Annotated in this window: 53 protein-coding genes (2 of these 53 running past the window's edge); 19 read left to right on the forward strand and 34 right to left on the reverse strand. The window is 63.6% G+C overall.

Annotated features, from left to right (window positions below; genetic code table 11):
• Both ACIPY2_RS04635 and pgl read left to right on the forward strand, forming a co-directional pair.
• Window positions 1-195: the end of a glucose-6-phosphate dehydrogenase assembly protein OpcA gene (locus tag ACIPY2_RS04635; protein WP_400265205.1), read on the forward strand. It extends 747 nt beyond the left edge of the window; the window shows 195 of its 942 coding nt (coding positions 748-942); its start codon lies beyond the left edge, outside the window; its stop codon occupies window positions 193-195.
• The gene (gene pgl / locus ACIPY2_RS04640) at window positions 185-1,003 is read left to right on the forward strand and encodes a 6-phosphogluconolactonase (protein ID WP_400265206.1); all 819 of its coding nucleotides are present in this window, start codon (window positions 185-187) and stop codon (window positions 1,001-1,003) included. The genes ACIPY2_RS04635 and pgl overlap by 11 nt, the downstream gene beginning before the upstream one ends.
• On the opposite strand, the gene ACIPY2_RS04645 is transcribed toward pgl, so the two are convergent.
• The 15 genes from ACIPY2_RS04645 to ACIPY2_RS04715 all read right to left on the reverse strand — a co-directional run bounded on the left by ACIPY2_RS04645 (window position 956) and on the right by ACIPY2_RS04715 (window position 16,858).
• Entirely contained in the window at window positions 956-1,417 is a 462-nt protein-coding gene (locus ACIPY2_RS04645) for an RNA polymerase-binding protein RbpA (RefSeq protein WP_400265207.1), read from the reverse strand. The genes pgl and ACIPY2_RS04645 overlap by 48 nt on opposite strands.
• Before the next feature lie 81 nt (window positions 1,418-1,498).
• The gene (gene secG, locus ACIPY2_RS04650; protein ID WP_021470411.1) at window positions 1,499-1,756 is read right to left on the reverse strand and encodes a preprotein translocase subunit SecG; all 258 of its coding nucleotides are present in this window, start codon (window positions 1,754-1,756) and stop codon (window positions 1,499-1,501) included.
• Between the two features lie 36 nt (window positions 1,757-1,792).
• Entirely contained in the window at window positions 1,793-2,608 is an 816-nt protein-coding gene (tpiA, locus tag ACIPY2_RS04655; protein WP_400265208.1) for a triose-phosphate isomerase, read from the reverse strand.
• A gap of 75 nt (window positions 2,609-2,683) precedes the next feature.
• Window positions 2,684-3,910, reverse strand: coding sequence for a phosphoglycerate kinase (locus tag ACIPY2_RS04660; RefSeq protein ID WP_400265209.1), 1,227 nt, complete (start codon window positions 3,908-3,910; stop codon window positions 2,684-2,686).
• A 9-nt stretch (window positions 3,911-3,919) separates the two neighbouring features.
• Window positions 3,920-4,930: a type I glyceraldehyde-3-phosphate dehydrogenase gene (gap, locus tag ACIPY2_RS04665; protein WP_400265210.1), complete on the reverse strand. Its 1,011-nt coding sequence runs from the start codon at window positions 4,928-4,930 to the stop codon at window positions 3,920-3,922.
• A gap of 271 nt (window positions 4,931-5,201) precedes the next feature.
• Window positions 5,202-5,825: a superoxide dismutase gene (locus ACIPY2_RS04670; RefSeq protein WP_400265211.1), complete on the reverse strand. Its 624-nt coding sequence runs from the start codon at window positions 5,823-5,825 to the stop codon at window positions 5,202-5,204.
• A 171-nt stretch (window positions 5,826-5,996) separates the two neighbouring features.
• Window positions 5,997-6,977, reverse strand: a complete 981-nt coding sequence (gene whiA, locus ACIPY2_RS04675) for a DNA-binding protein WhiA (protein ID WP_018777554.1) — start codon at window positions 6,975-6,977, stop codon at window positions 5,997-5,999.
• Between the two features lie 13 nt (window positions 6,978-6,990).
• Entirely contained in the window at window positions 6,991-8,007 is a 1,017-nt protein-coding gene (yvcK, locus tag ACIPY2_RS04680; RefSeq protein WP_400265212.1) for a uridine diphosphate-N-acetylglucosamine-binding protein YvcK, read from the reverse strand.
• Window positions 8,007-8,930 carry an RNase adapter RapZ gene (rapZ, locus tag ACIPY2_RS04685; RefSeq protein ID WP_400265213.1) on the reverse strand — a complete coding sequence of 308 codons (924 nt, stop codon included), beginning with the start codon at window positions 8,928-8,930 and terminating at the stop codon, window positions 8,007-8,009. Before rapZ ends, yvcK begins: the two co-directional genes overlap by 1 nt.
• 115 nt (window positions 8,931-9,045) lie before the next feature.
• Complete coding sequence (gene uvrC, locus ACIPY2_RS04690; protein WP_400265214.1) at window positions 9,046-11,058, reverse strand: excinuclease ABC subunit UvrC; 2,013 nt, start codon at window positions 11,056-11,058, stop codon at window positions 9,046-9,048.
• 55 nt (window positions 11,059-11,113) lie between these two features.
• Window positions 11,114-11,782, reverse strand: a complete 669-nt coding sequence (locus tag ACIPY2_RS04695; RefSeq protein ID WP_400265215.1) for a lysophospholipid acyltransferase family protein — start codon at window positions 11,780-11,782, stop codon at window positions 11,114-11,116.
• The gene (locus ACIPY2_RS04700; protein WP_400265216.1) at window positions 11,769-12,485 is read right to left on the reverse strand and encodes an HAD hydrolase-like protein; all 717 of its coding nucleotides are present in this window, start codon (window positions 12,483-12,485) and stop codon (window positions 11,769-11,771) included. Before ACIPY2_RS04700 ends, ACIPY2_RS04695 begins: the two co-directional genes overlap by 14 nt.
• Window positions 12,486-12,565: 80 nt before the next feature.
• The gene (uvrA, locus tag ACIPY2_RS04705; protein ID WP_400265217.1) at window positions 12,566-15,493 is read right to left on the reverse strand and encodes an excinuclease ABC subunit UvrA; all 2,928 of its coding nucleotides are present in this window, start codon (window positions 15,491-15,493) and stop codon (window positions 12,566-12,568) included.
• Window positions 15,494-15,558: 65 nt separating this feature from the next.
• Entirely contained in the window at window positions 15,559-15,939 is a 381-nt protein-coding gene (locus ACIPY2_RS04710) for a GntR family transcriptional regulator (RefSeq protein WP_400265218.1), read from the reverse strand.
• A 142-nt stretch (window positions 15,940-16,081) separates the two neighbouring features.
• Complete coding sequence (locus ACIPY2_RS04715) at window positions 16,082-16,858, reverse strand: trans-aconitate 2-methyltransferase (protein WP_400265219.1); 777 nt, start codon at window positions 16,856-16,858, stop codon at window positions 16,082-16,084.
• 82 nt (window positions 16,859-16,940) lie between these two features.
• Here ACIPY2_RS04715 and ACIPY2_RS04720 point away from each other — a divergent pair, with 82 nt between their 5' ends.
• From ACIPY2_RS04720 to ACIPY2_RS04735, 4 genes are read left to right on the forward strand one after another with little or no spacing between them, the layout of a single operon-like run.
• Window positions 16,941-19,475: a DEAD/DEAH box helicase gene (locus ACIPY2_RS04720; protein ID WP_400265220.1), complete on the forward strand. Its 2,535-nt coding sequence runs from the start codon at window positions 16,941-16,943 to the stop codon at window positions 19,473-19,475.
• Window positions 19,476-19,484: 9 nt separating this feature from the next.
• On the forward strand, window positions 19,485-20,855 hold the full coding sequence (locus tag ACIPY2_RS04725) for a CoA transferase (RefSeq protein ID WP_400265221.1): 1,371 nt from the start codon (window positions 19,485-19,487) through the stop codon (window positions 20,853-20,855).
• A 12-nt stretch (window positions 20,856-20,867) separates the two neighbouring features.
• Entirely contained in the window at window positions 20,868-21,380 is a 513-nt protein-coding gene (locus tag ACIPY2_RS04730; RefSeq protein ID WP_400265222.1) for a GNAT family N-acetyltransferase, read from the forward strand.
• A complete protein-coding gene (locus tag ACIPY2_RS04735) occupies window positions 21,373-22,722 on the forward strand; it encodes an alpha/beta fold hydrolase (RefSeq protein WP_400265223.1) in 1,350 nt (449 codons plus the stop codon). Before ACIPY2_RS04730 ends, ACIPY2_RS04735 begins: the two co-directional genes overlap by 8 nt.
• Here the strand turns inward: ACIPY2_RS04735 and ACIPY2_RS04740 are convergent.
• From ACIPY2_RS04740 to coaE, 4 genes are all read right to left on the reverse strand, one after another.
• Entirely contained in the window at window positions 22,719-24,026 is a 1,308-nt protein-coding gene (locus tag ACIPY2_RS04740) for an MFS transporter (RefSeq protein WP_400265224.1), read from the reverse strand. The two genes, ACIPY2_RS04735 and ACIPY2_RS04740, sit on opposite strands and share 4 nt — an antisense overlap.
• Window positions 24,027-24,055: 29 nt before the next feature.
• Entirely contained in the window at window positions 24,056-25,084 is a 1,029-nt protein-coding gene (locus tag ACIPY2_RS04745; protein ID WP_400265225.1) for a TerC family protein, read from the reverse strand.
• A 169-nt stretch (window positions 25,085-25,253) separates the two neighbouring features.
• Complete coding sequence (gene uvrB / locus ACIPY2_RS04750; protein ID WP_400265226.1) at window positions 25,254-27,353, reverse strand: excinuclease ABC subunit UvrB; 2,100 nt, start codon at window positions 27,351-27,353, stop codon at window positions 25,254-25,256.
• Window positions 27,354-27,382: 29 nt separating this feature from the next.
• Window positions 27,383-28,645 (reverse strand): dephospho-CoA kinase, encoded by a 1,263-nt coding sequence (gene coaE / locus ACIPY2_RS04755; RefSeq protein WP_400265227.1) that lies wholly within the window; start codon window positions 28,643-28,645, stop codon window positions 27,383-27,385.
• Window positions 28,646-28,667: 22 nt separating this feature from the next.
• On the opposite strand from coaE, the gene ACIPY2_RS04760 reads away from it, so the two are divergent.
• Window positions 28,668-29,357 (forward strand): IMPACT family protein, encoded by a 690-nt coding sequence (locus tag ACIPY2_RS04760; protein ID WP_400265228.1) that lies wholly within the window; start codon window positions 28,668-28,670, stop codon window positions 29,355-29,357.
• 92 nt (window positions 29,358-29,449) lie between these two features.
• On the opposite strand, the gene rpsA is transcribed toward ACIPY2_RS04760, so the two are convergent.
• The 4 genes from rpsA to polA all read right to left on the reverse strand — a co-directional run bounded on the left by rpsA (window position 29,450) and on the right by polA (window position 36,138).
• A complete protein-coding gene (rpsA, locus tag ACIPY2_RS04765; RefSeq protein ID WP_400265229.1) occupies window positions 29,450-30,925 on the reverse strand; it encodes a 30S ribosomal protein S1 in 1,476 nt (491 codons plus the stop codon).
• Between the two features lie 194 nt (window positions 30,926-31,119).
• Entirely contained in the window at window positions 31,120-32,058 is a 939-nt protein-coding gene (locus ACIPY2_RS04770; RefSeq protein WP_400265230.1) for a polysaccharide deacetylase family protein, read from the reverse strand.
• 54 nt (window positions 32,059-32,112) lie between these two features.
• A complete protein-coding gene (locus ACIPY2_RS04775; protein ID WP_400265231.1) occupies window positions 32,113-33,423 on the reverse strand; it encodes a GNAT family N-acetyltransferase in 1,311 nt (436 codons plus the stop codon).
• Window positions 33,424-33,495: 72 nt separating this feature from the next.
• The gene (gene polA, locus ACIPY2_RS04780) at window positions 33,496-36,138 is read right to left on the reverse strand and encodes a DNA polymerase I (protein ID WP_400265739.1); all 2,643 of its coding nucleotides are present in this window, start codon (window positions 36,136-36,138) and stop codon (window positions 33,496-33,498) included.
• Between the two features lie 160 nt (window positions 36,139-36,298).
• On the opposite strand from polA, the gene ACIPY2_RS04785 reads away from it, so the two are divergent.
• Complete coding sequence (locus tag ACIPY2_RS04785; protein WP_400265232.1) at window positions 36,299-36,763, forward strand: hotdog fold thioesterase; 465 nt, start codon at window positions 36,299-36,301, stop codon at window positions 36,761-36,763.
• 23 nt (window positions 36,764-36,786) lie between these two features.
• On the opposite strand, the gene ACIPY2_RS04790 is transcribed toward ACIPY2_RS04785, so the two are convergent.
• The 6 genes from ACIPY2_RS04790 to ACIPY2_RS04815 form a co-directional block, all read right to left on the reverse strand.
• Entirely contained in the window at window positions 36,787-37,338 is a 552-nt protein-coding gene (locus ACIPY2_RS04790; RefSeq protein ID WP_400265233.1) for a dihydrofolate reductase family protein, read from the reverse strand.
• Between the two features lie 31 nt (window positions 37,339-37,369).
• Window positions 37,370-38,323 carry a hypothetical protein gene (locus tag ACIPY2_RS04795; RefSeq protein ID WP_400265234.1) on the reverse strand — a complete coding sequence of 318 codons (954 nt, stop codon included), beginning with the start codon at window positions 38,321-38,323 and terminating at the stop codon, window positions 37,370-37,372.
• Window positions 38,320-39,318, reverse strand: a complete 999-nt coding sequence (locus tag ACIPY2_RS04800; protein WP_400265235.1) for a hypothetical protein — start codon at window positions 39,316-39,318, stop codon at window positions 38,320-38,322. The genes ACIPY2_RS04795 and ACIPY2_RS04800 overlap by 4 nt, the downstream gene beginning before the upstream one ends.
• Before the next feature lie 92 nt (window positions 39,319-39,410).
• Window positions 39,411-39,632, reverse strand: coding sequence for a hypothetical protein (locus ACIPY2_RS04805; protein WP_400265236.1), 222 nt, complete (start codon window positions 39,630-39,632; stop codon window positions 39,411-39,413).
• On the reverse strand, window positions 39,629-40,831 hold the full coding sequence (locus ACIPY2_RS04810) for an anion permease (RefSeq protein WP_400265237.1): 1,203 nt from the start codon (window positions 40,829-40,831) through the stop codon (window positions 39,629-39,631). The genes ACIPY2_RS04805 and ACIPY2_RS04810 overlap by 4 nt, the downstream gene beginning before the upstream one ends.
• A gap of 176 nt (window positions 40,832-41,007) precedes the next feature.
• On the reverse strand, window positions 41,008-41,517 hold the full coding sequence (locus tag ACIPY2_RS04815; protein WP_400265238.1) for an HAD domain-containing protein: 510 nt from the start codon (window positions 41,515-41,517) through the stop codon (window positions 41,008-41,010).
• A gap of 127 nt (window positions 41,518-41,644) precedes the next feature.
• Between ACIPY2_RS04815 and kynA the strand changes: the two genes are divergently transcribed.
• From kynA to ACIPY2_RS04830, 3 genes are read left to right on the forward strand one after another with little or no spacing between them, the layout of a single operon-like run.
• Window positions 41,645-42,529 (forward strand): tryptophan 2,3-dioxygenase, encoded by an 885-nt coding sequence (gene kynA / locus ACIPY2_RS04820; protein WP_400265239.1) that lies wholly within the window; start codon window positions 41,645-41,647, stop codon window positions 42,527-42,529.
• Window positions 42,530-42,566: 37 nt separating this feature from the next.
• Complete coding sequence (kynU, locus tag ACIPY2_RS04825; RefSeq protein WP_400265240.1) at window positions 42,567-43,805, forward strand: kynureninase; 1,239 nt, start codon at window positions 42,567-42,569, stop codon at window positions 43,803-43,805.
• Complete coding sequence (locus ACIPY2_RS04830) at window positions 43,802-44,653, forward strand: PaaX family transcriptional regulator C-terminal domain-containing protein (RefSeq protein WP_400265241.1); 852 nt, start codon at window positions 43,802-43,804, stop codon at window positions 44,651-44,653. Before kynU ends, ACIPY2_RS04830 begins: the two co-directional genes overlap by 4 nt.
• A 22-nt stretch (window positions 44,654-44,675) precedes the next feature.
• Here the strand turns inward: ACIPY2_RS04830 and ACIPY2_RS04835 are convergent, their stop codons facing one another.
• Window positions 44,676-45,398, reverse strand: a complete 723-nt coding sequence (locus ACIPY2_RS04835; protein WP_400265242.1) for a GntR family transcriptional regulator — start codon at window positions 45,396-45,398, stop codon at window positions 44,676-44,678.
• Between the two features lie 113 nt (window positions 45,399-45,511).
• On the opposite strand from ACIPY2_RS04835, the gene ACIPY2_RS04840 reads away from it, so the two are divergent.
• From ACIPY2_RS04840 to ACIPY2_RS04860, 5 genes are all read left to right on the forward strand, one after another.
• Window positions 45,512-46,414, forward strand: coding sequence for an N-acetylglucosamine kinase (locus ACIPY2_RS04840; RefSeq protein ID WP_400265243.1), 903 nt, complete (start codon window positions 45,512-45,514; stop codon window positions 46,412-46,414).
• A 73-nt stretch (window positions 46,415-46,487) separates the two neighbouring features.
• Window positions 46,488-47,570, forward strand: coding sequence for an outer membrane lipoprotein carrier protein LolA (locus ACIPY2_RS04845; RefSeq protein ID WP_400265244.1), 1,083 nt, complete (start codon window positions 46,488-46,490; stop codon window positions 47,568-47,570).
• The gene (locus ACIPY2_RS04850) at window positions 47,545-48,534 is read left to right on the forward strand and encodes an ABC transporter ATP-binding protein (RefSeq protein WP_400265245.1); all 990 of its coding nucleotides are present in this window, start codon (window positions 47,545-47,547) and stop codon (window positions 48,532-48,534) included. Before ACIPY2_RS04845 ends, ACIPY2_RS04850 begins: the two co-directional genes overlap by 26 nt.
• Entirely contained in the window at window positions 48,524-49,375 is an 852-nt protein-coding gene (locus ACIPY2_RS04855) for an ABC transporter permease (protein ID WP_400265246.1), read from the forward strand. Before ACIPY2_RS04850 ends, ACIPY2_RS04855 begins: the two co-directional genes overlap by 11 nt.
• Before the next feature lie 49 nt (window positions 49,376-49,424).
• Entirely contained in the window at window positions 49,425-50,045 is a 621-nt protein-coding gene (locus ACIPY2_RS04860) for an L-threonylcarbamoyladenylate synthase (RefSeq protein ID WP_400265247.1), read from the forward strand.
• A gap of 4 nt (window positions 50,046-50,049) precedes the next feature.
• On the opposite strand, the gene ligD is transcribed toward ACIPY2_RS04860, so the two are convergent.
• Window positions 50,050-51,084, reverse strand: a complete 1,035-nt coding sequence (ligD, locus tag ACIPY2_RS04865; protein WP_400265248.1) for a non-homologous end-joining DNA ligase — start codon at window positions 51,082-51,084, stop codon at window positions 50,050-50,052.
• Window positions 51,085-51,203: 119 nt separating this feature from the next.
• Between ligD and ACIPY2_RS04870 the strand changes: the two genes are divergently transcribed.
• Window positions 51,204-51,869: an alpha/beta family hydrolase gene (locus ACIPY2_RS04870; RefSeq protein ID WP_400265249.1), complete on the forward strand. Its 666-nt coding sequence runs from the start codon at window positions 51,204-51,206 to the stop codon at window positions 51,867-51,869.
• On the opposite strand, the gene ACIPY2_RS04875 is transcribed toward ACIPY2_RS04870, so the two are convergent.
• From ACIPY2_RS04875 to ACIPY2_RS04885, 3 genes are all read right to left on the reverse strand, one after another.
• Window positions 51,866-53,968, reverse strand: a complete 2,103-nt coding sequence (locus tag ACIPY2_RS04875; RefSeq protein WP_400265250.1) for an elongation factor G-like protein EF-G2 — start codon at window positions 53,966-53,968, stop codon at window positions 51,866-51,868. The two genes, ACIPY2_RS04870 and ACIPY2_RS04875, sit on opposite strands and share 4 nt — an antisense overlap.
• 111 nt (window positions 53,969-54,079) lie before the next feature.
• Complete coding sequence (locus ACIPY2_RS04880; protein WP_400265251.1) at window positions 54,080-54,835, reverse strand: M50 family metallopeptidase; 756 nt, start codon at window positions 54,833-54,835, stop codon at window positions 54,080-54,082.
• 29 nt (window positions 54,836-54,864) lie between these two features.
• Complete coding sequence (locus ACIPY2_RS04885; protein ID WP_400265252.1) at window positions 54,865-55,482, reverse strand: TetR/AcrR family transcriptional regulator C-terminal domain-containing protein; 618 nt, start codon at window positions 55,480-55,482, stop codon at window positions 54,865-54,867.
• Window positions 55,483-55,635: 153 nt separating this feature from the next.
• Here ACIPY2_RS04885 and ACIPY2_RS04890 point away from each other — a divergent pair, with 153 nt between their 5' ends.
• Entirely contained in the window at window positions 55,636-57,093 is a 1,458-nt protein-coding gene (locus ACIPY2_RS04890; RefSeq protein ID WP_400265253.1) for an APC family permease, read from the forward strand.
• Window positions 57,083-57,671: the beginning of an amidohydrolase gene (locus ACIPY2_RS04895; RefSeq protein ID WP_400265254.1), read on the forward strand. It continues 1,061 nt past the right edge of the window; the window shows 589 of its 1,650 coding nt (coding positions 1-589); the start codon lies at window positions 57,083-57,085; its stop codon lies beyond the right edge, outside the window. Before ACIPY2_RS04890 ends, ACIPY2_RS04895 begins: the two co-directional genes overlap by 11 nt.

Genomic DNA, 57,671 nt, shown 5'->3' on the forward strand with positions numbered 1-57,671 from the left:
CGCCCGGGCCTGTCGGTGGCGGAGCTGACCCAGCCGGGCCAGCCCGCGCAGCGGATCACGCTCCCGCGGCGTAGCCTCAAGGACTGCCTTGCAGAAGAGCTCCGCCGGCTTGACCCGGACGAAGTCTTCGGAGAAGTGATTACGATGGGACTGCCACTTACCAGCCAAAGGAGAGTCCAGACCAGTGCGCGCTGAGCCAAGAGTAAGCATCCATCCCGACTCCAAGGTTTTGATGGCGGCTATTGCCGCCCGACTCATCACCAAGCTCGTGGATGTCCAGGACAAGCACGGTGAAGCCACAGTGGTCCTCACCGGCGGAACAGTGGGCATTGGAACGCTGAAGGCGGTGGCGGAGTCTGCGGCTGCACCCGCAGTTGACTGGTCCAGGGTGAACTTCTGGTGGGGCGACGAGCGCTTTGTTGCTTCCGACAGCGAGGACCGCAACACCAAGCAGGCGCACGAGGCGCTCCTGGCCCACTTCCCGGTGGATCCTGCCCGCGTCCATCAGCCGGGTTCCACGGATGAGTTCGGTTCAGCAGAAGAAGCCGCTGCCGACTACGCGGCCCAGTTGCTTGCAGCCGCCGAGGCTGAGCATGCCGCTGACACCTCGGACGACCGACCCGAGGAGCCGGCTAACCTGCCCCGTTTCGATGTCCTGTTGCTCGGCGTCGGGCCGGACGCTCACGTAGCGTCGCTCTTTCCCGAGCAGGCAGCCATCAGGGAAAAGGACCGCACGGTAGTGGGCGTTGAAAACTCCCCCAAGCCGCCGCCGTCGAGAATTTCCCTGACCTTGCCGGCCATCAACACGGCGCAGGAAATCTGGATGGTCGTCGCGGGCGAGGACAAGGCCGGAGCAGTTGGCCTTGCGCTAGCAGGCGCCAACCCCGTCCAGGTTCCGGCAGCCGGCCCGATCGGCCGTTCACGGACGTTGTGGCTTATCGACGAGAACGCAGCTTCACGCGTCCCCCAGCAGCTGGTCCGGAAGGATCCCGCGGGCGCGTAGCCTCTCCAACGCTCCAGCCAGGACTACTTCAGCGTCCTGGCTGGAGCGCCTTTCTTTAACGTAATCCAGATGAGACTTGAAGATTTCGTCGTCGGGCCGGGCGGCGGCGGGATGCAGTGGATCCCGCGACGCCGGCAATCCACACTTGGGGCAATCCCAGGTCACGGGTATCTGCTCGTCAGGCAGCTTAAGGAAAACAAGCCGCGTTTCGTGTCCCTTTGAGCACAAATAGGGCACACGGATACGCGGCAACTGTTCGCCATCACTGTGATCGCTTTGATTTCGCGGCGTTGACCCGAGGGCCACCCCCACGCGGGTGCCGCGGTAACCGGGCGTGCCATGAACCATTTCGAACCCCCTGGCGGATTGGTGTTCGGTCGAACGGATCGTGGGCCTGTCGGCCGACACCGTCATTCTAATGCCAGACGCCCGACGGCGGCACCAAACTTTGGTGCCGCCGTCGAGGTGGTGTGGGTGGATACTTTCCGAGGGTGCTTAGGAGTCCCCTCCGGAGGTGAACCGCATGATGAGCCCGAGTCCAATAATGACCACGCCCCAAGTGACTCCCAGAATAATGGTGAACCGGTTCAGGTTGCGTTCCGCTACACCGGAGGAGCTCAATCCGGAGCTCATGCCTCCGCCGAACATGTCCGACAGGCCACCACCGCGGCCCTTATGCAGGAGAATGAGCAGAGTCAGCAGGAGGCTGGTGATGCCCAGCAGGATCTGCAGGATGACTTGAAGAACGTCCACGACGGCCTTTCGAAGAAGCGGAAAACGGGAGCCGGACTAGTCGGTGACGAGGTGGCTCTCGAACCTGACAATGTTAGCAAATTCGGCCGGGTCCAAGCTGGCGCCACCCACAAGGAGGCCATCCACGTCCGGTTCTGCCAGAATTGCGGCAGCGTTGTTGGCCTTTACCGAGCCGCCGTAGAGAAGGCGCGTCTTGGCAGCGACATCGGCGTCGAAGAGCTCCGCCAACTCGGCGCGGATTGCTGCACACATCTCTTGCGCATCCTCCGGTCCGGCGACTTCTCCCGTGCCAATGGCCCACACGGGCTCATAGGCCACCACGAGTTCGGCCGCCTGCTCTGCCGTGAGTCCTTCCACGTCTGCCCGCAGCTGGGACAGGGTGTGCTCCACGTGCGTTCCGGCCTGGCGGACTTCAAGCCCTTCGCCAACGCAGAGCACCGGAGTGACACCGTGCCGGAAGGCGGCTTTCACTTTGGCGTTGAGGACGTCGTCCGACTCGTTGTGGATGGTGCGGCGTTCACTGTGGCCAACCAGCACGTACGAGCAGCCAAGCTTGTTCAGGAATTGGCCTGAGATGTCGCCCGTGTAGGCGCCGGAGTCGAATTGGGACAGGTCCTGGCCGCCATAGACGACTTCCAGATCGTCGCCCTGCACCAAAGTCTGGACGCCGCGGAGGTCGGTAAACGGCGGGAACACCGCTACCTCCACGCGCTTGTAGTCGTGCTTGGCATCGGAGAGGGTCCAAGCAAGCTTCTGCAGCAGGGTGATGCCCTGGACGTGGTCCATGTTCATCTTCCAGTTGCCGGCGATGAAAGGCTTGCGGACAAAGTTGCCGTTGGCGGAGGTAGTCACGTGAACTCCAATGAGTGCTTGAAAATGGTGAAAGCCGGCGGGACGCGATGACGCCCCGCCGGCCGTTTGCTGAACTTAGCGGTCCAGGACGCTGAGTCCGGGAAGGTCCTTGCCTTCCAAGTACTCAAGGCTCGCCCCACCACCGGTGGAAATGTGGCCGAACTGCGAATCCTCGAAACCGAGGGTGCGGACAGCTGCTGCGGAATCGCCGCCACCGACCACCGTGAACGCCACGGTGTCCGTCAAAGCCTGTGCAATGGCCTTGGTGCCCGCCGCGAAGGCCGGGAACTCGAAGACACCCATGGGGCCGTTCCAGAACACGGTCTTGGCGCCTTCAATCTGGGCCGCGAACGCCGAAGCGGTTTCCGGTCCGATATCCAGGCCAATACCTGAAGCTCCGAACGAGCTTTCTTCGATCGCGTCGGCCTTGACCACCTCGTGGTCAGCGTCGGCAGCGAAACGGCTGGCCACAACAACGTCCGTGGGGATGACGAATGCGGTACCGGCGTCCGCGGCACGCTTGAGGTAGTCCTGCACCACGGGAATTTGGTCTTCCTCGAGGAGGCTACCGGCGACCTTATGGCCGGCAGCGGCCAGGAAGGTGAACAGCATGCCGCCACCGACCAGGATCGTGTCCGCCTTGCCGAGCAGGTTGTCGATAACCGCGAGCTTGTCAGAGACCTTGGAACCACCCAGGACCACCACGTAGGGCCGCTGGGTGTCCGTGGTGAGCTTCCGGAGGACTTCAACTTCCGTGTGGACGAGGTCCCCAAGGTAGGACGGCAGACGCGTGGCTACGTCATAGACGCTGGCGTGCTTGCGGTGGACCGCACCGAAAGCATCGTCCACGAAAGCGCCGTTCCCGCCCGTCAGGGATACGAGCTCATCAGCGAAGGCGCCGCGCTCGGCGTCGTCCTTGCTGGTTTCGCGGGGGTCGAAGCGGACGTTCTCCAGGACGAGCACTTCGCCGTCCTGAAGTCCGGCCGCAAGTTCCTTGGCGGAGTCGCCAACGGTGTCGGTGGCCAGGGAGACCTTGAAGTCCGCAAGTTCCGCGAGGCGGGCAGCAGCGGGCTTCAGGGAGTACTTCTCCTCGGGCGCGCCCTTGGGGCGGCCGAGGTGGGCGGTTACGAGCACGCGGGCACCGGCGTCCGAGAGCTTCTTAATGACCGGGAGGGAGGCCTTGATGCGGCCGTCGTCGGTCACTGTAGAGCCGTCGAGCGGCACATTCAGGTCACTTCGAACCAGAATGTACCGCCCGCGGACACCTTCAGCGATGAGTTCGTTGAGGGTGTGAGATGTCATGTGTCTACCCTAGCCCAGCTTGGATGCAACGAGCTCCGTGAGGTCGACGAGGCGGTTGGAGTAGCCCCATTCGTTGTCATACCAGGAAACAACCTTGACCTGGTTTCCGATGACCTTGGTGAGGCCGGAGTCGAAGATGGACGAGGCAGGATCTCCAACGATGTCCGAGGATACGATCGGGGCGTCGGTGTAGGTCAGGATGCCGGCCCACTGCTCGGACTCGGAAGCAGCCTTGATCGCGGCGTTGACCTCGTCGACGGTAACTTCGCGGGAAACGGTGACCGTGAGGTCAGTGGCCGAGCCGGTGGGAACCGGAACGCGGATGGCGTAGCCGTCAAGCTTGCCCTTGAGCTCGGGGAGCACCAGTCCGATGGCCTTGGCGGCACCCGTGGAGGTCGGCACCATGTTGATGGCAGCGGCCCGGGCGCGGCGCAGGTCGCCGTGGGGACCGTCCTGCAGGTTCTGGTCTGCCGTGTAGGCGTGAACCGTGGTCATGAGACCGCGCTCGATGCCGAAGGCGTCGTTGACTACCTTGGCCAGCGGGCCGAGGCAGTTGGTGGTGCAGGACGCGTTGGAAATGATGTTGTGCTCTGCGGGATCGTACTGGGAGTCGTTGACGCCCATCACGATGGTGATATCTTCGTCGCTGGCGGGAGCGGAGATCAGGACCTTCTTGGCGCCCGCTTCGATGTGCTTCTTGGCTGCTGCGGCCTTGGTGAAGAAACCGGTGGATTCAATGACGATGTCAACGCCGAGGTCTGCCCACGGAAGGTTGGCGGGGTCACGCTCGGCAAGGACCTTGATGGACTTTCCGTCAACGACGATATTGCCGTCGACAACTTCCACGGACTGGGTCAGGCGTCCGCCGACGGAGTCGTACTTCAGGAGGTGGGCCAGGGTTTCGGGGCTGGTGAGGTCGTTGACTGCGACGATCTCAAGGTCTGCGCCCTGGGCAAGCGCTGCGCGGAAGTAGTTGCGTCCGATGCGGCCGAAGCCGTTGATGCCAATACGGGTGGTCACTGTTTGTCAATCTCCTTGGTGCTCTTGCAAGCACGCCTCGTGAGTCGGATTTTTGAGGTCCAACCAACAGACCCCGCACGTCATTGGGCAGAGGTGATTATCAGATCGGAGGGCGACCAGCCACGTTGCTGAAGGCTAACCGCCTTCCGTGATCCATCTTACGTTTAACCAAGCCTGCCCCCGCAACTGCGAGGGCAGGCTTTTCAGCATTTGGTCCTAATTCACTAAAAAAGTGACTTTTGTTACACCGGCGTGAACAGGTTCCAACCGACTAGAGGACGATGAGGCCCGTGGCGTTCGCGCGTGCTGCTTCGAAGCGCTTGGCTACATCTGCCCAGTTGGCAATGTTCCAGAAAGCCTTGACGTAGTCGGCCTTGACGTTGACGTAGTCCAGGTAGAAGGCGTGCTCCCACATGTCGAGCATGAGCAGCGGGGTGGTGCCGACAGCGACGTTGCCCTGCTGATCGTAGAGCTGCTCGATGACGAGGTTTCCACCAATCGGCTCGTAGGCAAGGAAGGCCCAGCCGGAGCCCTGCAGGCCCAGGGCTGCGGCGCTGAACTGTGCACGGAACGCGTCGAAGGAACCGAAAGCGTCATCGATGGCCGCTGCGAGTTCGCCTTCAGGCTTGTCGCCGCCGTCCGGGGAGATGTTGTTCCAGAACACGGAGTGGTTGATGTGGCCGCCGGTGTGGAACGCGAGGTCCTTGGAGAGGCGGTTGATGTTGGCGAAGTCACCCTTGTCGCGTGCTTCCGCCAGCTGGGCAAGCGCGTTGTTGGCGCCGGCTACGTAGGCGGCGTGGTGCTTGCTGTGGTGCAGCTCCATGATTTTCGCCGAAATGTGCGGCTCGAGTGCTGCGTAGTCGTAGCCGAGCTCGGGCAGAACGTACTCTGTCACGAAATCCTCCAATGTCATGGACCGAAGTCCGGGTTGGTAACTCGTTCTGTTCATCCGGCCGGCTTGGCGGCCGGAAATCCTTGGCGGTGGACAACTTTCCGCCTCCACGGGGAACAACCCGTGCCGGCATCGCAGTATTTCCTCCGCACCCTGTTGATTCTATGGGCGGAATTACTCGTCCATCATTTCGGGAGTCACATTTGCTTCAGTACCCGGAATTCCAAGGTCCAAAGCACGTTTGTCGGCCATGGCCAGCAGGCGGCGAATGCGTCCGGCAATGGCGTCCTTGGTCATGGGCGGGTCAGCCAGCCGTCCGAGCTCGTCCAGGCTGGCCTGTTTGTGGGCTACCCGGAGTTCGCCGGCGTACTTCAAGTGGTCCGGGACGTCGTCACCGAGGATTTCCAAAGCGCGGTCCACCCTGGCCCCGGCTGCCACTGCTGCCTGTGCGGAGCGGCGAAGGTTGGCGTCGTCGAAGTTCGCCAGCCTGTTGGCCGTGGCTCGGACTTCCTTGCGCATGCGGCGCTCTTCCCAAACCATCAGGGCATCGTGGGCGCCCATGCGGGTCAGCAATGCCGCGATCGTGTCACCGTCACGAATGACCACACGGTCCACGCCACGCACTTCCCGGGCCTTTGCCTGGATACCCAGCCGGCGGGCTGCGCCAACGAGGGCCAGGGCTGACTCCGGCCCCGGACACGTGACCTCGAGCGACGATGACCGCCCCGGTTCGGTGAGCGATCCGTGGGCCAGGAAGGCGCCCCGCCACACGGCCTCGGCATCGGCGGCCGAGCCGTTGACCACCACCGAGGGAAGGCCCCGCACAGGCCGTCCCCTGCCGTCCAGCAAGCCGGTTTGCCGGGCCAGCGCTTCGCCGTCACGAACCACCCTGACCACGTACCGGCTGCCGCGGCGCAGTCCCCCGCCCGAGACCACGATGATTTCGCTTTGGTGTCCGTAGACCTCTGCTATGGCGGCACGCAGCCTGCGGGCAGTGGAGGCCAGGTCCACTTCGGCCTCGATGACAATGCGCCCGGAGATGATGTGCAAGCCGCCGGCGAAACGGAGCATCGCCGATACTTCGGCCTTGCGGACTGAGGACTTCTTGATGTCCAGCCGGGACAGTTCGTCCTTGACCGACGCGGTAAGTGCCATCGAGTATGTGTTCCTAACTGTTCCCGAAAATATCGTGGTACGCCGCTGCCAACAACAACGGATCATGGACCGGGCGGCGTCTCGACGCCCCTACTCTACCCAACACCACTTCCGCGCCGATCATCCCGGCAGCCTTCTCGAATGCTTTGAGGTCCTGGACGGCAGCCGGGTCCGCAAGGACAACGTCCACGCTGAATTCGGGCGCGTAGCGGCGCAGGACGTCAAGGTGGTCCGCGGCGGTCATCCCGGACGTTTCCTTGGTCTCGACATCCAGGTTCATGGTGAGGCAGCGTTTGGCTGTGGTTTCACCTAAGGCTTGCCGGAGTTCGGGCAGCAGCAGGTGCGGGAGTACTGACGTGTACCAGGAGCCGGGGCCCAGGATCACCCAGTCTGCAAGTTCGATGGCAGTGAGCGCCTCGGTGCAAGCCGGTGCGTCTTCGGGAAGAAGGCGCACTTCTTCGAGTTTGCCGGCCACTGCACACTTGGCTTGTCCGCGCACCGTCTGCAGTTCGTGCAGGCCGCCGGGCAGTTCCACGCGTGCCTGGCCTTCGATGGTCAGGGGGACGCTGGACATGGGCAGCACCTGGCCCCGTGCCCCCAGCAGCGCCCCGGCCCACTTCAAGCCCGCGACGGTATCCCCCAGCAGCTCCCAGAGCGTGACGATGAGCAGGTTGCCCATGGCGTGATGGTCCAATGACCCGCCTTTGGCGCTGCCGGCGTTGAATCGGTGCTGCATGACATCCCGCCAGGTCCTGCCCCAGTCGGTGTCGTCACACAGGGCGCTCAGGGCCATCCGCAAATCACCCGGCGGCAGGACGCCGTACTCGTCGCGCAGGCGCCCGGAAGAACCGCCGTCGTCCGCTACCGTCACGATCGCCGTGAGTTCGGAGGTCAGGAGGCGGAGGGCCGAGAGCGAAGCGGCCAAGCCGTGTCCCCCGCCCAACGCCACGACGGACGGACTCTTGTTTTGCTGGCTGCCCGGGACGCCTTTGGGGGGTATGAGGGGCAGCGGGCCGGTCAGGACCCCCATTACTCGCGCCCCAGGTCGCGGTGCGTGGTGGTGACAGTGACACGCGGATATTGGGCCAGCCGTTTGGAAAGTTCGACGGCGACAGCCACCGAGCGGTGCTTGCCGCCCGTGCAGCCCACGGCGAGCGTTGCGTAGTGCTTGTTTTCCTGGCGGTAGCCATCCAAAACAGGTTCCAGGGCGCTGACGTAGCGATCCACGAACTCGTGCACCCCGTCCGCTGCCAGGACGTAGTCGCTGACGTCCTGGTCCAAGCCCGTATGCGGGCGGAGGTTGGGTACCCAGTGCGGGTTGGGTATGAAGCGGGCGTCCGCAACGAAGTTCGCGTCCACGGGCAGTCCGTACTTGAAGCCGAAGCTCATGACGTTCAGGCGCAAGGTCACTGGGCCGGTATCACTGAAGAGTTCAGTGATTGCGGTGGCCAACCCATGGACGTTGTAATCGGTGGTATCCAGCACAACGTCCGCATGCTCGCGGAGTTCACGGAGGACTTCGCGTTCAATTCCGATGCCATCCAGGATGCGGCCGCCCCCTTGGAGGGGATGCGGACGCCGGCCCTGCTCGAAGCGGCGGACCAGGACGTCGTCGCTGGCATCCAGGAACAAAACGCGGAACGTGATGCCGGTGGCGCTCAGCGCCCCAAGCGCAGTCTGGATGTCGGTGAACAGGTCCTTGCTGCGAACGTCCACCACCACTGCGAGTTTGGGAATCGACTTTGGCGCGTGCGACACGATCTCGGCCAGTGTGCCAAGCATCTGCGGCGGAAGGTTGTCCACCACATACCAGCCGTGGTCTTCCAGGGCATCCGATGCCGTGCTTCGGCCGGCCCCCGACATGCCGGTCACCACCAGCAGCTCGGCTTCCGGCGGCTTGACGGGCGTCATGCCGTCCTGCTCCGGGCCGGAACCTGCCGTTGCCTCGTCCATCAGTAGTCCCCGTTTCCTCGGAAGTCGTGTGTCGCAGTAGCACCGGCCAAAGTCCGGCACGCAGGAGCCGTGGCATCCTGCGTGGATCCTGCCAACGGTCAAGTTCTTACCCTAGCTAAGATTCAAGGATTTCGCCGGTAGTCATGTTGATGGCCGGGGAGCCCTCACCTGCGTCTTCACCGGATCCCAGGTGTTGTACCACAGCTGCTGCGAGGGCCGGACCGATGCCCTTGGCCGAGGTGAGTTCCTCTACCGTTGCAGCCTTGATTTTCTTGAGGGATCCAAAGTGGGCCACAAGCGCCTTCCGCTTGGCCTCGCCAAGGCCCGGAACGCCGTCGAGGGCGGATACCGTCATGGCCTTGCCGCGCTTCTGCCTGTGGAAGGTGATGGCGAAGCGGTGTGCCTCGTCTCGGATCCGCTGCAGCAGGTACAGCCCCTGTGAGGTGCGGGGAAGAATCACGGGGAAATCGCTGTCAGGGAGCCAGACTTCCTCCAGCCGCTTGGCCAACCCCACCACGTAGACATCCTCGATTCCCAGTTCCGCCAAGGCACGGGCCGCAGCGTTGACCTGCGGCTGGCCGCCGTCCACCACCACCAGGTTGGGCGGGTAGGCGAACTTGGCCTTGGGTGCCGGCGCCGTTGGGTCCGACGGCGGTTCTTCCGTTCCGGCCTTTGGCTTGGCTTGGAGCGGGTTCACTACTTCCCCGGAGACGGGGACCTGTGCGGCTTTGTCGTTCAAATAGTGCCTGAACCTGCGCGTGAGGACGTCGTGCATGGCGGCAGTATCGTCCGCCGCAGCCGGGCCGGTAATCGAAAATTTGCGGTAGTCGGATTTCTTGGGCAGGCCGTCTTCGACCACCACCATCGAGGCCACCACATTGGTGCCTTGGACATGTGAAATATCGAAACACTCAATGCGAAGCAAGGGCACCGGCAGTTCCAGGGCTTCCTGCAACTCCTGCAGGGCCAGTGAACGCACGGTGATGTCACCTGCGCGCCGGGTCTTGTGCAGCTTCAGTGCCTGCTCTGCGTTCTCCCTGACTGTCGACATCAGGGCGGCCTTGTCACCCCTTTGCGGCACGCGGATATCCACCTTGGCGCCGCGCAGGCCCCCGAGCCATTCCGCAAGCTCTTCCTGGTTGCTGGGTACTTCCGGGACCAGCACCTCACGGGGAATGCGGCCCTGCACCTCGCTGTCCTCGCCATAGACCTGTTGAAGCAAATGTTCGATCAGCTCCGGCGTGGTGGCGTCCTCCACCTTTTCCACCACCCAGCCCCGCTGGCCCCGGACACGGCCGCCACGCACATGGAATACCTGGACGGATGCTTCCAGCTCGTCGTCATGCAGGGCAAAGATATCGGCGTCGGTGTCTTCGGCGAGGACCACGGCGTTCCGCTCGAAGACTTTTCGCAGCGCGATGATGTCATCGCGGAGTCCGGCGGCGCGTTCATAGTCCAGTTCCGCTACCGCCGCGGCCATGTCCTTTTCCAACCTGTTGATGAAGCGCTTGGCCTCACCGCCCATGAAGGAACAGAAATCCTCCGCCAGCAGCCGGTGCTCATCCGGGGTGACGCGGCCAACGCACGGCGCCGAGCATTTGTCGATGTAGCCAAGGAGGCACGGCCGCCCGCTTGCCTGGGCGCGCTTGAAGACGCCGGCGCTGCAACTGCGCACGGGAAAAACGCGGAGGAGCGTGTCCATGGTCTCCCGGATGGCGCCTGCCGTGTAAGGGCCAAAGTAGCGCGTGCCTTTTTTCCGCTCCCCGCGCATGACCTGGACGCGAGGGAACTTCTCCCCCATGGTGACGGCAAGATAGGGATACGTTTTGTCGTCGCGGAAAACCACGTTGAACCGCGGTTTGAATTCCTTGATCCAGGTGTATTCCAGCTGCAGCGACTCCAATTCGCTGCCTACGACCGTCCATTCCACGCTGCTGGCCGCGTGGACCATGGCGTGTGTTTTCGGCAGCAGGCCTGCCGGGTTGGCGAAGTAGGAGTTAAGGCGGGAACGGAGGTTCTTTGCCTTGCCCACGTAGATGACCCGGCCATGGGGGTCGCGGAAACGGTAGACCCCGGGAGTAGTGGGTATTTCACCCGTTTTGGGGCGGTAACTTGCTGGATGTGCCACTGTTCCAGTCTAGTAAACGGGACCGACACTCTTTGCCATCCGGTCGGGTTCCCGGCTACTCGGCCACCTTGCTCTGGTTGTAGCTCGTGGAACGCTCCTGGCCGCTCAACGCGGCGATGGCGTCCATGATCCGGTCCGTTACCTCGCGCCGCGCCGGCAGCGAATGATCGGGACCGGTCTTGTCGAAATACAAGGGCTCGCCAACCTTCATGGTGAAGTGCTGTGGACGGACCGCGTTTTTGTCGGCGGGCTGGAGCTTCTCGGTACCGATCAGGCCAACCGGAATGACCGGCGCCCCGGTAGTCAGGGCCAGCCAGCCTACGCCCGTCCTCCCCCGGTAAAGGATGCCATCGCGCGATCGCGTTCCCTCCGGGTAAATGCCGATGCCCTTTCCCGCCTCAAGGATGTCCAGCAAGGTCTTCAGGGCCTGGACGCTTGCTGCCTGTTCGCCACGTTCCACCGGTATGGAACCGACGGCCTCGAAGAACGACTTCATGACGGCGCCCTTGACACCTTTGGTGGTGAAATATTCGGCCTTGGCAAAGAATGCCACCGGACGGGGCATGAGGGCCTGGACAATTACGCTGTCCAGGAAAGAGAGGTGGTTGGGGGCAACAATGAACGGCCCCTCTTTGGGAACATTTTCCAAACCGATGACCGTTGGCCGGCAGGTAGTGGAAATCAGTCCACGGGTAGTCCACCGGATCGCATCAAAGACTGCCATCGTTATGTACCTCGCTCAGGGCCGCCGTACTGACAGCGTCAAGTTCTTCAATTTTTTCCTGGAGCTCAAGCGTCGTGTCCACCACGTTCACGGCGCCGGCCTCCTTAAGCTCTCCGTCCGGCGCGAAGCCCCAACTGACGCCGATGCAGTCAAGGCCGTTGGCCATGGCTCCCGCGACATCCTGGTGCCTGTCCCCCACCATGACGGCGCGCCGGGAGTGCAGGCCAGCCAGGGCGGCACCGACGATCCCGGCCTTTCCGGGGGCAGTGTTGGCTCCCAAGGATTCATCGTCGGCAGCTCCGTGGATGCCTGCGAAGAAGTGGTCTATCCCATGGTGTTCCAGCACCAGGCGGGCAATGCCCTGGGGTTTTTGCGTAGCTACGGCCACTGGGCGGCCGGACTCCGTGAAAAGTTGCAGGAGTTCAAGGATGCCCGGATACAACTTGCTCCTGGCAATACCGGTCTCCTTGTAATGCCTCCGGTAGCGCTCAATGGTTTCATCCACCAACGTGGCGGGCACCTCGGCCAGATGGAGCAAGGAGTCACTGAGCTTGGGACCCACCATGGAGTTCAGGATGGCTTGTTCAGGAACCGGAAGGCCCATTTCGCGGAGGGCTGCGGAAATGCCGCCTGTGATACCGCCGGCTGGATCGACGAGGGTGCCGTCCAGATCGAATATTACGGGCACCTTTGTTTGAGTCACCGGGTTAGTTTCCCACAAGTAGCGGCATGCCTGAAACTCGCATGCCGCTACGGGAATACTTCTGCTGTAGTGAACCCCGCCTAACCGAGAATCTCGGCCAGGAACTTTGCTGTGTGGCTCTCCGTGGACTTCGCTACCTGCTCGGGAGTGCCTGTGGCCACGATCCGGCCGCCACCCGAACCGCCGTTCGGGCCGAGGTCCACGATCCAGTCCGCCGACTTGATGACATCGAGATTGTGTTCGATGGTGATGACGGTGTTGCCCTTGTCCACCAGGCCCTGAAGCACCATCAGCAACTTCCGGATGTCCTCGAAGTGCAGGCCGGTGGTCGGCTCGTCGAGCACGTAGATGCTGCGGCCGTTGGAACGCTTCTGGAGTTCAGCGGCAAGCTTGACGCGCTGCGCCTCGCCACCGGAAAGCGTTGTGGCCGGCTGCCCCAGGCGTACGTAGCCCAGGCCCACATCCACCAGGGTTTTCAAGTGCCTGGCGATCGGCGTGAAGGCAGCGAAGAAATCCGCGGCCTCCTCGATGGGCATATTCAACACATCTGCGATGGTTTTGCCCTTGTAATGGACTTCCAGGGTCTCCCGGTTGTAGCGGGCTCCATGGCAGACCTCGCAGGGGACGTAGACGTCCGGCAGGAAGTTCATCTCGATCTTCAACGTGCCGTCACCCGAGCAGGCTTCACAGCGCCCGCCCTTGACGTTGAAGGAGAAGCGACCGGGAAGGTAACCGCGGACCTTCGCCTCCGTAGTCTCCGCGAACAACTTCCTGATGTTGTCAAAGACGCCGGTGTACGTGGCGGGATTGGACCTAGGAGTCCGGCCGATGGGGCTTTGGTCCACGTGCACCACCTTGTCCAGATGCTCCAGGCCGTTGACCGTACGGTGCCGTCCGGCGACCTGCTTGGCTCCGTTAAGCTTGTTGGCAAGGACCTTGTAGAGGATCTCATTGACCAAAGTGGACTTACCTGAGCCGCTGACGCCCGTGACTGCCGTGAACAGTCCCAACGGGAAGGTTGCGTCCACATTGTTGAGGTTGTTCTCCCGAGCGCCCACAACCTTGAGCTCGCGCTTCTTGTCGTACTTGCGGCGCTTTGCGGGCACGTCGATCTTCCGGCGTCCCGAAAGGTAGTCGCCGGTCAAGGATTCGGTGTTGGCCAGGAGTTCCTTATAGGTACCGGAGTGGACCACCTGGCCGCCGTGCTCGCCGGCTCCCGGTCCGATGTCCACCACCCAGTCGGCCTCATGGATCGTGTCTTCGTCGTGCTCAACCACAATGAGGGTGTTGCCCAGATCGCGCAGGCGCGTCAGTGTTTCGATCAGGCGGCGGTTGTCCCTCTGGTGGAGGCCGATGGACGGCTCATCCAGGACATACAACACGCCGACAAGTCCGGAGCCGATCTGCGTGGCGAGACGGATGCGCTGGGCTTCGCCGCCGGACAACGTACCCGAGGGCCGCTCCAGGTTCAGGTACTCCAGGCCGACGTCGAGGAGGAAGGTCAACCGGGCCTGGATTTCCTTCAGCACCTGGTGGGCGATCTGCGCCTCCCGGCCGGTAAGGGTCAGGTTGGCCAGGAACGCCGCACACTCACGCATCGGTAGTGCGGCCACCTCGGCAATGGACTTGCCGTTGATGAGTACTGAAAGGGAGGCAGGGTTGAGTCGGGCTCCGTTGCATTCGGGGCACGGAACCTGCCGCATGTATTCCTCGTAACGGTCCCGGGCCCAGTCCGAATCCGTCTCGCCGTGCTTTCGGTGGACGTACTGGATGGCCCCTTCAAATCCAGTGCTGTACTTGCGTTCGCGACCAAACCGGTTCCGGTACTGGACTACGACCTTGTGATCCTTGCCGTGCAGCACAGTGTTGCGGACGTCCTTGGGCAGTTTCTCCCACGAGGTGGACATAGAGAAGCCAAGTTCCTGGGCCAGGCCTTCAAGGAGGCGGTTCCAGTACTCGGTGGTTGCTGTCCCGAGTGACCAGGGAGCAATCGCACCCTCGGCAAGCGACAGCTCCGGGTTGGGAACGATCAATTCCTCATCAACCTCAAGTCGCGTGCCGATACCGCTGCAGGCTGAGCAGGCGCCAAAGGGGTTGTTGAAGGAGAACGAACGCGGCTCGATCTCGTCAATGGCCAGCGGATGCTCGTTCGGGCAAGCCAGGTTTTCCGAGAACGCCCTGATCCGGCCCGGGTCATCGGCGTCGAGGTCCACGAATTCGACCAGGACGCGGCCTTCCGCCAGGCCCAAGGCGGTTTCAACTGAATCGGTGAGCCGCTGGCCAATCTCTTCCTTGACCACGAGGCGGTCAACAACAACCTCGATGGTGTGCTTGAACTGCTTGCCGAGCTTGGGGGCATCGCTGAGTTGGACCAGTTCCCCGTCCACCCGGGCCCGGGAGTAGCCCTTTGCCGTGAGCTCCTTGAAAAGGTCTACGAACTCGCCCTTGCGGCCGCGTACAACGGGCGCAAGAACCTGGAAACGCGTGCCCTTGTCCAGCTCCAGGAGTTGATCGACAATCTGCTGGGGGGTCTGCCGGGTGATGGGTTCCCCGCAAACCGGGCAGTGCGGGCGGCCCACGCGTGCCCACAACAGACGCATGTAGTCGTAGATCTCGGTAATGGTGCCCACGGTTGAACGGGGGTTCTTGCTGGTGGACTTCTGGTCGATGGAGACAGCCGGTGAGAGGCCTTCGATGAAATCGACGTCCGGCTTGTCCACCTGGCCAAGGAATTGCCGGGCATAGGCGGAGAGGGACTCCACGTAGCGGCGTTGGCCTTCGGCAAAGATGGTGTCGAAAGCCAGCGAGGACTTGCCGGAGCCGGAGAGACCCGTGAAAACGATCATCGCGTCCCGTGGCAGGTCCAGGTCCACGTTGCGGAGGTTGTGCTCGCGGGCACCCTTGACTACCAGCCGGGACAAATCAGGGCGCACGGGCTTGGTATCAGGTGCGACGGAAACAGGGTTCAGGTCATGGACGGCTGTATCTTCAGCTAAGGCTTTGGGCACCCACCAATGCTAGTCGAAAACGTCTTCGAATTTCCATGGTGTTCCTCACACCTTACCGGCGGGTACTAATCGGCGTCGTAGGCGGCAGCCAGCAACTGCACAGCCTCGGCGAACGAGGCTCCCTGCGCCTTGGCCGCGGCAGCATATTGTCCGGCCACTTCTGCGAGGGCACCCCAGCGATCGTCCCTGGCGCAAACTACAGTCCCGTTCCGCCCGCGGGTGGCGACCACCCCGGCAGCTTCGAGTTCCTTGTAGGCGCGGGCCACGGTGTGTGGAGCGACGTCCAGGACTCCGGCAAGATTGCGGACAGGCGGCAGTTTGGCGCCAACAGCCAGTACCCCCGAGTCCGCAAGCTCGATGATGCGCAGCCTGAGCTGCTCGAACAAGGCCACGCCGCTGTTGGTGTTTGGGCGCCACGAACCGGGGAAATCCCCTGGCCCGCTCATTCCCTGCACCATGTGCGTGGGACCCTGCGAGCGGCGGCAGGGACGGTGAAGCTTCCTTGGTCCATGCCGAGAATTAGACCAGCGACGCAGTGCCGGTTCAAGCCAACGCGCAATTCAAGATTGTCCGCGGGCTGCGCCTGACTCACGGATTCCTGCGGGCGACAGCAAAGATCCGCCTGAAGGGGTAGAGCGTACCGTGCGCGGACTCCGGATATGCCTGCCGCAGGAGGGTGGAATACTCGTGCTCGAATTCAAGACCCTCCTCCTCCGACAAGGCTGCCAGGACGGGGCGCAGCCCGGTCCCCCGCACCCATTGGAGGACGGGGTCCTTACCGGGAAGCAGTTGCTGGTAGGTCGTTTCCCAAGCGTCGGCCGTACACCCGGCGTCGAGCATTATTTCAAGGTAGTCCGCCGGACTGCCGACCGCGCCCTCGTGCCTCAGGACCCCGTCCAGTCGCGACGCCCACGTGGGCGACTCAGCAAGTTTTCGCATCAGCGCATGCGAGGCGGAGGTGAAGTTTCCGGGCACCTGGAGCGCAAACCACGCCCCCGGCGGGAGGGCTTGCAACCATCCGGACAGCATGTCCTGGTGGCCGGGCACCCATTGCAGGGCGGCGTTCGTGACCACCACGTCCACGTCCCTGTCCGGGGTCCAGTCCGCTATGTCGGCCTGCTCGAACTCCAACTGTCCCGGGACAGCGAGTCGGGCGGCCTTCGCCAGCATTTCCTGCGAGGAGTCCAGCCCGAGCACCCGGGCGGCGGGCCATCGTGCCGCCAGGGTGGCGGTGAGGTTCCCGGGCCCGCAGCCGAGGTCCACAACGCTGCGTGGTTCGTCGGCCTGAATACGGGCCACGAGGTCGTGGAACGGCCTGTCCCGGTGGTTGCCGAACTCGACATACTTGGACGGATCCCACTTCATGAAAATCCCCTCGCGCTGACAATGGATCGGGCATCGCTGCCCTGAGCGAGCCTAATGCGTCCGGGCACTAAGCTGGAAACCAATGAAACTCCTTGATCAGCTTTCCGGATCCACCACCGAAGGTCCCCTGGACTCCGACGAGATTTACGCACGGTTTGTCGAGTGGACCGAGAGCCGCGGACTGCAGTTGTACCCGGCCCAGGACGAAGCGATCATGGAACTCGCTTCGGGCGCCAACGTCATCCTCGCCACCCCCACCGGGTCCGGTAAGTCGCTGGTTGCCATTGCCGCCCACTTCGAAGCCATGGCGCGCGGCCGGCGCAGTTACTACACGGCACCCATCAAGGCACTGGTGTCAGAGAAGTTCTTCGCCCTTTGCGAGATATTCGGCGCCGAGAACGTCGGCATGATCACTGGAGACTCCGGCGTTAACCAGGACGCCCCAATCATCTGCTGCACGGCTGAAATCCTCGCCAACACGGCTTTGCGCGAAGGTGCCGGGGCAGAGCTGGGTTCGGTGGTCATGGACGAGTTCCATTTCTACTCCGACCCCCAGCGTGGTTGGGCCTGGCAGGTGCCGCTGTTGGAACTCCCCCAGGCCCAGTTCCTCCTGATGTCCGCGACGCTGGGTGACGTGAGCCGCTTCGAGGAAGGATTGACGGAGCTGACCGGGAGGACAACCGTCACCGTCAGCTCGGCAGAGCGTCCCATCCCGCTGCACTACTACTACCACCAGACACCGGTCCACGAGACGCTCGAGGAGCTCCTCTCGACCAAGCAGGTTCCTGTCTACGTCGTGCACTTCAGCCAGGCCGAAGCGATTGAGCGGGCGCAAAACCTCATGAGCATCAACATGTGCAGCCGTGAGGAAAAGGACAAGATTGCCGAGCTGATTGCCAACTTCCGCTTTGCGGCAGGGTTCGGCAAGACCCTCAACCGTCTGGTGCGCCACGGAATCGGCGTCCATCATGCAGGCATGCTGCCCAAGTACCGCAGGCTGGTTGAGCAGTTGGCGCAGGCCGGGCTGCTGAAAGTGATCTGCGGAACGGACACCTTGGGCGTTGGGATCAACGTGCCGATCCGCACCGTGCTGCTCACTGCCCTGAGCAAATACGACGGCGTCCGCACCCGGGTGCTCAACTCCCGTGAGTTCCACCAGATTGCCGGCCGTGCCGGGCGGGCCGGTTACGACACCGCGGGCACCGTGGTGGTCCAAGCACCGGAGCACGTGGTGGAGAACGCCAAGGCCATGGCGAAAGCGACCGCCAAGTTCGGCAACGACCAGAAGAAGCTTCGCCAAGTGGTCAAGAAGAAGCCGCCGGAAGGTTTCGTGTCCTGGGGCGAGCCCACGTTCAACCGGTTGGTCGAGTCCGTACCTGAGCCCCTGACCTCCAGCTTCACCGTGACCCACGCCATGCTGCTCAACTTGCTTGAGCGCCCGGGCGATCCATTCCTGGCAACCCGCCGCCTCCTGACCGAAAACCACGAGACCAGGGCGTCGCAGCTGAAGCTCATGAAGAAGGCGCTTGGAATCTACCGGGAGCTCCTGGCGGCAGGCGTCGTGGAGCGGATCCCGGAGCACGAGCAGGAAGCCGAGGGCCGCTCAGTGCGGCTGACGGTCCACCTCCAGGCCAACTTCGCCCTGAACCAGCCGCTCTCGCCCTTTGCGCTGGCAGCCCTGGACCTGCTCGATCCCGAATCCCCTTCGTACGCGCTCGATGTGGTGTCCGTTATTGAATCTACCCTCGAGAAACCGCGGCAGATTCTCTCCGCCCAGCAGAAGAAGGCCAGGGGCGAGGCAGTCGCGGCGATGAAGGCAGACGGCATCGACTACGACCAGCGCATGGCAATGCTCGATGACGTCACCTATCCGATGCCGTTGGCAGACGTGCTGGGCGAGGCTTTTGAGGTCTACCGCAAGGCGGCGCCGTGGGTGGGTGATTTTGAGTTGGCTCCCAAATCCATCATCCGGGATATGTACGAGCGTGCCATGAACTTTGGCGAGTTCGTTCAGTTCTACGGGCTGGCCCGTTCCGAAGGGATCGTGCTGCGCTACCTGGCCGACGGCTACCGGGCCCTGCGCCAGACCGTCCCCCAGGACGCACTGCGTGATGATCTGGAAGACCTCGTGGCGTGGCTGGGCGAACTGGTGCGCCAGGTGGATTCAAGCCTCTTGGATGAGTGGGAAGAGCTCACGTCGGGGCTCGCACCCACGCCGCACGACGCCCCTCCTCCGCCACCGCCCCTGCTGACGGCGAACGTCCGGGCATTCCGCGTCATGGTCCGCAACGAGATGTTCCGGCGGGTGGAACTTTTTGCGGACGAGGACTCAACAGCCTTGGGCGAACTCGACGGCGACTCAGGCTGGGACTCCGACCGGTGGGAAGACGTTTTGGATGACTACTTCGACGAGCACGATGACATCGGAACCGGTCCGGACGCTCGGGGTCCGGGACTGCTCATCATCACGGAGGAACCCGGAAAGTGGCGTGTCCGCCAAATCTTTGACGACCCCGCCGGTAACCATGACTGGGGTATCTCGGCAGAGGTCGACCTGGCTGCTTCCGACGAGTCGGGCACGGCGACGGTCCGCGTCACTGACGTGAACCGGCTCTAGGCGAACGCCATGGACGCCGTCCCGGACCTTACGGAAAGCCTGCGGGTGCTGACATCTTTCGCAGGCGTTCCGATGGCCCGATGGGACGGTCAACGATATTGGTGGGGCGGCCCCATGGATGTCGAAGGCCTGGCCATCGCGTCGGTCCAGGCGGCTGCTGCGGCGCTCAACGCTTTGACCGGCACTTCACGGTACTCGGTCTCCTCAGCGCGGGCTGCCGCTTCTTTCGATTCGCTGGGAAACCTGCGCATCAACGGGCGGAAGCCGGAGGGCTTTGCCTCCTTGTCCGGCTTCCGGAAGACAAAGGACGGATGGATCCGGCTCCACGCCAACTATCCGCACCATGCCGCGCGGCTTTTGGAAGGGCTGGGCGTCCCCGGGCCGGAGTACGTTGAGCGGGCGTTGCAAGGCATGGCCTCGCTCGAAGCCGAGTCCGCAATCGTGTCTGCGGGAGGGGTGGCGTCCGCGGTCAGGACCCGCCAGGCGTGGGTGCAGTCGCCAATGCACGGCTTTGCGGCTGAAGGACCTTGGATCCGTTTCTTCTTGGCCGGCCAGGATTCAGCGCCTGCATGGTCACCGGCGGCCGATACCTTCCAGCCGTTGCGGGGGCTCCGGGTGCTGGACCTGACCCGTGTCATCGCCGGGCCTGTCGCCACCAGGCTACTCGGCGCCCTGGGTGCCGACGTCATCCGCATCGATCCCCCGGACCTTCCGGAACTGCCCGATGCGTTCATTGACTGTGGATTCAACAAACGCAGCGCAGTGCTGGATTTTAGGACGGCAGACGGCCTCGATACCGTCCGTCGGCTCGCGGATGGGGCCGACGTCGTGGTGACGGGCTACCGCGACGGTGCACTGGCCCGGTTTGGCCTTGACCCACGGCAGCTGCTGCTTGAGCGCCCGGGACTGGTTGTTGCCGGCCTCAATGCCTGGGGAGGTGGACCATGGCGTGAACGGCGCGGCTTCGACAGCCTCGTGCAGGCCGCATGTGGCATCGCTTCAACGTACGGACGAACCGACGACGGCGGCTGGAAACCAGGTGCCCTTCCCGTACAGGCATTGGACCACGCCACAGGATACGGCCTGGCCGCCGCGGTCCTTGGCCTCCTGGCAGAGCGTCTCAGCTCCGGGCGCGGCGGGCTCGCGCGGTTGTCCTTGGCCCGGACCGCGGAGGAACTCCAGGGCTTCACCACACCAGCCGGGGCGGTCCCCGAGCCTGCGGGGACCCCGGACCTTGAATCCATGGACAGCTCACATGGTTTGCTCCGGTTTGTTGGCCCGCCGCTCCTGGCCGACGGCGTGGCCCTCACCTACACGGAGCCGCCTGTTCGCTATGGTTCCTCGCGCGCCATCTGGCGCGGCACCCGGGGAAGGCACTAGTAAGCTCGGAGCATGAGTGTAATCCGCCCCGCCATCCTTGAAGACGTTCCCGCAATCCTGCGCATGATCCATGACTTGGCTATTTACGAAAAAGAGCCGGACGCCGTGAGGAACACCCCGGAAAAGCTGGCCGAGGTACTGTTCGGGGACAATCCCAGGGTCTTTGCCACCATGGCGGAAAACGCTGTGGGCGAAGTGCAGGGTTTCGCCCTTTGGTTCCTGAACTACTCCACGTGGGAAGGCGTTCACGGCATCTACCTCGAGGACCTCTACGTTGAGCCCGACGCCCGCGGAGAAGGGCACGGAAAGGCGCTGCTCCAGTTTCTTGCCGCGACCGCCGTCGAACGTGGTTTTGCTCGGGTGGAATGGAGTGTCCTGAACTGGAATGAACCGTCCATCAGGTTCTACAAGAACCTGGGCGCTGTTCCCATGGAGGAATGGTCCACGTTCCGCCTGACGGGGGAAGCGCTGGAGGCGTTCGGAACAGAAAACGCCATCGCGGACAAATCCCTCGCCCATGGCTGAACAGCACACAATCCGCGCACGGCACGAATTCCGCGGCCTCCGCACTGTGGAGCACTTCTTTACGGTTCCCCTGCGGCACCCGGTGCTACGTGCGTGGACTTCCGAGGATGGAACCCGGGCGCAGGAGCGGCCCGGCGAAACCATCACGGTCTTTGCCCGCGAGTATTCCTCCACCGAGCACAGCGAAGAAGAGGCCGCCCGGCTGCCCTGGCTGCTGTACCTTCAGGGCGGCCCAGGTGGCCGCGGTAACCGGGTGACGTCCTTGGCAGGCTGGATGAAGGCCGCTGCCAAAGAGTTCCGGATCCTGATGCTGGACCAGCGCGGAACGGGCCTGTCCACTCCTGTGGAGCCCCGAACCCTGGCGTCGCGTGGCGGGGCGCAGGAGCAGGCAGAGTATTTGGCACATTTCCGTGCAGACTCAATCGTGGCAGACGCCGAATATATTCGGCGCACCCTCGGGGCCGGGCCTTGGACTGTGCTGGGGCAGAGTTTCGGGGGCTTTTGCGCCTTGACCTACCTGTCCTTTGCTCCCGAGGGGCTGCGCGAGGTGCTGATCACCGGCGGCCTCGCACCGCTGCACGGACCGGCTGAGCGCGTCTACAGGGCCACTTTCCGTCGCGTCGCTGCACGCAATGCCGAGTATTTCGGATGGTATCCGGAGGACCGGGAACTGGTTACCCGGATTGTCCGGCACCTTGGGGAACACCCTGAATACCTCCCCAGCGGAGAACGGCTCACCCCGGAACGTTTCCAAATGGTGGGGTCTTTCCTAGGCGGCAACGCGAGGGTCGATTCCCTGCATTACCTTTTGGAAGACGCCTTCGTTGATACTGCGCAGGGGCCGCGATTGTCCGAGGCCTTCCTGGAACAGGTACGCACCCAGGTCAGCCGCGCAGCCAACCCGCTCTACGCCGTACTCCATGAATCGATCTACGCGCAGGGTGAAGCGAGCAAGTGGGCGGCATGGAGGGTCCTGGCGGAGTACCCGGACTTTGAACCGGGAGCTTCGGAGCCGCTGCTGACCGGTGAAATGGTCTACCCCTGGTACTTCGACCAGGACCCCGCACTGGTTCCCCTGCGGGAAGTGGCTGAACTGCTCGCGGCCATGGAAGACTGGGGGCCCTTGTACGACGTCCACCGGCTCGCCACCAACACCATCCCGGTAGCGGCCGCCGTCTACAAGGACGACATCTACGTTGATCACGACCTCTCGATGGAAACCGCGTCCACCGTGCGGGGCCTGCAGCCATGGGTCACCGGCGACTTCCATCACGACGGCATCGGCGAAGACGGGGAAGGTATTTTCAGGCGGTTGCTCGGGCTCGTCCGCCCGGCACGCTAGGCCGCAACCGGCGCTTGGCGGCGGGCGGTGGCGACTGCGAGCAGCAGAACCACCGCGGCCACCGCCCCACCCACGGCGTTCAATCCCGGATAGCCAAGCCCTGCGAGGACCAGCCCCGAAGTGGCGCCGCCGACGGCACCCGCCGCGCCCATGAGGGTATCGGAAACACCCTGTACCGTGACGCGCTGGTCCGCCGCGACGCTCTCCGCCAGCAAAGTGGAGCCCGCAATGGTTGCTGCGGACCAGCCAAGTCCCAGCAGGACCAGGCCCAGGGTCACCAGCGCGGGTTCCCGCTGGCCGAGCCCGGCAACAATGACCGCCACCAAGAGGAGTGCATGGCCGAGGGCGATCGTCCTGAAACGGCCCGCCTTGTCGGTGAGCCAGCCCCACAGCGGCGACAAGGCAAACATCCCGGCGATATGCAGCGAAATGGTCACCCCGATGACCACCAGCGCGTCCGTGCTCTCCGTGGTGTGGTGTCCGGAATGTGCGCCGCCCACGAGTTGCTGCAAATGTAATGGGGTCATGGCCATCACGGCGACCATCACTCCGTGGGCGCCCACCACCGCGGCCAATGCCAGCCCGGCCCGCGGCGAGGACCTGACGGCCCTGAGCCCGGCCCGGATACTGCCACGCGCAGCCGCCGTGGCACCGTCCGTTGCAGCGGATGCCTTGAGGCGCGCCAGGAGCAACGGACCCGGTCGGAGCCCGAAGTACAGCAGGGCGGCTGCCAGCAGCAACCCGGCCGCCGAGAAAACGAAAGGCCCCGCGATTGGCGGAATCCCCAGCACGGTGCCTACCGCCGCTCCCGGCTGGATGAGATTGGGGCCGGCTACAGCGCCTATGGTGATCGCCCAGACAACAGTGGACAGCGACCTGCCGCGATGCTCCGGTTCTGCGAGGTCGACGGCGGCGAACCGTGCCTGCAGGTTGGCCGCTGTCCCAAGGCCCAGCAGGGCGCCGCCGAGGAGGAGCAGCAGGAACGAACCCGCCATCACCGAGGCCATCATGAAGAGTGAGCCGGCCAGCGCCGCCACTAAGCCGGTAACGAGGCCCACCCTGCGTCCTCGTGACTCTGCCAGTCGGGCCAGCGGCAAGGCAGAGACGGCGGCAGCGAGCGTCAGCACCGTAGTGATGGAGCCCGCCCAGGCTTCGGAGCCCGAAAGGTCGACGGCCAGCAGCGAGCCGATCGACAGGGTGGCACCGTTGCCTATCCCGGAGAGCAGCTGTGAGGAACTGAGCAGAAAAACAGTGCGGCGCTGAACCCTTTGGGGGTCCAGCGCCGCAGTTGAAGTGGTAGCCACGTCACGAGACTACAACCTTTGAAGGAGCGTTACTCTGCTTCGCTCAGACTCTTCTTGGCGTCTTCTTCCAGGCGTGCATCGATTTGTGCCTGCTTGGCGGCGGGGCTGAGCAGGCTGGCCACAACCGCTACCACGATGGTGCCGATAATGACTGCCAGCGAGACGTACGTGGGGATCTCGGGAGCCCACTCGATGTGGTGGCCGCCGTTGATGAACGGCAGTTCGTTGACGTGCATTGCATGCAGGACGAGCTTGACGCCGATGAACGCAAGGATGACCGAAAGGGCATGCTTCAGGTACACGAGCCTGGTCATCAGGCCGCCCAGCAGGAAGTACAGCTGGCGCAGGCCCATCAGCGCAAAAATGTTCGCGGTGAAGACAATGAAGGCGCTTTGCGTGAGTCCGAAGATCGCAGGAATGGAGTCGACTGCAAACAGGAGGTCCGTCATGCCGATCGTGATGAAGACGATGAGCATCGGGGTGAACACCTTCTTGCCGTTCACCACGGTGCGGATCTTGCCGCCGTCGAACTTTTCGGACATGGGCAGAACTTTGCGAAGGCGCGCAATCAGGGGGTTTTCGGCCCCCTCTTCCTCGTCCTCGCCGGAGTCCGTTGCCTGCTTCCACGCAGTCCACAGCAGGAACGCGCCGAAGATGTAGAAGACCCAGCTGAACTGCTCAATGACAACTGCGCCAAGGCCGATGAAAATACCACGGAGCACCAGCGCGATGATGATGCCCACCATCAGTACTTCCTGCTGGTACTTCCTGGGAACGGAGAAGCGGGCCATGATGATGATGAAGACGAAGAGGTTGTCGATGCTGAGGCTGTACTCAGTGACCCACCCTGCCACGAACTGGCTGCCGTACTCGGGGCCGGTGAAGTAGAACATCGCGCCGGCAAAGACCATGGCCAACGCCACGTAGAAGGCGACCCAAAGGCCGGCTTCCTTCATCGAGGGTTCGTGGGGACGCTTAACGACCAGCAAGAGATCGATCAGCAAGATGATTCCGAGGGCGACAAACGAGCCGACCTCAAACCAGATAGGGAGCTCCATTAAAGAAGGCCTTTCGCAGGGTACGGGAAAGCGGTGTAAGTCTCTCCGGCCAACCCGGTGCACTCGAAGGCACTGACTCGTGGCCCGCTAGGCCCGGCGAGGCATCTGTGCCTTGCGTGTTGACGGACATAGCGCTTGGGATACTCCCCTACGTTCAGCCAACTCTACCCTAGGCGTGCCCCGCTGACTGCATCTGGCGCAATTCGCGCTTCAATTCCTTGACTTCATCGCGGATCCTCGCCGCCACCTCGAACTGGAGTTCGGCGGCGGCGCCGTGCATCTGTTCCGTCAACTGCTCGATCAAGCCCACCAGGTCTTCCGCAGGGGCGGCCGCCAGGCCGTCCTGCCTTACCGTTGCGGCGCCCTTCGCAGCGGCCTTGCCGCGCTTGGCTCCCTTGGCCAGGCGGTTGTTGTTCAGCAGTTCCTGGGTATCGGCGTCTTCCTTTGCCAATTGGTCGGTGATGTCGGCGATCCTCTTGCGCAGCGGCTGGGGATCGATGCCGTTGTCCTTGTTGTACTTGACCTGGATGGCACGGCGGCGATTGGTTTCATCGATGGCGTGGGCCATCGAGTCGGTGATCCTGTCCGCGTACATGTGGACCTGGCCGGACACGTTTCGTGCGGCACGGCCGATTGTCTGGATCAGTGATGTGGATGAACGCAGGAAACCTTCCTTATCCGCATCCAGGATGCTCACGAGGGACACCTCGGGAAGGTCCAGGCCCTCACGCAGCAGGTTGATTCCCACCAATACGTCGAAGACACCCATTCGCAGCTCACGCAACAGTTCTACGCGGCGCAGTGTGTCTACGTCGGAGTGCAGGTACTCCACCTTGACGCCGTGCCCAACCAGGTAATCCGTCAGGTCCTCGGCCATGCGCTTGGTCAGGGTGGTGACCAGCACGCGTTCGTCCTTGGCCGTGCGCGTCCTGATCTCTTCAAGGAGGTCGTCGATCTGGCCCTTGGTCGGCTTGACCACGACCTCAGGATCAACAAGGCCCGTGGGGCGGATGATCTGCTGGACGTAACCGTCAGCCTTGCCCAGCTCGTACTTCCCCGGCGTTGCCGACAGGTATACCGTCTGGCCGATCCGCTCCAGGAATTCATCCCACTTGAGCGGACGGTTGTCCATTGCCGAGGGAAGGCGGAAGCCGAAGTCCACGAGGTTTCGCTTGCGGGACATGTCACCTTCATACATGGCCCCGATTTGCGGGATGGTCACATGGGACTCGTCCACCACCAAGAGGAAATCGTCCGGGAAGTAGTCAAGCAGGCAGTGCGGCGCGGTGCCCGGGCCACGGCCGTCGATGTGCGCCGAATAGTTTTCGATACCATTGCAGAAGCCCATCTGCTGCATCATCTCGAGGTCGTACGTGGTGCGCATCCGGAGCCGTTGGGCTTCGACCAGCTTGTTCTGGCTCTCCAGGACCTTCAGGCGATCGGCCAGTTCATCCTCGATCCGCTTGATGGCGCGGGACATGCGTTCGGGCCCGGCGACGTAGTGCGAGGCAGGGAAGACGTACATTTCTTCTTCGTCACGGATGACTTCGCCGGTGACGGGATGGAGCGTCTGGATGTTCTCGATCTCGTCGCCGAAGAACTCGATCCTGAGCGCCAATTCTTCGTACATCGGGATGATCTCAACGGTGTCCCCGCGAACCCGGAAGGTACCGCGGTGGAAGTCCATGTCGTTACGGGTGTACTGCATGGCGACGAACTTACGCAGCAGATGGTCGCGATTCAGTTCCGCGCCCTTCCGGAGCGTCACCATCCCGGCGATGTACTCTTCCGGCGTGCCCAGGCCGTAGATGCAGGAAACCGTAGCCACTACCACGACGTCGCGCCGAGTCAGGAGCGCATTGGTGGCCGAGTGCCGGAGACGTTCCACTTCCTCATTGATAGACGAGTCCTTCTCGATGAAGGTGTCCGTCTGCGCCACGTAGGCCTCAGGCTGGTAGTAGTCGTAGTAGGAAACGAAGTACTCGACGGCGTTGTTCGGCAGGAGTTCGCGGAATTCGTTGGCGAGCTGGGCCGCAAGCGTCTTGTTTTGCACCAGCACAAGGGTGGGCCGCTGGACCTGCTCGATGAGCCAGGCAGTAGTAGCGCTTTTGCCCGTACCAGTGGCGCCCAGCAGCACGACATCCTTTTCGCCGTTGTTGATCCGCTCCGTCAACTCAGCAATCGCCGTGGGCTGGTCACCGGCAGGCTTGTATTCGCTGATGACTTCGAAGGGGGCGACGACACGGTTGATTTCCTGGGCAAGGCTCATGCAATTAATCTACTCCTGCCCCCGGACAGCTACTGTCCGGAATTGGGCACTTCCGCCGAGGGAGAACCTGTTGGATCCTCCAGTGGAACGGCCGACGGCGGTTGCCACCCCGTGCGGGCCGCCCACGCCTCCATCCGGGGCCAGGCGACATCGGTGAACCACGGCTCCTTCGCGTCCGCGTACCCGGCGGTGTCCTGGTCGTCAGCGAAGCGCACAGCCAGGCCCCGTTTGAGCGACTCGTAAATCTCCCGGGCCTCGGCGTCTGCACGCAACCAGTCCCTGAACATCAGCGCGTACTTCCAGCCGGGGGAACCGGAGACACGGACGTGGAGGTTGACCGGCCTTCCCGGGTCCGCATTGGCATGGAAACGCTTCTGCCAGCCGGAGGGTTCCGGCTGGGTCGGTTTGGGGGTATCCGTCGTTATCCCCGGAACCAAGGGGAACCCTGCGGATGACAGGAGTGGTGCGATCTCGTCGGCGATGCCCAGGTCCGGGACTCCAAGCTGCAGATCAATCACATCCTTCGCTGCCAGACCCGCTATGGAGGTGGAGCCTACATGCTCCAGGGAGAGGCCGTCCGGGGCTGCAGCCCGGATACGGGCGATGAGCCGGCCAGCCTCCTGTAACCATTCGGCGCGGCTTGCTTCCAGCACAGGGCCGGTTCCCCTCGGCGCACGTTGCTTCAGCTTGAGGTTGTCCGCGAACGGCTGAAGTCTGTCCGCCCACAGGGAATCGACCGCGGCGAGCAAGTCTTCCCGGCTGCCGGAGTTGTCCAGGACGATGTCGGCCGCTGCGAGCCGTTCTGTCCGCGTTGCCTGTGCAGCCATCCTGGAACGGGCATCCTGGTTCGTCATGCCTCGCTGCTCCACCATGCGCTGCACCCGGACTTCATCAGGTGCGTCCACGACGATCACCAGGTGGAAGGAACTCCCCTGCCCGGTCTCAACCAGCAGCGGGATGTCCTGCACCACAACGTCCCCGGGGCCGGCCGTGGCAAGAATTGCAGCAGCAGACTCCCGCACCAGGGGATGGACGATGCTGTTCAGCACCTCCCGCTTGGCCGGGTCCTGGAAAACGATGGCACCCAACGCCGGGCGGTCCAGGCGGCCTTCCGGGTCAAGAATGCCTGCGCCAAAGGCGGCGACAACTCCGGCCAAGCCGGGAGTACCGGGTTCCACCACCTGCCGTGCCAGAAGGTCCGCGTCAATGAGTGTCGCCCCCAACTCCTGCAAGCGCGTAGCAACCAATGATTTCCCCGAGGCGATGCCGCCCGTCAGTCCGATCTTCAGCACCCTTCCACACTAGACTGAAGCGGTGGAATTTGAGGACGAGAGCCGCGCGACCAGTTACACGACACTCGCGGAGGGACCCGATTTCCGCCATGAACTGGAAATCCGTCGCTCGCGCTTCATCACAGTCCTCCGCCGGTCCCTGGACGAAGACTCTGCTCGCGACCTTGTGGCCGGCCTGCGCCGGGAGTTCCACGACGCACGCCATCATTGCTCCGCCTTCGTGATCGGCCCCGACCGGATGATCCAGCGCTCCTCCGACGACGGCGAACCGTCCGGAACGGCCGGTATTCCGATGCTGGAAGCGCTGGTCAAACGTGAGACGGCACCCGGGGTGGCGGACCTCAGTGACGTCAGCGCCGTCGTCGTCCGTTACTTCGGCGGCATCCTGCTGGGTGCCGGCGGGCTCGTCAGGGCCTACTCGGAGTCGGTCTCGACGGCGTTGGAGCTGGCACCGCTCGTGCAACGAAGGCGCTTGCGCCTCTGCAACCTCGGCGTGCCGCACGCAGACGCCGGGCGCCTGGAGAACGAACTCCGCAGCAGCGGGTTCGTGATGGCCGAAACATCCTACGAAGCCCGGCAGGCCATCCTCCGGGTAGCCCTGCCTGACGAAGCAACAGCATTGGAAGAAGCGCAATCCCGTGTGGCGGCCTTGACGGCCGGCGCCACTGAGCTGAAGCCCGAGGGCACCGCGTGGATCGACGTGGCGCGCTGACAAGCAGGTAGCTTGCGATACAAAAAGGACCCCCACCGAACGGTGGGGGTCCTTTTTTGGCTATTCAGCGCAACCCGTGAGGGTGGGCGGAATTAGTTGCCGGTGAGCTTCTCGCGCAGTGCGGCGAGGGCCTCGTCGGAAGCGAGGGTGCCCGCGTTGGACTCTGCAGCAGCCGGCTCCGAGGAGTAGCTGGTAGCGCCGGAGTCGCCTTCGCCGGACGTTGCAGCAGCAGCGTCGTCGGCAGCGTGCTGTGCAACCTGCTTCTTGTGGGCTTCCCAGCGGGTCTGGGCGTCAGCGTACTGCTGCTCCCAAGCTGCACGCTGTGCTTCGTAGCCCTCGAGCCATTCGTTCGACTCGGGGTCGAAGCCCTCGGGGTACTTGTAGTTGCCCTCTTCGTCGTACTCAGCGGCCATGCCGTACAGAGCGGGATCGAACTCGGTGCTGTCAGCGTCCACGCCCTCGTTCGCCTGCTTGAGGGAGAGGGAGATGCGGCGACGCTCGAGGTCGATGTCGATGACCTTGACGAACAGTTCGTCGCCAACGGAGACAACCTGCTCGGCGAGCTCAACGTGGCGGACAGCCAGCTCGGAGATGTGCACAAGGCCTTCGATGCCGTCTTCGACGCGAACGAACGCACCGAACGGAACCAGCTTGGTGACCTTACCCGGAATAACCTGGCCGAGGGCGTGGGTGCGGGCGAAGGTCTGCCACGGATCTTCCTGCGTAGCCTTGAGCGACAGGGAGACACGCTCGCGGTCCAGATCCACTTCGAGGACCTCGACGGTGACTTCCTGGCCAACCTCGACAACCTCGGACGGGTGGTCGATGTGCTTCCAGGAGAGCTCGGAAACGTGGACGAGGCCGTCTACGCCGCCAAGGTCCACGAAGGCACCGAAGTTGACGATCGAGGAAACGACGCCCGGACGAACCTGGCCCTTTTCCAGCTTGTTGAGGAACGTGGAGCGTACCTCGGACTGGGTCTGCTCGAGCCATGCACGGCGGGACAGAACAACGTTGTTGCGGTTCTTGTCCAGTTCGATGATCTTGGCTTCGATCTGCTGACCGATGTACGGAGCGAGGTCGCGGACGCGACGCATCTCGACGAGGGATGCCGGCAGGAAGCCGCGCAGTCCGATGTCCAGGATGAGGCCACCCTTGACAACCTCGATGACGGTACCGGTAACGACACCGTCTTCTTCCTTGACCTTCTCGATGTCGCCCCAGGCGCGCTCGTACTGTGCGCGCTTCTTGGACAGGATCAGACGGCCTTCTTTGTCTTCCTTGGTGAGCACCAGGGCTTCGACCTGATCGCCAACGGCGACAACTTCGCCGGGGTCAACGTCGTGCTTGATGGAAAGCTCGCGGGAAGGGATGACACCTTCGGTCTTGTAACCGATGTCGAGCAGGACTTCGTCGCGGTCGACCTTGACGACGGTACCTTCGACGAGATCTCCGTCGTTGAAGTACTTGATGGTGGCGTCGACAGCTGCGAGGAAGTCCTCAGCGGTACCGATGTCGTTGATCGCGACTACGGGGGTACCGGGCTTCTCGGTGGAGGTGATGGTCATGTAGTAGGGGCTCCGTTGTGGATAGTATGTCGGTCAGGCAAACCGCTGCCGTCCGGATCCGGACGGCAGAACACGGCAAAGTACCGGGTCATCCTGATTTGTGGATTATTACAAAATGGATGCGCGCACGTAGTACACGCCCGTTTATTGTAGTCGATTCTGCAAAGCAGGGTCAAAAGCACTCCGTTGCCCGGCTACAGGGAAAGTACCTGCCCCAACTGGGCAAACGTCAGGCCGGCATCCAGGAGGCGCGGCAGCACCTGCCCGTAACCGTCGGCCGTCCCGGAAGCCGGCTTATTGAAGTGCGAGATGACGATGTCTCCGGGCTTGGCCCGGCCCACTTCTGCCGCGACGGTCTGCGGCGGGTACGTCGCGCCGCCGTCGCCGTTCACCGTGAAGTTCGCCGGCACCATGCCGAGCCTGCGCGTCATGGCCGCTGCGACGTCGTCGAAATAGGCCGTACCCGGCCGGAAGAACCGGGGGCGCTTCCCTGTGAGCTTGTGCAGGACCTCCTGGTTGCCCGTCAATTCATCATAGGCTTCGGCCGCGCTGGCTGTGCCCGCGATTCCATAGGCTGACTTCCCGGTGACCGACAACGGAAGGTGCCGCGTGCCGTGGTTTGCCAATTCGAACAGAGGTTCCGCTGCGAGGTCCGCTGCCAGTGACGGATTGGCGGCGATCCAACGGCTGTTGACGAAAAGCGTGGCGGGGACTTTGAGTTTCCTCAGGGTGTTCAGGAGTTTTTGGTCGCACGCCGAAGCCCCCGGACCGCCGCACGCATCGAACGTGAGTGCTATGTGTCCGGACGGGGAACTGTTCACCACGCCCGTGACATGAAGCCCCCATTCCTTGGGCCGGAGGGCGCCGAACTCGGCGAGTATCTGGTCCCTGCCCGGCGGGACGGGTGCCCGGTCGGCCAACGCCACTGCTTCCTCCTCCTTGGAGAGCTCGGCAATCACCGGAGGCGGCGTGGCCGGTCCGCCATTGGCCGACGTCGGAAAGGGAACCGTGGACACAGGGCCCGCGTTGTCCACCGTCCCCGTGCAGGCGGCGAGGGCGACGGACGCCAGGCCCGCCATTCCAAACAGCACTGATCGACGACCGGCCGTTGGCCGCCGCTTGGAATCCCCCATGGATGTCCTCTTCTGTTACTGGCTAGCTTGTGAAGTTATCTACCGGGTGTCTTGCTAAAAGTGCGTCAGGCAGTGGGCCGGCCGTTCTACTGCGAACATTTGTTGTGCTGCGAAAGCCGCACCGGGCCGTCGCTCGCTGATCCGGCCCGCCGCGGCAAGCGTCACAGGTGACACGGCGCCAAGGTAGGCCGATGCGAGGTCCGCGATGTCCAGGACCAGGTCAGGGTCCTGGCCCGAAGCGTCACGCACCGTGGCGCCGGCGCCGGCGTCGGATTCGAGTTCCCACGTACCTCCCGCCAAGCCGAGGGTATCCGATACCTGGAGGACAAGCCGTCCTGTTACGGGGTATTGACGGGCTGCCAATGCCGCCGGCACATCCAGGATGCGCAACCACAACATGTCCCGGACATCGGAGTCCTCGATGCAGCGCGGATCCTCGAGGGCCCACGCCAAGGGATCGTTGACGGGAGCTTCCGCCCACGTCACCACATCGATCAGGTCGATACTGCCCAGGAAACGCCAAAGGTCAAGGTAGGCAGCGTCATTTCCGGCAACGAGGTCCACGATTTCCATGGTGAACGGCTTGGCGTCCCAACCCTTGAAGCGATAGGAAACGTACCCGTCAGGGGTTCCGGAGTGGTCGTAGTGCAGCGCGCACCTGACAGCCAGGTCCGGCTTGCCGTCGTGTCCAATGGAACCTGACGCCAGCAGGCGGTAGTACTCCTGACGTCCAATGGACCCGGGGGTTGCCCGTTGGACCCGCTCGAAGATTTTCGGCGCGATGTCCAGCAGGACAGCAGGATCGGCCACCTCAACGTGGCCCTCCGGCAGGCCCCGCAGGCGGAAACGTGGTCCCGTGTCCACCTTGATGCTGCATTCGAACGTCGCGACGCCAAATCCGAAACGGCCATAGATCGTTCCCTCGGACGCAGTGAGGGCGGCCACGGCCAAGCCGGCATCCTTGGCAGCCTCAAGATCGGCGCTGATCATCCCGCGCAGTATGCCTTGCCTGCGATGGGTTCCGCGGACCGTCACTGCCGTCACGAGGTTGGCTTCCAGCTGCCGCCCGAATCCGATGTTGAGCGGTTTGCGCATGGTGGCGTACGTGGCCACGGGTACTTCCGCGCCCAGTGAGTGTTCCGGCACGCCGCCGCTGACATAGACGCCGGTCAGTTCACGTTGGTCGGCCTGGTACGCGGCGAGCGTCTTGGCAAGGTACTCGTCGTCGCGCCGGTGCTGGTGGAATCCGTGGGAGACCGCCTGGACCCACGTTGCACTGCGGCCGTATTCAGGGTTGTCCTGGCTCACGGCAGGGAATTGATGGACGGTGTACTTTACAGGTTTCTCTTCCTTGGGATCAGCCACGACCCCGAGCCTAACCAGACACGGAAGGGCGCGCCACCATAGCGGCGGCGCGCCCTCCCGGGATCGCTGCTGTTAGTGTCCGGCCTCGTGCCAGCTTGAGCCGACCCCGATCTGCACATCCAGCGGGACCGAGAGGTCGGCGGCCGCACCCATTTGTTCGGCAACCAGCTTTTCCACGGCTTCGCGTTCGCCCGGGGCCACTTCAAGGACGAGTTCGTCATGGACCTGCAGCAGCAAACGGGACTTCAGTCCCTGGCTGGCCAACTCCGCGGCCACACCCAGCATGGCGCGCTTGATGATGTCCGCAGCGGAGCCCTGGATCGGCGAGTTCAAGGCGATGCGCTCCGCCGCCTCGCGTGCCTGCCGGTTAGTGCTGGTCAGGTCCGGAAGATAGCGCCGGCGCCCTTCGATGGTGGCCGTATAGCCGTCCACGCGTGCTTGGTCAACCACGCCCCGGAGGTAGTCCCGAACACCGCCGAAGCGGTCGAAGTAGTCCTTCATCAGCGTTCGGGCCTCGTCCACTGAGATCTCGAGCTGCTTGGACAGTCCAAAGGAGGTCAGGCCGTAAGCGAGGCCGTAGGACATTGCCTTGACCTTGGAACGCATGGCGCTGGTCACCTCTTCCGGGGCGACGTTGAAGATCCGGGAACCCACGAAGCGGTGCAGGTCCTCACCGTCACGGTAGGCCTGGATGAGGGCCTCGTCGCCGGAGAGGTGTGCCATGATGCGCATCTCGATCTGCGAGTAGTCAGCCGAGAGCAAGCACTCGTAGCCCTCACTGACAACGAAGATGCCCCGGACCCGCCGGCCTTCTTCGCTGCGGACCGGGATGTTCTGAAGGTTGGGGTTGTTCGAGGAAATCCGCCCCGTGGCGGCGATGTTCTGCGCGTAGGTGGTATGGATGCGGCCGTCCTCGGCAACGGACTTCTTCAGCGTCTCCACCATCTGCGCCAGCTTTGACGACTCGCGGTGGGCCATGAGCTGGACCAGGAACTCGTGCCCGGTCTTCTCAAGGAGCGCCTTCAGAGACGCGGCATCGGTAGTGTAGCCGGACTTGATTTTCTTGGTCTTGGGCAAACCAAGTTCGTCGAACAGGACGGTTTGCAACTGCTTGGGCGAACCTAGGTTGACCTCATGGCCGATCGCCGCGAAGGCCTGCTCCTGGGCGGCGTCGATGACCTTGGTGAGATCCGCGAGTTGCTCGTTCATGCGGTCCATCGAGACGTAGATGCCGGTGAGTTCCATCTGCGCGAGTACCCGGGCAACGGGCAGTTCGAGCGTGGTCAGGAGGGCATCGGCCTTGCGTTCGGCCAGTTCCTTCTCGAAGTGCTTGCTGAGGGCGTGCACGACGGCGGCCTGCTGCACGAGCGCGGCGGCGGCCGCCTGGTCGCTGCCACCCTCGAGGTCCAATTCCAGCTGGCCGGACGGCGCCGCGACGGCACCCAAAGTGATCTTCAGATGCACCTGGGCAAGTTCGGCGAGATCGTAGCTGCGGCGGTCGGGTTGGATCAGATACCCCGAGATGGAGGTATCGTCCACAACGCCCTCAAGGCTGAGTCCGCGGTTGTGGAGGGCTTTCAGCGCAGCCTTGAATTCGTGGACCACCTTGGCTTCCTCGGGGTCCTGCAACCAAGCTGCGAGGACGGCCTCGGCAGACGCATCCAGGGCGGACAGCTCGATGAAAGCCGCTCCATTGTTCCGGACCACGGCCAACGCTGCCGCATCCTCACCGATCCGGCCGGGCACGGGTTGGACCGCCAGCGCGGAACGAACTCCGGAGCCGGCGGCAAAGAACTCTTCCAAGGCTGCGGCATCAGCGGGGTTGGAGAACTCGGGGGCATCGATGGTGTCCGGGGCAGCTCCGGCGGTGTCGTCGCCGTAAAGGTCGAAAAGACGCGTCCGCAAAGTACGAAATTCGAGTTCTTCGAACAGCTCTTCCACGGCCTGGCGGTCCGGACGCGGCTCGTGGAGATCCGCGAGGGAAACCGGAAGATCCAGGTCGGTGAGCAATTGGTTGAGCCTACGGTTGCGCTTGACGTTCTCGATGTTCTCCTTGAGCGCGCCACCCACTTTGCCGCCGATGGAGTCGAGGTTCTTCAGGATGCCCTCAAGTCCGCCGTAGAGGTTGATCCACTTGGCGGCCGTCTTGGGGCCAACGCCGGGGACACCGGGGAGGTTGTCGGCAGATTCACCCACGAGCGCTGCGAGGTCCGAGTAAAGGGCGGGCTTGACGAAGTATTTTTCTTCGATGGCCGCGGCATCGAGCTTCGGGATGTTGCTAACGCCCTGCTTGGGATACAGGACAAAGACGTTGTCATTGATCAGCTGGAACGAATCCCTGTCACCCGAGACGAGGAGGACCTCGAAGCCTTCGGCATCCGCCTGGGCGGCCAACGTTGCCAGGATATCGTCGGCTTCGTATCCGGGGAGGGCGATGGTCTTGATACCCCAAGCCTCCATGACGCGGGCAATGATCCCGATCTGGCCCTGGAACTCGGCCGGTGTGGCGTTCCTGCCGCCCTTGTATTCGCTGTACTCGGCCTTACGGAAAGTGGTGTCGTCCGAAACGTCGAACGCAACGGCTACGTGCGTAGGCTTCTGGTCCTTGATGAGGTTGATCAGCATGGAAGTGAAGCCGTGCACGGCATTCGTGTACTGGCCACGGGCCGTGGAGAAGTTCTCCGCCGGGAGCGCATAGAACGCGCGGAAAGCCATGGAGTGGCCATCCAGGACCAGGAGCCTGGGCCGCTCCTCCCCCGTGATGCTTGTTTTTGCGGCGGTTGAGGGGGCTGGTGCGGTAGCGACGGCGGCAGCCTGGGCCGATGGAACCTGGTCCGGTTTGGTTGTTTCACTCACAGGTGCCAGCCTAGTTGGCATGATGGACAATTTCACGCCGAACCGGTTTGCAGACGAGCTGAACCAGGCGGGCATCCCTGAAGAATTCCACGCCTGGCTTTCGGGGCACGGCGTGGGCGCGCTGGTGGTCAAGATGGGTATCCGGTTCACGGAGCTCAGCCCCGAGCGCACGGTGGCAACAATGCCCGTGGAAGGAAACACCCAGGTTGCAGGCATCCTCCACGGCGGAGCGCATGTGGTCCTTGCCGAAACGCTGGGTTCCTTTGCCGCTTCCCTCCATGCCGGCCGCGGCCGCCACGCCGTGGGTATCGAGGTAGGCGCCACGCACCATCGCTCCATCGCATCGGGCACTGTGACTGGCACCTGCACGGCGATCCACCTGGGCGGGACGCTCGCCACCCATGAAATCGTCATTACCGACGAGAAAGGCCGCAGGCTCTCCACTGCCCGGATCACCAACATGATCCGGGACAACAGGGGCTGAGGTATTCGCTGACCCCAGCGGGTTTAGCTGCTCTTCCCGGGCATGCGGTAATGCAGTTCTGCCGCAGCACCGCCCAAGATACGCGAGGAGACCAACTCAAGCGGCGCCGTCGGCCCGTTCAACGGCAGCAGACGCTTTCCGCTGCCCAACACCACCGGGATGACCGTCACGATGATCTCGTCCAGGAGGCCCGCATCGGCGAACTGCGCCACGAGGTGCCCGCCGCCAACCAGCCAGACGTTCTTGTCACCGGCATCGGCCACGAGGTCGGGCGCGAATTCGCGGACGTCCCCTCGGACGAAAGTGACGTCAGAACCCGCAGGTGCCGTGTACTCGCGGTGCGTAAACACCCAGCACGGAATGCCCGGGTAGGGCCACTTTCCGGCCTCATGGTCCATAAGCCAACGGTAGGTGTCTCCACCCATGGCGATGGATCCGACTCCCGAAAAGAAAGACTCGTAGCTTCCGCCCACGCCTTCCACCTGGTCAAACTGGAGGAGCCAGCCGAGGTCGTCGTCGGGTGAAGCGATGAACCCGTCAATGGTGGACGCAACGTAGTACTGGAAGTTCGGCATGGCCCCAGACTAGCCAATGGTTCCGGCGGAGTCAGTTGGCGCCGGCGTTCCCGTACTCGACCCGAACGCTGCCGTCATCCCGCAAGACCACCACGCGGCCCTCTGCCAGGGTCCAGCCGTCGTTCAGCAGGAAGATGCGGCCCCCGCTGACCACCAGCAGACGGAGGCCCGAGTAGCGGTACAGCGGGGCGGACTCGCTGCCGGCCGATTCTTCCCTGACGTTCGGGGCGGTGACGGCGAGGCGTTCCTTGCTGTACACCACGGCGGTGGGAAGCAGCCCGGAGCGCTCCTGGTAGTCGACCGCCGCCCCGCGGCCCAGCGCCTGGGCGTAGTCGGACGTCCCCCAGAAGAGCAGCAGGGTGACAAGCACAAAGACGAGCGACCTTTCCAGGGCCCGGGGCGCAATGCGCAGGGTGCGGCCGGAAGGCGCGGACCGTCGTCGGACGCTCAGGCCCCAGGCACCTACGACCAGTCCGGCGGCAACCAGGAAGGGAACGTAGAGCAAAGTCCTGTCCGGCTGCGTCACTGCCACCATCCACATCACGGCCGCGAAGGCGAACCCCAGGACAAGCACCGCCAATGCGGTGCGCTGCAGGAGTGTGCGGTACCGCGGTGTGTCCAGCAGACTTACAACCAGTTTGTCCAGCATGAGCCACAACAGGCCGATCACCACCAGCCAGGCGAGCGGTTGGAACAGCGACTGGATACTGCGAAGGATGAAGTCCTGGACTGTGTATCCGAACAGGCTGACGTCCAGGCCCATCGCCTTCGCCTGGGCGTCCGTCCGCGCCCAACCGAAGTAGACCAGCAAGGCCGTGGCTACGGTGAGCGGCGGCCCGATGACGGAGAGGACGTCAAGCGTCCGCTGCCAACGCGTGTTGATGAGGCTGCGATCGTCGGGTTCAGCCGCCGTCGCGGCAGCCGTACTTTCGTCCCGGGCCCCGGCTGGTTCGGCTGCACCGGCTGGTTCGGCTCCCCCGCTCACGGGGACGCCGATGGAGAAGCCTCGCGGGAAGCGGAGATGCTCGGTGACGGACCGGGTTGGGTCGGGGACCCGGTTCCGGGAGACGCCGGGTTCGTGGCAGGAGCAGTTGCAGGGGGCAGGCTGTCATCGTAGAAGAATGTCACTGTCCCGCTGATGTCCACGGTGTCCGTGATGGAGATCCGGAGCGTATCGCTGCCCGCCGACGGAGGAATTTTCACGTACATCGGCTGGTAGTCGCCTCCGTACGAGAAGATGAACTCGGAAGAGGCGGGTTGGCCGTCGAACAGAAGGTCACCCACACGAACGTAGTAGCCGTCCAAGCAAACTATGGTGCCACCGCTCCGGGGTCCGGAAGCGCGCGTCGTCCCCGATTGGGGCGTCAGGTTCTCGTCCACCACCGTGAGGCCGGTCAAGTGCCGGGGACAGGCCAGTCCCGGCGCCGTGGCTGCCTTGAGGGGCAGCGTGGGATTGCTGCGCCGCTGCGCAAGCACTGCGGCGGATGTAGCAGCCACGGTGGACTCGAGGCATTGGGTCTGCGGTACCCGTGGCGTTGCGGCCACCGCTGCCGAGGCCTTGAGCCAGTCCTGCTGATTGTCGCTCTGCAGAGCCTTGCAGACTGCCGCGGCCGCTTGCCAAACCGCCGCATCGGGATCGTCCTTGACGCTTTGGGCGAGGGCATCGCACTGGAATTGCTGCAGGAGGAGGTAGCGCTGCCCCGAGGTGGGATCGTTGGGGCCCACCGGACCAACGGGCACCCACCGCACCACGGGAGCCTCGGCTTGCGGGGCTGCCGGTCCCGCCGGGCCTGCGGGCTGCTGCGCCGTGGGCACGACGGCGGTAGGCACCGCGGTGGTGGGTCCCGACGTGGCTGTCGGGGCCGGATTGGGTGACGGGCTGTCCGCGTTAAGAGTGGGCGGAAGGCAGGCAGAAAGGCTCAGCATCAGGACCGGAACAAGTGCCAGTCCGATGAAATGGCTTCGGGATTGGCTCTTCATGACAGCCCCACATCTGCCGGATCACCATGCTGCAGTGATGTAACTTCACTGCCGATTATTCTCCCGAATGGACTTTGCTGCCAGAGATCCGGCTATTTTCCGAAGTAGGGCACGATCAGGTAGATGCCGAACAGGACGGCCAGGCCGCAAATACCGAAGCAGACGTAGGCGAGGGACCGGATCAGCGCCGGGGACTTCTGCTCGGCATCTCCGGCAATTGCGGTGAGCCGGACTCCCAGGGAGTAGAGCACAACCAGGGTCACAGCACCCACCAGGGTCACACCGGCAACCTGCAGCAATTCCAGCCACTTCATCGCTGCACATCCTTGTTCTTGTTGGGTTTGGATTTCTTTTTCTTGCGGAACCGGACGGCTTGGCCGGCCTCTTCAACCTCCACGGCATTGTGGTGGCCGACGTGCGACTTCCGGGACACGACGAACATGTAGATGATCGCGGCCGTTCCGGCTACCGCGGCGATGATGACGCCCACGGCACCGGTATTGACCAGCAACGCGGTCAGCGCACCAACGATTGCCGACGCCGGCAGGGTAAACAGCCATCCCAGGGCAATTTTCCCAACAGTTCCCCAGCGGACGGTGGTGCCTTTGCGGCCCATGCCGGATCCGATGACCGAGCCGGAGGCGACCTGCGTGGTGGAGAGCGCGAACCCGAGGTGGGAGGATGCGAGGATCGCCGTCGCAGTACTGGTTTCAGCGGAGAAGCCCTGGGCCGGTTTGACCTCGGTCAACCCCGATCCCATGGTGCGGATGATGCGCCAGCCCCCCGCGTAGGTACCGATGGCGATGGCAAAGGCACAAGCCGCGATCACCCAGAACTGCGGACCGGACCCGGGAACCTGGCTGCCGGCAGCGATGAGGACCAAGGTGATGATGCCCATGGTCTTCTGGGCGTCGTTGGTGCCGTGCGCAAGGGCAACGAGGCTGGACGTAAAAATCTGTCCTGTCCGGAAGCCGCCACGTTTTTGAGTGAGCTTGTCCCCCGTCTCCGGGTCGTGCCGGGAGGTGAGTGCGTAGGCAAGCCGCGTACAGACGTATGCCACCCCGCCTGCAATGAGCGGTGCGAAGACCGCGGGAAGGATGACCTTGAGGAGTACGGTCTCGAAGTTCACCGAGTGCAGGCCTATGCCCACTACAGCGGCGCCGATGAGGCCGCCGAACAGTGCATGGGAGGAACTCGACGGGAGACCCTTGAGCCAGGTGACCATGTTCCACAGGACTGCGCCCATGAGGCCGGCAAAGATGATGTCCGGGGTGATGTGGACACCGTCGGAGCCTTCCCGGATCAGTCCGCCGGAGATGGTTTTGGCCACTTCCGTTGAGAGGAAGGCGCCAACCAGGTTGAGCACGGCGGCCAGGGCCACCGCGGTCTTGGGCTTAATCGCCCCCGTTGCGATGGGTGTGGCCATCGCGTTGGCTGTGTCGTGAAACCCGTTGGTGAAGTCAAAGAAAAGGGCCAACGCTATTACCAGCGCGACCATGAAGGTGATTTCCACCTGTTGCCCAATCTGCAGAGTCGACGTTCAGCAGTTCCACTTCCCCGTACCTGCCAAGCACAGCATAGTTCAGCCACTGTTCAACTGACTGGACTTGCCGAATTCTTTGGCGGGCTTGAAACCTTAAGAATCCTACGTGCCAGTTACCGGGGGGACAAACGAACCCGCGCGGGGGTTCAGCCCAGGAAGGCCTTGACGGCCGCGATGTCACCGCGTGAGAGTCCTTGCCGCGGATCGGGCGAGATGCACAGCACACGGTCTTGCTGCCAGTCCGCCCAGGAACGGGCATCGGACTCCCTGCCGAGTTGGTCATCGAGCCAAACGAACCGAGTTGCCCCACTCTCGGCCAGGTCCTTTTGGAGTGCCGTGAGCTTCCACCACTCCGGCCCTTCGTCCCAACCCTGGCTGGACAGCACAGGCCAGTCCTGCCCGTTGAGGCCAATAGCGGGACACAGGAATTCCGGGGCGAGGCGTTCCCACGTGGTCAGCCATACAAAACGCGTTGCGGGGTGTCCCGCCAGATCATTGAGTTCGTCCACAAGCTCCGGCGCAAAGGCAACTTCCAGGATTCCGGCATCGGCGACCTGCCACGGGCCGCCCCAATCCGTGGTGCCGACAGGGCTGAAGGGGTTCACTACGCCGTCGACATCCAGGTAGATGGACACCGGCGCCACGCACGACGTCATGATTCTCCCTTCCCCAAAGGTTCAGGTTCAGCGTACGGTACGGCGCGGATGTCGCGAAAAGAACTGTCGCAGGACAAAGCATGAATCAATTTCTTGACGTTCGTCATCACGATGATATTCTGGAGTCATGGAAAAGCCCGCGGCAAAGTCGCCGAATTCCCCCTCGTCCCGGAGCGTGCGTGAGATTGAGGACTCGGTCCGTACCGATTTCCGCCACGCGATGTCCTACGGCGGCTACCTGGACCTGGATCGGCTCCTGAGCTCCCAACACCCGCTCAGCCGGCCTGAACACCATGATGAACTGCTGTTCATCATCCAGCACCAAACCAGTGAACTCTGGCTCAAGCTGGTCCTCCACGAACTCCTCGAGGCTCGCAGGCTGTTCGACCAGGACAACCTTGGCAAAGCGTTGAAGTGCATCGCGCGGGTCAAAGCCATCCAGCGCACCATGACCGAACAATGGTCGGTGCTGGGAACCCTTACTCCCCGGGAGTACGCCCAGTTCCGTGGTTTTCTCGGTAGCTCTTCGGGCTTTCAGTCGTACCAATACCGCGCGGTCGAGTTCCTGCTGGGCAACAAGAACCGCGGAATGCTCCGGGTCTTCGAAAGCGACCCGGCAGCCCATGACCTCCTCGGCACCCTGCTCGCCGAGCCCACGCTCTACGACTCGTTCCTGCATGTCCTGGCAAGGGCCGGATACGACATCCCGAAAGACATCCTGGAACGGGACACCAGTGAACCCTGGACGTACCGCAAGGACCTCGTCCCCGTCTTCCAGCAGATCTATGAATCCGACGAGACGCCGTGGGGGCTGTATGAAGCCTGCGAGGACCTGGTGGACGTCGAGGACAACTTCCAAGCCTGGCGGTTCCGGCACCTCCGAACGGTCCAGCGAACCATCGGCTTCAAGGTCGGCACAGGCGGTTCCTCCGGCGTCGACTTCCTTAAGCGGGCCCTGGACCTGACGTTCTTCCCCGAGCTGTACGCCGTTCGAACCGAGATCGGCAACTGAAAGACTTCCCACCTTCGAATTTCCGCAGGAGCACCCCTTGACCATCGCACAGCAGACCCCGAGGCTTTCATCAGCCGAACTCGACGCCGCCGATCCCCTTGCCGCGCTGCGGGAGGCCTTTTACACCCCCGACGCCGGGCAGCTCACCTCATACCTGGACGGCAACTCACTGGGAAGGCCCCTCAAGGTCACAGCGGAGAACCTGCCCAAGTTCGTTGAAGAGGCCTGGGGCAGCCGCCTCATCCGCGGCTGGGACGAGCAGTGGATGGACGAGCCCACCCGCGTAGGAGACCGCATCGGTGAAGTGACCCTCGGCGCAGCTGCCGGCCAGGTCACCGTGGGCGACTCCACCTCGGTGATGCTCTACAAGCTGATCCGCGCAGCGGTGGATGCACGGCCTGGCCGCGACGAGATCGTGATTGACCGGGACAACTTCCCCACCGACCGCTTCATCATCGAAGGCATTGCCGCCGAACGCGGCGCCACCATCAAGTGGATCGCATCCAACCCGGCCAGCGGCGTCCGCGAGGCGGACCTGGACGGGCTCCTGGGCGAGCGGACCGCCGTCGTTGTCCTCAGCCATGTTGCCTACCGGTCCGGGTTCCTTGCCGACGCAAAGGCGATCACCGCCAAGGTCCACCAAGCAGGGGCCCTGATGTTGTGGGATCTCTGCCACTCTGTTGGCTCAGTGCCGCTGGAACTGGATGCCTGGGATGTCGACCTTGCTGTGGGCTGCACCTACAAGTACCTCAACGGCGGACCAGGCTCGCCCGCTTTCGCCTATGTCAACAAGGGCCGCCAGGCAGAACTCCAGCAGCCCATCTGGGGCTGGATGGGCGCAGACAACCCCTTCGGCATGACAGCGGCCTACGCGCCTGCCCGAGGGATCCGGCGCTTCATCACTGGCACTCCCCCGGTCCTTGCCATGCAGCCCATAAAGGACATGGTGGAACTGATCGCTTCGGTGGGCATGGATGCCGTCAGGGCCAAGTCCATCAAGCTCACCGAATATGCAATCACCCTCGCCGAAGAGTTTTTGGTACCCAACGGCGTCGAGATCGTCAGCCCGCGCAATACCGCCGAACGCGGCTCGCACATCACCGTGGACCACCCACTGTTCGCCGACGTCACCGCGCGGCTGTGGGAACGCGGCGTCATCCCCGACTTCCGCCCCCCGCATGGCCTGCGTATCGGTTTGTCCCCGCTGAGTACAAGCTATGCCGAAGTGGAGTTGGGAGTGACGGCAATCCGCGACGTCCTCCTCGAACTGAAGTGAGCGCTGTCCTTGACGACATGGACTCCCGGCCCGGGAGCACCACGTCGCTGATGCGTACTGTAATCGGACTGTACTTACGCGAGGCGGGCGGTTGGATGCCCACCAAATCCCTGGTCTCACTCATGGAGGCCCTTGGAACGTCCGGGACTGTAGCCCGTACAGCCCTGGGTAGATTGCGCAAAAAGGGTGTCTTGCTGCAGGAAATGAGGGGGGACGCGGCCGGATTTACCTTGACCGGGGGCGCGGCCGCCATGCTTGCCCGCGGCGACCGTAGGATCTTTACGCCCCGCAGCATGGCACCCGCCGACCCCTGGTGCCTGGTCTCGTTTTCCATCCCGGAAACGGAACGGGAAAAGCGACACCAACTGCGACGCCGCCTGCATTGGATAGGGTGCGGAACGGTTGCGGCCGGCCTGTGGATCTGCCCTGACAGCCTCCGGGACGAAGTGAAAGAGATCCTGGACGACCTTCAGTTGCGCGGGATGGCCACAATATTTGTCGCCCGCGAACCCCTGGTTGAAGGGACCCTGCAGGAAGCCGCAGCCAAATGGTGGGAGCTTGATGCCGTGGCGGCCTTGCACCGGGACTTCCTCAAGCAGCATCAGCAAGCTTCCGAACTTGCAGACGGAGCCGTTCCGGTGGCTGATGCTCGGTCCTTCGCCACCTACGTCAGAAGCATCGACAGTTGGCGGATCATTCCTTATTTGGATCCCGGACTACCCGCAACTTTCCTGCCCGATGACTGGCCCGGGGCCGCGGCGGCCGAGCTGTTCGGACGCATCCGGCAGGCCTACTCGGGACCCAGCGCAGACTTCGTGCAGAGAGTCCTTCGAGAGGGCGAATCTTAGGATCCGTCCGATTCAGCGGTTTTCAGCCGGTCTTTACCCGCGAAATAAAACGGAACCGGTCGCCCCGGAAGGAGCTGCGGGTCCATTCCACGGCCTTGCCGGCGTCATCGCGGGCCAAACGGTGGACCACCAACATCGGTGCGCCCATTTCAATGCCGAGCAGCCGAACGTCTTCGGGGGCGGCCAAAGCGGTTTCGACCGTATCTTCCACCTCACTGATCGTCATGCCGTATTCCGTCGCCAGGACCGAATACAGCGAGCCGGCCCGGGCAAGGCTGGATCTGAACCGGGGCAATTCGCCGGGCAAAAAGGCCACCTCGTGCGCCAGTGCCTCGCCGTCGATAAGCCTAAGGCGTTCCAGCCGGGTCACCGCGGCCCCGTGGGGTAGCCCAAGCCGCGCGGCGACCTCTGCATCGGCTTTGACGACGGACAATCCCAGCAGCTTGGAATCGGGGCGCCGCCCTTGGTTGATGGCATCGTCGGAGAAGGAGGTCAATTGACGGACGTGGGTTATCTTCGGGGGCGCCACGAAAGTGCCGTGCCCCTGGATACGGCCGAGCCTTCCTTCGGCCACCAGCTCGCTGATTGCCTGGCGGACCGTAGTCCGCGATGTCTTGTACGTCTCCGCCAGCGCCCGCTCAGCAGGAATGAGGGTGCCTGGCGGCATACCGGCAATGAGCGACAGTACCTCGGTTTTCAGGACGTAATACTTGGGCGGAGCGGCGTCGGCGGACAAATTGGACATCCTACCTGTGGACACGAATATTGGTCTATGCCAATCTAGTCCGAGTCGAGCAGAAGAGGAAGGTCCGCCATGCGCCTTGCACAGCACTCCCCCAAAGAAGCAACGGTGGCTCCATGAGCCCGGCGGTGCTCGGCCTGCACATCGGTGGGTCCCGAACGCATGCCCTCCGCTCCGAACTTGGCTCGCAGGGTGGCGGTGACACCGAGGCTCCGGCGCTGACGGAGTCCAGCGCCAACCTCTCGTCCGTGGGTCACCAAGGAGTCGATGCAGTACTCCGGCGCATCGCTGCTGCTACAGGCGACGGCGTTGAGGTGGTCTGCGCCGGTGCTGCAGGAGCGGATACACCTGCAAGCCGCGCAGTCCTCACCGGCCTGCTCGCACAGCACTTTCCCGGCGCCAGGATCGAAGTGGTCCACGACACCCGAATCATCCTCGCGGCTGCGGACCTCGACGCCGGCGTCGTGCTGGTCGCAGGGACGGGTTCCGTTGCCTGGGGGCGCAACACTGAGGGAAAGGAAGCAAGGAGCGGGGGCTTCGGCTACCTCCTCGGCGACGAAGGCGGGGGCTACTCGGTGGTGCGCGATGCCGTCCGGGAGGCGCTCCGCGAACATTACGCCGGACTCGAACCGGGCACCTTGGTCAAAGCACTCCTGGGAGCCACGGCCAGCGGCGACGCGCTGCAGTTGATGGACTTCTTCTACGCCAAGCCGGAACCCGACCACTGGGCAAGCCTTGCGCCGCTGGTGCTGGAGCTGGCCGTCGAAGGGGACTCCGCAGCCGTACGCATCCAGGCCGAAGCCGCCCACTCTTTGGCCACCCTCGCCCGCCAGGTCCTTGGCGAGCTTGGCCTCGATCTTCCCGTAGTCATGGCAGGCGGGCTCTTGAAAAACCAGCAGCAGCTTGCCGGCGCCGTGGCGCGCAAGCTCTCTCTCGAGGACCCTTCCGCCGTTCGCATCCTGCACGACTCACCGGTCCGCGGGGCCGTTAAGATCGCCGCCGGCCTTCTGAATGACTGAACCTTCCCAGTGATCCCCCGGCCCTTGCGGAGTAGTCTGGTCTTATGCCTTTCACGAGGGGTGGCCGGTAAAGATGGCGCGGGCAAAGCAGCGGTGGCTCCCGGCTTTCCTGATTCCCCTTGCGCTCCTGGCGGCCGTCCTTGTGGGTTCCGTCCAAGCCGGTGCGTCGCCCTCCCTTCCGCCGAAATCGGCTGAGGAAATCATTGCCATGGCGGTCAAAACGGACGTCCGGGCACTCTCGGGCAAGGTTTCGCAGGTTGCCAACCTCGGGCTGCCGCAACTCCCTGGCCCCGGACCATCGGCGGAACCCGGTGCCGCTTCGCTCCTCGGTTTGCTGGCTGGTACGCACGAGGCGCGTGTCTATGTCGATGCGCCGTCCAAAGTACGTCTCCAGATACTCGACGCCTTGGCCGAGCGGGATGTAGTGGTGAACGGAGCCGATGCATGGTTCTACAACTCGGCGGACAACAGCGCCGTCCACACCACACTTCCGGCACGCAGCGGATCCGGCGGCACGGATGGACCAGCTGACACGCAGGGCCCGACGTCGCAGGCCGTCAGTCCGGAATCCCTCGCCAAGCGGATGCTTACGGCCATTGACGACAGTACGGAAGCCACGCCGGGTGAACCGGCCACGGTGGCAGGGCGCAGCGCCTACACCTTGCTCTTGAAACCCCGCAGCGCCGGTACCCTGGTGGACTCGGCTTCCATTAACGTGGATGCGGAAACCGGCCTTCCGCTTGCAATCACCGTCCGGGCCAAAGGACAGTCCGAACCCGCTTTCTCGCTGTCCTATACGGAGCTCCAACTGGGGGCACCGGAGGCGTCCCTCTTCACCTTCGTGCCGCCGGCAGGGGCCAAGGTAACGGAGCAGTCCCTGCCGTCAAGTAACTCCAAGCCCGCCGGCAGCCCGCCACCATCCAAGCACGCCATAAAAACCAGCGGCATCGGCTGGGATTCCGTGGTGTCGCTCCCGGCCAGGGCTTTGCCGACCGCGGTATTTGCGAATCCGCAGATCTCCCAGACACTCCAGCCGGTCAAGGGTGGACGGGCCCTGACAACGGCGCTGGTCAACATCCTGGTTCTCGACGACGGCCGCGTCTTCGCGGGCATGGTTCCTTTGGACCGACTTGAGTCAGCCGCCGCCGCCGACTGACCCCCTCGAAGGGGCCGGTCCAATCGGAGGCAGCACCGGCCTGGCGATCGAGACGAGGGGACTATCGAAGCGCTTCGGACATCGCCTGGCCGTGGACGGCATCGACTTGGCCGTTCCCGACGGCTCGGTGTTTGGTTTCCTCGGGCCGAACGGCTCCGGGAAGACCACCACCATACGGATGCTGCTCGGCCTGGCTGCTGCCGATAAGGGCGAGATCAAAGTCCTGGGCAAGCAGATGCCCGCCAACCTCGCCACCGTGCTCCCCGACGTTGGTGCGCTGGTGGAGGGTCCGGGCTTCTATCCCTTCCTTTCCGGATCCGCCAACCTGATGCGCCTGGATGCGGCAGACAGGCACGCTTCTTCCGCGACCCGGCGACGGCGGGTCGCGGAAGCGCTTGAACAGGTGGGGCTCAGTCATGCGGCGGGAAAGAAGGTACGCGCCTACTCCCTGGGGATGAAGCAGCGCCTTGGCCTGGCCAACGCGCTGCTCAGGCCGCGTGAACTGCTGGTCCTTGACGAGCCAACCAACGGACTCGATCCCCAAGGCACACGGGAAGTCCGCGGCCTGGTCCGGTCCCTTGCAGCGCGAGGCACCACCGTGTTCGTCTCAAGCCACCTGCTGGCCGAAGTGGAACAAATGTGCACCCACATCGGGGTCATGAGCGCCGGCAGGCTTGTGGCGCAGGGGCCGCTGCAGGAACTGCGGAGCGGCGGCCAGGCCCAGGTACTGGTGAAAACGCCCGACGCCGACGCCGCGGCCCGCGTCCTGGCTCACCTTGGAATGGTCTCGGATCCGGCGCCCGGAGGTGTGGTCGGGACACGGCTTGACGGCCTGGAACCCGAGGCGGTGGTTGCCGCCCTCGTAGCGGGGGGCGTGCGCGTCCGCGGCTTCGCAGTGGAAAATGCCAGCCTCGAGGACCGATATGTTTCGCTGACCGGAGAGGGGTTCGACGTTGCCGGATGAGACTGCCGGGCCCGGCGTCCGAACCGCGGGTTGGGCCCTCCTTGGTTCGGAACTTTCTGTGCTGTTCCGCAGGGTGCGGACCTGGGCAATGCTGCTTGCATTGGCCGCCGTACCAGTGCTGATCGCCGTCGCAGTCAGGCTTTCAGCGCGGCAAGTGCCGCCCGGACGGGGGCCGCTGTTCCTCGACCGGGTGAGCCAGAACGGTCTTTTCGTTGCAGTGACAGCCATGGTGGTCTGCGTTCCACTGTTCTTGCCCCTGACGGTTGGCGTGACGGCAGGAGACACCATCGCCGGGGAAGCCGGCCTGGGAACACTGCGATACCTCCTGCTGGCGCCTGCGGGCCGGGTCCGGCTGCTCCTGGTGAAGTACGCCGGGGCCGTCGCGTTCTGTTGTGCCGCAACGCTGGCCGTAGCTGCGGCAGGTGCGATTGCCGGCGTCGTCCTTTTCCCGGTCGGTCCCGTGACGCTGCTCTCCGGTGACACCATCAGCGTGGGCGAGTCCGCGGCGCGGGCGCTGCTCATTGCTGCCTACATCACGGTTTCATTGCTTGGCTTATCCGCCATAGGGCTCCTCATTTCAACCTTCACCGACGTGCCCGTCGGAGCCATGGCGGCAACAATCGTCCTTGCCGTCGTTTCCCAGGTCCTGGACAACCTGCCACAACTGGAGTGGCTGCATCCGTGGCTGTTCAGCCACCACTGGCTGGGATTCGCCGACCTCTTGCGGCAGCCCGTCTCCTGGGACTCCTTCGGCGATAATGCCTTGCTGCAGGGAGGCTATCTCCTGGCCTGCGGAGCCTTGGCATATGCCAGGTTCTCCAACAAGGACGTCTTGTCCTGACGCCGCATGCCAGGGGCGTTACGGGCCGGGTGTGACGTAGGCTCTTCCCATGGCCAGATTCTTTGACGTCCACCCCGTAGACCCCCAGCCCCGAGCCATCGGCCAAGTGGTGAACATGGTGCAGAACGGCGGACTGATCGCCTACCCCACCGACTCCTGCTATGCACTGGGTGCGCAAATTGGCAACAGGGAGGCACTGGACCGGATACGGACCATCCGCCACCTTGACGACAAGCACCATTTCACCCTGGTCTGCAAGGACTTCGCGCAGATGGGCCAGTTCGTCATGCTGGACAACGATGTGTTCCGCAGCATCAAAGCCGTGACCCCAGGCAGCTATACGTTCATCCTGCCGGCCACCCGTGAAGTTCCCAAACGACTGCTTCATCCCAAGAAGAAGACGGTGGGGGTCCGCATCCCTGACCACAAGGTGGTCCAGGCGATCCTGGCTGAGCTGGGCGAGCCACTTCTCTCCAGCACCCTGCTCCTGCCGGACCAGGAGGAACCGTTGACGCAGGGTTGGGAGATCAAGGAACGCCTCGACAACGAGGTGGACGGCGTGATCGATTCGGGTGACACGGGCTCGGAACCAACCACCGTCATCGACTTCTCCAGCGGCGTAGCCGAAGTGGTCCGGCGGGGCACCGGCGATCCTTCCAGGTTCGAATAGGACCTTAGCCCGACTGTTCTTCGGGCTTGCGTGCCCGGCTCGGCTGCACTCGCATGGGCTCACCCGGCATCTTGGGGAATTCGGGCGGGAAGGGCATTTCACCCTGCCCGTTCTCAACGTCCTTCTCCCACCACTGAAGGAGGACGTCGATATCGCCGGGCTTCCGGTGCATTGCAGCCCACGGGTCCCCCATTTCCTGCAGGCGTTGGGGGACGGTCTTGATGGTGTACCTGGCCGGGTCCGCATTCTCCAGTTCATCCCAGGTCAGCGGACAGGAAACCTGGGCCTGCGGAACGGCCCGCGGACTGTACGCCCCTGCGATGGTCCGGTCCCGGTTGGCCTGGTTGAAGTCCACGAAGATCCGGGTGCCGCGTTCTTCTTTCCACCACGCAGTGGTGACCTTGTCCGGCATCCGCCGTTCCAGTTCCCGGCCGGCGGCGATCACGGCATGGCGCACATCCAGGAACTCGTGCTGGGGATGGATTGGCGCGTAGACATGCAGGCCACGGTTTCCGGACGTCTTGATGAAGGCTGTCAGTCCTGCTTCGTCCAAGACTTTCCGGAGCTCCTGCGCTGCGGGGATCGCATCCGCGAAGTCCGTTCCCGGCTGCGGGTCAAGGTCGATGCGAAGTTGGTCCGGGTTATCCGGATCATCGGCCCGCGAGGCCCAGGGGTGGAAAACAACCGTGTTCATTTGGGCAGCCCACACAGCTGCGGCAGGCTCATCGATCACCAGTTGGGGATGCGATCGGGCACTGGGGTATGTCACCATGACCGACCGGATGTAGTCCGGCGCGCCTTTTGGCGGGTTCTTCGAGAAGAACATATCGCCCTCGATATTGCCCGAGTAGCGCTGGAGGCTGACAGGACGGTTTCCGTTGGCTGCGACAAAGGCCTCGCCAACGGCAGCGAGGTAGTTGGCAAGGTCCAGTTTGGTCAGCCCTGCTTCGGGCCAGAGCACGCGGCTTGGGCTTGAGATCCGCACTTCGCGGGGACCTTCAGGGCCGGGCACGGTAAGGGTCGTTGATTCGCTCGCCATGGCCACAAGCTACCGCGTCGGCACGGCGCACGTCTGCAGGCAGGCGGCATTTCAGGAAATTTCTCCCCCACCGCCTGGCCGGCACACGTCCCCCGGCCGGGTTGCAGCATGATTGATACATGCCCGCCGTTGAAACTCCCCTGACCTTCGCTGTCAACGACTCTGTTGTATCCGGCCTCCACATCCGGCCCGGTAACCCGGTTGCCACCCTTGTGCTGGCCCATGGCGCGGGAGCCGGAATGGAGCACCCCTTCCTCCAAGGCTTCGCGCAAGCCCTGGCCGCCGAGGAGGTGGCGACACTGCGCTTCAACTTCCCTTACCGCGAGGCCGGACGGCGGTTCCCGGACCGGCCGCCGGCGGCCATCGCCACCTGGCGCGCGGCCATGGACAAGGCGGCTGAGCTCTCCGATGGCGAACCCCTCTGGGCGGCAGGAAAGTCCTTTGGCGGCCGCATGGCCTCCATGGCGGTGGCCGAGGGCATGCCCGCAACCGGTCTTGTTTTTCTTGGCTATCCGCTGCACGCGCCCGGCAAGCCGGAGAAGCTGCGCGACGAACACCTCTATGGCGTCACTGTTCCGATGCTCTTCCTGCAGGGCACCCGCGACACGTTCGCCACCCCGGAGCTCCTGGAATCCGTCGTCTCCCGCATAGGTCCGACGGCGACACTCCAGTGGAAGGAAGGCGGAGACCACTCGTTCGCGGTCAAAGGCCTGAAGCGCGGCGCGGCCGAGGTAGGGGCCTCACTCGCCCCCGAGGTGGCCCGCTTCCTGAAGGAGCTCAGCTAGTTCCTCCCGGGCACGGGCTCATGCCGCAGGTACGTCCGCTTGAACCGCCCCGTACCCGCCGTCAATGCTCGCAGTTCAATGGCGTAGCGCAAGAGCTCCTGGTCGGGAACCTCCGCGCTGATTTCCGCTCCTTGCCCAGGGGCAGCGTCGGTGCCCGTGACGCGTCCCCTTCGGCCGGAGAGATCACTCATGACCGTCCCCACATACTCATCCGGGACACTGACGGTCACGCTCGATACCGGCTCCAGGAGCTGGATCTTTGCGGCGGCGGCCGCCTCACGGAGGGCCAGGGCGCCGGCGGACTGGAAGGCGGCGTCGGAAGAATCGACGCTGTGGGTTTTGCCGCCCACCAAGGTGACCTTGATGTCTACCACCGGGAACCCCTCGGCGACACCCTTGAGCATCTGGGCCCGCACGCCCTTTTCCACGGACGCCACAAACGTTGCCGGAATGACTCCGCCAACAATCCTGTCCACGAACTGGAAACCCTCACCGCGCGGGAGTGGCTCCACCTCGATGTCGCAGATGGCGAACTGGCCATGTCCGCCGGATTGCTTGACGTGCCGACCGTGCCCGGAAGCCTTCGACGCGAACGTCTCCCGCAACGGTGTGATGACGTCGACTGTCTGCAGCTTGACGCCCTGACCTCGTAACCGGTCCAGGACCACCTCCGCATGTGCCTCCCCCATGCACCAAAGGATGAGCTGATGGGTGTCCTGGTTCCGTTCAACCCTCAGCGTGGGATCTGCCGCGGCTATCTTTCCGATGCTCTTGGCCAGGGCGTCCTCGTCGCTGCGTGAAGCGCCCTCCACGGCAACCGGCATCAGCGGCTCGGGGATATTCCACGTCTCGAGCAGGAGCGGTTGGTCCCGGTCCGAAACGGTGTCGCCTGTTTCCGCTGCCACGAGCTTGCTGATGGCGCAAATATCGCCGGCTATGCAGAAGGGAACCGCCTTCAAGCTGGACCCGACAGGCGAATACAAGTGCGTTACGCGTTCGTCGCTGTCGTGGTCTTCATGGCCCCGGTCGGCCAGGCCCCTGCCGCCTATATGGATAGGAGAATCTTCCCGCAGGGTCCCGGAAAAGACCCTGACCAGGCACACCCTGCCCAGGAAGGGATCAACCGTGGTCCGGACCACCTCCCCGGCGAGTGGCCCGTCCGGGTGGGAACCAAGTGGCTTCAGTGCCGATCCGTCCAATTTCATCGCCAGCGGTGCCGGGCGCTCCAACGGGGACGGCATGGCATCTGTGAGCAGTGACATCAGTTCGACCAGGCCTTGCCCGGTCTCTGCCGAGACCGGCATGACCGGATGGAAACTTCCGCGGGCCACGGCCGTCTCCAGGTCCGCGATGAGGTCCGCCAACGGCAGTTCCTCGCCTCCGAGGTAGCGGTCCATGAGCGTCTCGTCTTCGCTTTCTGCGATGATGCCCTCGATCAGCGGACCCCTCGCTTCCTCCAAGTCGGCTTCGATGCCGGCATCCACCGGCGGGCCCTGCAGCACGCCGACAACCTGGTCCCCGGCCGGGAGGTACAACGGCAGTACTTGCTCCCCGAACGCTTCCTGGCAACGCCCGACGGCGGCACGGAAGTCCGCCCGCGGATGGTCCAGCTTGGTGACAACCACCGCTCGGGGCAACCGGATCCGTGCACATTCCTCCCAGAGGGCGACCGTTGCGCCGTCGATCCCCTCGATGGCCGAGACAACAAAAAGGGCCGCATCCGCGGCCCTCAGTCCGGCGCGCAACTCGCCGGTGAAATCGCTGTAACCCGGGGTGTCGATGAGGTTGACCTTGACATCACCCACCAGGATCGGCGCAACGGACAGCGTCACGGAACGTTGCTGGTGGATCGCGGAGGGGTCGGAGTCGCTGACGGTGTTTCCGTCGGTGATGGTTCCCATCCGGCTGATGGCCCCGGTTGCCGCAAGCAGGGCTTCGACCAGGAGCGACTTTCCCGCTCCCGAGTGTCCCGCGAGCGCCACGTTACGGATCTTGGCAGGATCATTGGGCGTAAGGGCTACGCCGGTATCGGTGCGGCGGGGTTCGGCATTCCCTGACCCGGCCGCCTTGGCCGCTTCACGAGTGCCCTTCGCGGACATGGGCACCTCCTGGTGTCGTATCCAAGCATGAGGTCCGAACACGGGCCCGGTTCGAACGTGTACAAGGATTGGACACCCTGAGGGGACCGCAGGGCAAGGGCCCCGTTGTGCTTATGCGAGCAACCCCCAGAGCAGCCATCCGGAGGTCGCGGCGCAACCGGCGGTGACCAGCGTGAACAGCGACATCCAGACGAAACCCGGCACGCCGGTGGAACGGCCCAGGATCCAGGCGTCCGAAGACTGGATCCGTTCCCGCCTCCTTGTGTGGACGCCCGCGAGCTTGAGTAGATCCCGGACTGCACCTACCGAGAGTGCGACTCCAATGGCCAGTACGGCGTAGTCGACGATTTCCGGCGTTGCGAAAAGGATGAGCAGCTGGGCGATGGCTGCGCTGACCACCGCAACGAGGATTCCTGTGGCGTTGCGAAGGAAGACGAGGGAGATGAGCAGGATCAGGGCACCGATGGACATGGCGGCTCCGGACCGTCCTGCGGAGAAGGCCGCTATCAGGGCGAGCCCGACGACGGCCGGTGCCGGATAACCCCAAAAACCGGACCAAGCGGCACCGAAGGCGCTGCGGCCGCTGCTGACAAGGCGGCCGCTGTGGTCCAGTCCAATGCGGAGACTGTGGACAAAACGTCCTGTCATCAGCGCGGCGTAGGCGTGCCCCAGTTCATGGACGAAGGTCACGTAGAGGCCGAACCAGCGCCAGGTCAGGCGGGGAATGCTGAGCAAGGTGGCCCCGGCAAGAATAGCCAGGAGTACATGCAGGGGCACGGCCGTGGTGTGGACGTCCGTGAAGCCACGGACGACTGCCGCCCACCAGGCCTGGGGCAGGGCTATGGGATCAATATCGGTTTGGGTCACCGTCGAATGGTACGCAACGAGTCCGGGAGTCAGGAGACCGACTGCTGGAGGCGGGACCTGAGGCCCGCTACGAGGATTTCCAGGCCAAAATCGAAAGCTGCGTTGCCGCGCTGGGCGGCCGGCCCGGAATGGGTCAAAGCCTGGGTTAGGGCCGGGTACCCTTCCGTCGGCGGCGCCCACACGACCTCGGGTGCCGCGAGGTCCAAGGCGAACCCCAAGGCGAAGCTGTCAATGGTGGAGATGGCTGAGACGACATCCTGTCCGTGGAAACCGGCGTCCTCCAGGGCGATTGCGAGGTTTTCGTACAGGGCCAGGACCTGGGGATCCTGCACCGTTTGCAGCACCATCAGCGGGGCCAGGCGCGGGTGCCGGGCGAAGGCGTCGCGGTAGCTGCGCACGATCTCGCGCAGGGTGTCGTCCCAACCCTGACCTTCGTGAAGTTTGTACGGCGCCTGGGCAATGATCCTGCCACGCATCAGTTCCAGGATCTCCTCCCGGCCGCTGACGTGGTTGTAGATCGAGGACTGGCTCACACCGATTCGCTTGGCGAGCTTGGGGAGGCTGAAATCTCCGGCTTCGTCCACCAGGTCCAACGCAGCCGTCACCAGGGCGTCAATGGAGATCAGTGGAACGGAAGGGCGGGGCATGTTTCTCCAATCAGATGTCTTGTTACGACTCTAGCGAGAAGTTGTACCGAGGGTATTGTGCGACGAATCACAACACCCTACGATAAAACGAAAGGCTTTCGCTAAAGCCTTCTTTCTCCCCGATCTCCCCGCATCAGAGCCAAGAGGACCCCCATGTCTGACACTGAAACCCGCCCCCCGGCAGCGGATGCTGCCAACGGGCTGAAACGGAATGCCATCGGCACGGGCGGCATCGCCTTCCTGGTCATTTCTGCCGCCGCTCCCCTGACCGTCATGGCCGGAGTGGCCCCCGTAGCCATTGGCGTAGCGGGCATCGGCGCCCCCATGGGTTACGTCATCGCAGGTGCAGTCCTGCTGGTTTTCGCGGTGGCCTTCATGGCGATGACCAAACACGTCAAAGCCGCTGGCGGCTTTTACACCTACATCACGCTGGCCATGGGCAAGACGGTGGGGCTTGCCTCGGCCATTCTCGCCATCGTCTCCTACAACTGCCTCCAAATCGGCGTCTACGGGCTGTTCGCAGTCCAAACGCAGGCGATGCTCCACACATTGTTTGGCCTGGACGTTCCCTGGCCCGCGGTGGCCCTGGTGGCGATAGCGGCCGTGTGGTTCCTCGGCTACCGCGGCATCGACGTCGGTGCCAAGGTGCTCGGCGTCCTGCTGATCGCAGAGACGGCGATCCTTGCCATCATGGGCGCAGGCATCCTCGCCTCCGGCGGGGCACACGGAATCAGTGCGGCCTCCTTCTCCCCCGAGCACGCCTTCACGCCCGGCGTGCTGGCCATCCTGGCGATCTGTTTCGCGGCATTCATGGGCTTCGAGTCGACGGTCCTGTACCGAAGGGAAGCGCGGAACCCGGACAGGTCCGTCCCGCGTGCAACATACATCGCCGTGGGTTTCATGTCCGTCTTCTACGCCTTTATCGTGTGGACCGTCGTGCAGGCCTACGGTGACGGAGATGTGGTCGCGGCGGCCGGCGAGCTGGCAGACGGAATGTTCTTCGCCACCATCAACCAGTACGTGGGGCCTTGGGCCGAAGTGGTCATGTATGTGCTGATCGTGACCAGTGTCTACGCCTCGCAGCTCGCCTTCCATAACGCCATCAACCGCTACGTCTACATGCTCGCCAAGGACGGGGTGCTCCCGGCATTCCTCGGCAAAACGCATCCCAAGTACAAATCCCCGCACCGCGCGGGGCAGTTGCAAACCATCCTCGCCGCCGTCGTTATCGTCATCTGCGCGGTCGTGGGCGCCGACCCTTACAAGCAACTGCTGATCTGGGTCAATACCCCGGGCATCTTCGGCATCGTTGCCCTGCAGGGCCTGGTCTCGGTCGCGGCCTTCATTTACCTTTGCCGGAACCCGGAAGCGGCCACCAACCGGCTGCTCGTCCCCCTCAGCGTTGCCTCGGCGATCCTGCTCTTCGGAGTGGTGGCGCTGATCGCCATCAACATCGAACTCCTGACGTTCGCCGACGCTTTGACCAACACCATCCTGCTGCTGGTGGCTCCCCTTGTATTCCTTGCAGGGCTGCTGATCGCCTGCCGCCTGCGTACCCGCCGACCCCAAGTATTCGACCGTATTGGAAGCTTTGAAACCCATGACTCCTGAGCTGATTGTCCTCGCCAACACCGTCCACACCCTCGATGAGCGTCCAAGCGGTTCCGGACCTGTGGAGGCCGTCGCCGTCAACGGCGGGGTGATCACCGCCGTCGGAAGCCGGCAGGACGCACAAACCTGGCAGGGAGACGGAACCCAAGTGGTGGACTTCGGCGCCGCTTCCCTCACGCCAGGCCTGGTTGATTGCCACATCCACCCCGTCTTTGGGCTCGATCTGACGGTTGGTTGCGACCTCTCCGGTGCCGAGTGCCTGGATGAGGTGCGGTCGCTGCTTGCGCGGGAGGCTGCTGCCGCCGGGAGCGCCAACGACGACGGATGGTTGCGTGCATGGGGCCTGAACCCGAACGCGTTCGGATCGGTACCGCTGCACCGTGCGGTGATCGACGAAATCTCACCGGACCGCCCTGCACTGATCCGGTTGTTCGACGGTCACTCGGCCTTGGCCAACACCAAGGCACTGGAGATCGCCGGAATCCGCGGCCCCCGGGAATTCGACCAGACGGCCGAGGTGGTGTGCGGGGAAGACGGCAGGCCCACGGGCATGCTCCTCGAAGCCGCAGCCATGGAAC

This window comes from Paenarthrobacter sp. NPDC089675 (genome assembly GCF_044749185.1).
Lineage (GTDB): Bacteria > Actinomycetota > Actinomycetes > Actinomycetales > Micrococcaceae > Arthrobacter.

Coding starts and splice junctions, on each gene's coding strand:
- uvrB (WP_400265226.1), bottom strand. CDS start 27,353: ATGAGCCTTGCCCAGGAAATCAACCGTGTCGTCGCCCCCTTCGAAGTC.
- rpsA (WP_400265229.1), bottom strand. CDS start 30,925: ATGACCATCACCTCCACCGAGAAGCCCGGTACCCCCGTAGTCGCGATC.
- ACIPY2_RS04695 (WP_400265215.1), bottom strand. CDS start 11,782: ATGGCAGTCTTTGATGCGATCCGGTGGACTACCCGTGGACTGATTTCC.
- rapZ (WP_400265213.1), bottom strand. CDS start 8,930: ATGGACGAGGCAACGGCAGGTTCCGGCCCGGAGCAGGACGGCATGACG.
- ACIPY2_RS04890 (WP_400265253.1), top strand. CDS start 55,636: ATGTCTGACACTGAAACCCGCCCCCCGGCAGCGGATGCTGCCAACGGG.
- ACIPY2_RS04770 (WP_400265230.1), bottom strand. CDS start 32,058: ATGGGGGATTCCAAGCGGCGGCCAACGGCCGGTCGTCGATCAGTGCTG.
- ACIPY2_RS04660 (WP_400265209.1), bottom strand. CDS start 3,910: ATGACATCTCACACCCTCAACGAACTCATCGCTGAAGGTGTCCGCGGG.
- ACIPY2_RS04805 (WP_400265236.1), bottom strand. CDS start 39,632: ATGAAGTGGCTGGAATTGCTGCAGGTTGCCGGTGTGACCCTGGTGGGT.
- ACIPY2_RS04815 (WP_400265238.1), bottom strand. CDS start 41,517: ATGACGTCGTGCGTGGCGCCGGTGTCCATCTACCTGGATGTCGACGGC.
- yvcK (WP_400265212.1), bottom strand. CDS start 8,007: ATGGGGGTCCTGACCGGCCCGCTGCCCCTCATACCCCCCAAAGGCGTC.
- polA (WP_400265739.1), bottom strand. CDS start 36,138: ATGGCTTTCCGCGCGTTCTATGCGCTCCCGGCGGAGAACTTCTCCACG.
- ACIPY2_RS04735 (WP_400265223.1), top strand. CDS start 21,373: ATGGCTGAACAGCACACAATCCGCGCACGGCACGAATTCCGCGGCCTC.
- ACIPY2_RS04725 (WP_400265221.1), top strand. CDS start 19,485: ATGGACGCCGTCCCGGACCTTACGGAAAGCCTGCGGGTGCTGACATCT.
- ACIPY2_RS04715 (WP_400265219.1), bottom strand. CDS start 16,858: ATGAAGTGGGATCCGTCCAAGTATGTCGAGTTCGGCAACCACCGGGAC.
- whiA (WP_018777554.1), bottom strand. CDS start 6,977: ATGGCACTTACCGCGTCGGTCAAGGACGAACTGTCCCGGCTGGACATC.
- ACIPY2_RS04720 (WP_400265220.1), top strand. CDS start 16,941: ATGAAACTCCTTGATCAGCTTTCCGGATCCACCACCGAAGGTCCCCTG.
- ACIPY2_RS04875 (WP_400265250.1), bottom strand. CDS start 53,968: ATGTCCGCGAAGGGCACTCGTGAAGCGGCCAAGGCGGCCGGGTCAGGG.
- ACIPY2_RS04730 (WP_400265222.1), top strand. CDS start 20,868: ATGAGTGTAATCCGCCCCGCCATCCTTGAAGACGTTCCCGCAATCCTG.
- ACIPY2_RS04645 (WP_400265207.1), bottom strand. CDS start 1,417: ATGACGGTGTCGGCCGACAGGCCCACGATCCGTTCGACCGAACACCAA.
- ACIPY2_RS04845 (WP_400265244.1), top strand. CDS start 46,488: ATGGCGCGGGCAAAGCAGCGGTGGCTCCCGGCTTTCCTGATTCCCCTT.
- kynA (WP_400265239.1), top strand. CDS start 41,645: ATGGAAAAGCCCGCGGCAAAGTCGCCGAATTCCCCCTCGTCCCGGAGC.
- ACIPY2_RS04835 (WP_400265242.1), bottom strand. CDS start 45,398: ATGTCCAATTTGTCCGCCGACGCCGCTCCGCCCAAGTATTACGTCCTG.
- ACIPY2_RS04800 (WP_400265235.1), bottom strand. CDS start 39,318: ATGAAGAGCCAATCCCGAAGCCATTTCATCGGACTGGCACTTGTTCCG.
- ACIPY2_RS04885 (WP_400265252.1), bottom strand. CDS start 55,482: ATGCCCCGCCCTTCCGTTCCACTGATCTCCATTGACGCCCTGGTGACG.
- ACIPY2_RS04840 (WP_400265243.1), top strand. CDS start 45,512: ATGAGCCCGGCGGTGCTCGGCCTGCACATCGGTGGGTCCCGAACGCAT.
- ACIPY2_RS04710 (WP_400265218.1), bottom strand. CDS start 15,939: ATGAGCGGGCCAGGGGATTTCCCCGGTTCGTGGCGCCCAAACACCAAC.
- ACIPY2_RS04785 (WP_400265232.1), top strand. CDS start 36,299: ATGATGGACAATTTCACGCCGAACCGGTTTGCAGACGAGCTGAACCAG.
- ACIPY2_RS04790 (WP_400265233.1), bottom strand. CDS start 37,338: ATGCCGAACTTCCAGTACTACGTTGCGTCCACCATTGACGGGTTCATC.
- ACIPY2_RS04745 (WP_400265225.1), bottom strand. CDS start 25,084: ATGGAGCTCCCTATCTGGTTTGAGGTCGGCTCGTTTGTCGCCCTCGGA.
- ligD (WP_400265248.1), bottom strand. CDS start 51,084: ATGGCGAGCGAATCAACGACCCTTACCGTGCCCGGCCCTGAAGGTCCC.
- ACIPY2_RS04860 (WP_400265247.1), top strand. CDS start 49,425: ATGGCCAGATTCTTTGACGTCCACCCCGTAGACCCCCAGCCCCGAGCC.
- ACIPY2_RS04870 (WP_400265249.1), top strand. CDS start 51,204: ATGCCCGCCGTTGAAACTCCCCTGACCTTCGCTGTCAACGACTCTGTT.